At 59.5% G+C, this 55,943-nt stretch carries 45 protein-coding genes, 2 tRNA genes and 1 pseudogene; 12 read left to right on the forward strand and 36 right to left on the reverse strand.

Going from position 1 to position 55,943, the window contains the following annotated elements:
* Nucleotides 1-264: 264 nt before the first annotated feature.
* A complete protein-coding gene (locus Q0D41_RS08955) occupies nt 265-1,449 on the forward strand; it encodes an IS110 family transposase (protein ID WP_294378168.1) in 1,185 nt (394 codons plus the stop codon).
* A gap of 507 nt (nt 1,450-1,956) precedes the next feature.
* Here Q0D41_RS08955 and Q0D41_RS08960 read toward each other — a convergent pair.
* From Q0D41_RS08960 to Q0D41_RS08980, 5 genes are all read right to left on the reverse strand, one after another.
* On the reverse strand, nt 1,957-2,367 hold the full coding sequence (locus Q0D41_RS08960; RefSeq protein ID WP_294378171.1) for a DUF5004 domain-containing protein: 411 nt from the start codon (nt 2,365-2,367) through the stop codon (nt 1,957-1,959).
* A gap of 38 nt (nt 2,368-2,405) precedes the next feature.
* Nucleotides 2,406-3,140 carry a DUF4428 domain-containing protein gene (locus Q0D41_RS08965; protein ID WP_114614801.1) on the reverse strand — a complete coding sequence of 245 codons (735 nt, stop codon included), beginning with the start codon at nt 3,138-3,140 and terminating at the stop codon, nt 2,406-2,408.
* A gap of 235 nt (nt 3,141-3,375) precedes the next feature.
* Entirely contained in the window at nt 3,376-4,011 is a 636-nt protein-coding gene (locus tag Q0D41_RS08970) for a response regulator transcription factor (RefSeq protein WP_114614800.1), read from the reverse strand.
* Nucleotides 4,008-5,489 (reverse strand): hypothetical protein, encoded by a 1,482-nt coding sequence (locus tag Q0D41_RS08975; protein WP_294378178.1) that lies wholly within the window; start codon nt 5,487-5,489, stop codon nt 4,008-4,010. Before Q0D41_RS08975 ends, Q0D41_RS08970 begins: the two co-directional genes overlap by 4 nt.
* Complete coding sequence (locus tag Q0D41_RS08980) at nt 5,489-7,243, reverse strand: hypothetical protein (RefSeq protein WP_294378181.1); 1,755 nt, start codon at nt 7,241-7,243, stop codon at nt 5,489-5,491. Before Q0D41_RS08980 ends, Q0D41_RS08975 begins: the two co-directional genes overlap by 1 nt.
* A 211-nt stretch (nt 7,244-7,454) precedes the next feature.
* Here Q0D41_RS08980 and Q0D41_RS08985 point away from each other — a divergent pair, with 211 nt between their 5' ends.
* The gene (locus Q0D41_RS08985) at nt 7,455-8,774 is read left to right on the forward strand and encodes an SPFH domain-containing protein (RefSeq protein ID WP_294378183.1); all 1,320 of its coding nucleotides are present in this window, start codon (nt 7,455-7,457) and stop codon (nt 8,772-8,774) included.
* Nucleotides 8,775-9,013: 239 nt separating this feature from the next.
* Here the strand turns inward: Q0D41_RS08985 and efp are convergent, their stop codons facing one another.
* The 8 genes from efp to alaS form a co-directional block, all read right to left on the reverse strand.
* Complete coding sequence (gene efp, locus Q0D41_RS08990) at nt 9,014-9,577, reverse strand: elongation factor P (protein ID WP_294378191.1); 564 nt, start codon at nt 9,575-9,577, stop codon at nt 9,014-9,016.
* 28 nt (nt 9,578-9,605) lie between these two features.
* Complete coding sequence (locus Q0D41_RS08995) at nt 9,606-10,736, reverse strand: Xaa-Pro peptidase family protein (RefSeq protein WP_294378194.1); 1,131 nt, start codon at nt 10,734-10,736, stop codon at nt 9,606-9,608.
* 26 nt (nt 10,737-10,762) lie between these two features.
* Complete coding sequence (locus Q0D41_RS09000) at nt 10,763-11,638, reverse strand: shikimate kinase (protein ID WP_294378196.1); 876 nt, start codon at nt 11,636-11,638, stop codon at nt 10,763-10,765.
* A gap of 5 nt (nt 11,639-11,643) precedes the next feature.
* A complete protein-coding gene (aroC, locus tag Q0D41_RS09005; RefSeq protein ID WP_294378199.1) occupies nt 11,644-12,780 on the reverse strand; it encodes a chorismate synthase in 1,137 nt (378 codons plus the stop codon).
* Between the two features lie 144 nt (nt 12,781-12,924).
* The gene (locus Q0D41_RS09010) at nt 12,925-13,419 is read right to left on the reverse strand and encodes a YqeG family HAD IIIA-type phosphatase (RefSeq protein WP_294378204.1); all 495 of its coding nucleotides are present in this window, start codon (nt 13,417-13,419) and stop codon (nt 12,925-12,927) included.
* 221 nt (nt 13,420-13,640) lie between these two features.
* A complete protein-coding gene (mltG, locus tag Q0D41_RS09015; RefSeq protein WP_294378207.1) occupies nt 13,641-14,819 on the reverse strand; it encodes an endolytic transglycosylase MltG in 1,179 nt (392 codons plus the stop codon).
* 42 nt (nt 14,820-14,861) lie between these two features.
* Nucleotides 14,862-15,272: a Holliday junction resolvase RuvX gene (ruvX, locus tag Q0D41_RS09020; RefSeq protein ID WP_294378210.1), complete on the reverse strand. Its 411-nt coding sequence runs from the start codon at nt 15,270-15,272 to the stop codon at nt 14,862-14,864.
* 492 nt (nt 15,273-15,764) lie between these two features.
* On the reverse strand, nt 15,765-18,395 hold the full coding sequence (gene alaS / locus Q0D41_RS09025) for an alanine--tRNA ligase (RefSeq protein ID WP_294378213.1): 2,631 nt from the start codon (nt 18,393-18,395) through the stop codon (nt 15,765-15,767).
* A gap of 270 nt (nt 18,396-18,665) precedes the next feature.
* Here alaS and Q0D41_RS09030 point away from each other — a divergent pair, with 270 nt between their 5' ends.
* Nucleotides 18,666-19,004, forward strand: coding sequence for a hypothetical protein (locus tag Q0D41_RS09030; RefSeq protein WP_294378216.1), 339 nt, complete (start codon nt 18,666-18,668; stop codon nt 19,002-19,004).
* Nucleotides 19,005-19,060: 56 nt separating this feature from the next.
* Here the strand turns inward: Q0D41_RS09030 and Q0D41_RS09035 are convergent, their stop codons facing one another.
* The 12 genes from Q0D41_RS09035 to Q0D41_RS09090 all read right to left on the reverse strand — a co-directional run bounded on the left by Q0D41_RS09035 (nt 19,061) and on the right by Q0D41_RS09090 (nt 36,686).
* Complete coding sequence (locus Q0D41_RS09035) at nt 19,061-20,416, reverse strand: AI-2E family transporter (protein ID WP_294378219.1); 1,356 nt, start codon at nt 20,414-20,416, stop codon at nt 19,061-19,063.
* A 5-nt stretch (nt 20,417-20,421) separates the two neighbouring features.
* Nucleotides 20,422-21,051: a DUF948 domain-containing protein gene (locus Q0D41_RS09040; protein ID WP_294378222.1), complete on the reverse strand. Its 630-nt coding sequence runs from the start codon at nt 21,049-21,051 to the stop codon at nt 20,422-20,424.
* Nucleotides 21,052-21,337: 286 nt separating this feature from the next.
* Entirely contained in the window at nt 21,338-22,690 is a 1,353-nt protein-coding gene (locus tag Q0D41_RS09045; protein ID WP_294378225.1) for a replication-associated recombination protein A, read from the reverse strand.
* A 146-nt stretch (nt 22,691-22,836) separates the two neighbouring features.
* Nucleotides 22,837-24,510, reverse strand: coding sequence for an AarF/ABC1/UbiB kinase family protein (locus tag Q0D41_RS09050; protein WP_294378228.1), 1,674 nt, complete (start codon nt 24,508-24,510; stop codon nt 22,837-22,839).
* 465 nt (nt 24,511-24,975) lie between these two features.
* The gene (locus tag Q0D41_RS09055; protein WP_288169715.1) at nt 24,976-25,614 is read right to left on the reverse strand and encodes a DUF47 domain-containing protein; all 639 of its coding nucleotides are present in this window, start codon (nt 25,612-25,614) and stop codon (nt 24,976-24,978) included.
* A gap of 32 nt (nt 25,615-25,646) precedes the next feature.
* A complete protein-coding gene (locus Q0D41_RS09060; RefSeq protein ID WP_294378237.1) occupies nt 25,647-26,324 on the reverse strand; it encodes an MBL fold metallo-hydrolase in 678 nt (225 codons plus the stop codon).
* A gap of 12 nt (nt 26,325-26,336) precedes the next feature.
* Nucleotides 26,337-28,703: a bifunctional (p)ppGpp synthetase/guanosine-3',5'-bis(diphosphate) 3'-pyrophosphohydrolase gene (locus Q0D41_RS09065; protein WP_294378239.1), complete on the reverse strand. Its 2,367-nt coding sequence runs from the start codon at nt 28,701-28,703 to the stop codon at nt 26,337-26,339.
* Nucleotides 28,693-32,070: a single-stranded-DNA-specific exonuclease RecJ gene (recJ, locus tag Q0D41_RS09070; protein WP_294378241.1), complete on the reverse strand. Its 3,378-nt coding sequence runs from the start codon at nt 32,068-32,070 to the stop codon at nt 28,693-28,695. The genes Q0D41_RS09065 and recJ overlap by 11 nt, the downstream gene beginning before the upstream one ends.
* 227 nt (nt 32,071-32,297) lie before the next feature.
* Nucleotides 32,298-32,855, reverse strand: coding sequence for an aminoacyl-tRNA hydrolase (pth, locus tag Q0D41_RS09075; protein WP_294378243.1), 558 nt, complete (start codon nt 32,853-32,855; stop codon nt 32,298-32,300).
* A gap of 12 nt (nt 32,856-32,867) precedes the next feature.
* Nucleotides 32,868-33,827: a ribose-phosphate pyrophosphokinase gene (locus Q0D41_RS09080; RefSeq protein WP_294378245.1), complete on the reverse strand. Its 960-nt coding sequence runs from the start codon at nt 33,825-33,827 to the stop codon at nt 32,868-32,870.
* 463 nt (nt 33,828-34,290) lie between these two features.
* A complete protein-coding gene (gene glmU, locus Q0D41_RS09085; protein ID WP_294378247.1) occupies nt 34,291-35,697 on the reverse strand; it encodes a bifunctional UDP-N-acetylglucosamine diphosphorylase/glucosamine-1-phosphate N-acetyltransferase GlmU in 1,407 nt (468 codons plus the stop codon).
* Nucleotides 35,698-35,804: 107 nt separating this feature from the next.
* A complete protein-coding gene (locus tag Q0D41_RS09090; RefSeq protein ID WP_294378249.1) occupies nt 35,805-36,686 on the reverse strand; it encodes a tRNA (guanosine(46)-N(7))-methyltransferase TrmB in 882 nt (293 codons plus the stop codon).
* A 132-nt stretch (nt 36,687-36,818) separates the two neighbouring features.
* Here Q0D41_RS09090 and Q0D41_RS09095 point away from each other — a divergent pair, with 132 nt between their 5' ends.
* The 4 genes and pseudogenes from Q0D41_RS09095 (at nt 36,819) to Q0D41_RS09105 (ending at nt 39,077) form a co-directional block, all read left to right on the forward strand.
* Nucleotides 36,819-37,220: a transcriptional repressor gene (locus tag Q0D41_RS09095; RefSeq protein ID WP_294378251.1), complete on the forward strand. Its 402-nt coding sequence runs from the start codon at nt 36,819-36,821 to the stop codon at nt 37,218-37,220.
* Nucleotides 37,220-37,861, forward strand: a pseudogene (locus Q0D41_RS10090) (flavin reductase); the annotation flags it as partial. The gene Q0D41_RS09095 and the pseudogene Q0D41_RS10090, both read left to right, overlap by 1 nt.
* A gap of 99 nt (nt 37,862-37,960) precedes the next feature.
* The gene (locus tag Q0D41_RS10095) at nt 37,961-38,551 is read left to right on the forward strand and encodes a ferritin family protein (RefSeq protein ID WP_244595094.1); all 591 of its coding nucleotides are present in this window, start codon (nt 37,961-37,963) and stop codon (nt 38,549-38,551) included.
* A gap of 97 nt (nt 38,552-38,648) precedes the next feature.
* Entirely contained in the window at nt 38,649-39,077 is a 429-nt protein-coding gene (locus Q0D41_RS09105) for a DUF3783 domain-containing protein (RefSeq protein WP_294378255.1), read from the forward strand.
* Between the two features lies 1 nt (nt 39,078).
* Here the strand turns inward: Q0D41_RS09105 and Q0D41_RS09110 are convergent, their stop codons facing one another.
* From Q0D41_RS09110 to Q0D41_RS09135, 6 genes are all read right to left on the reverse strand, one after another.
* Nucleotides 39,079-39,678, reverse strand: coding sequence for an ABC transporter ATP-binding protein (locus Q0D41_RS09110; RefSeq protein ID WP_294378258.1), 600 nt, complete (start codon nt 39,676-39,678; stop codon nt 39,079-39,081).
* Nucleotides 39,679-39,821: 143 nt separating this feature from the next.
* A complete protein-coding gene (locus tag Q0D41_RS09115; protein WP_294378261.1) occupies nt 39,822-40,745 on the reverse strand; it encodes an ATP-binding cassette domain-containing protein in 924 nt (307 codons plus the stop codon).
* A 64-nt stretch (nt 40,746-40,809) separates the two neighbouring features.
* Nucleotides 40,810-42,849 carry an ABC transporter permease subunit gene (locus tag Q0D41_RS09120; RefSeq protein ID WP_294378264.1) on the reverse strand — a complete coding sequence of 680 codons (2,040 nt, stop codon included), beginning with the start codon at nt 42,847-42,849 and terminating at the stop codon, nt 40,810-40,812.
* A complete protein-coding gene (locus Q0D41_RS09125; RefSeq protein WP_294378267.1) occupies nt 42,824-44,485 on the reverse strand; it encodes an ABC transporter substrate-binding protein in 1,662 nt (553 codons plus the stop codon). The genes Q0D41_RS09120 and Q0D41_RS09125 overlap by 26 nt, the downstream gene beginning before the upstream one ends.
* Nucleotides 44,486-44,869: 384 nt before the next feature.
* On the reverse strand, nt 44,870-46,240 hold the full coding sequence (glmM, locus tag Q0D41_RS09130; protein WP_294378272.1) for a phosphoglucosamine mutase: 1,371 nt from the start codon (nt 46,238-46,240) through the stop codon (nt 44,870-44,872).
* A gap of 312 nt (nt 46,241-46,552) precedes the next feature.
* Nucleotides 46,553-47,482, reverse strand: coding sequence for a DMT family transporter (locus tag Q0D41_RS09135; RefSeq protein ID WP_294378277.1), 930 nt, complete (start codon nt 47,480-47,482; stop codon nt 46,553-46,555).
* A 211-nt stretch (nt 47,483-47,693) separates the two neighbouring features.
* Here Q0D41_RS09135 and Q0D41_RS09140 point away from each other — a divergent pair, with 211 nt between their 5' ends.
* Entirely contained in the window at nt 47,694-48,158 is a 465-nt protein-coding gene (locus Q0D41_RS09140; RefSeq protein ID WP_294378282.1) for an S-ribosylhomocysteine lyase, read from the forward strand.
* Between the two features lie 298 nt (nt 48,159-48,456).
* Here Q0D41_RS09140 and rpsI read toward each other — a convergent pair whose 3' ends face one another.
* The 4 genes from rpsI to Q0D41_RS09160 all read right to left on the reverse strand — a co-directional run bounded on the left by rpsI (nt 48,457) and on the right by Q0D41_RS09160 (nt 49,802).
* Entirely contained in the window at nt 48,457-48,849 is a 393-nt protein-coding gene (gene rpsI, locus Q0D41_RS09145) for a 30S ribosomal protein S9 (RefSeq protein ID WP_123219856.1), read from the reverse strand.
* 2 nt (nt 48,850-48,851) lie between these two features.
* Nucleotides 48,852-49,289, reverse strand: coding sequence for a 50S ribosomal protein L13 (rplM, locus tag Q0D41_RS09150; protein WP_123219875.1), 438 nt, complete (start codon nt 49,287-49,289; stop codon nt 48,852-48,854).
* 347 nt (nt 49,290-49,636) lie between these two features.
* A tRNA-Thr gene (locus Q0D41_RS09155) sits at nt 49,637-49,712 on the reverse strand.
* A gap of 5 nt (nt 49,713-49,717) precedes the next feature.
* A tRNA-Tyr gene (locus Q0D41_RS09160) sits at nt 49,718-49,802 on the reverse strand.
* Nucleotides 49,803-49,960: 158 nt separating this feature from the next.
* Here Q0D41_RS09160 and argC point away from each other — a divergent pair.
* The 3 genes from argC (at nt 49,961) to Q0D41_RS09175 (ending at nt 53,515) form a co-directional block, all read left to right on the forward strand.
* A complete protein-coding gene (gene argC, locus Q0D41_RS09165; protein ID WP_294378287.1) occupies nt 49,961-51,079 on the forward strand; it encodes an N-acetyl-gamma-glutamyl-phosphate reductase in 1,119 nt (372 codons plus the stop codon).
* Nucleotides 51,080-51,285: 206 nt separating this feature from the next.
* Nucleotides 51,286-52,248 (forward strand): acetylglutamate kinase, encoded by a 963-nt coding sequence (gene argB, locus Q0D41_RS09170; protein WP_294378289.1) that lies wholly within the window; start codon nt 51,286-51,288, stop codon nt 52,246-52,248.
* Between the two features lie 52 nt (nt 52,249-52,300).
* On the forward strand, nt 52,301-53,515 hold the full coding sequence (locus Q0D41_RS09175) for an aspartate aminotransferase family protein (protein ID WP_294378292.1): 1,215 nt from the start codon (nt 52,301-52,303) through the stop codon (nt 53,513-53,515).
* Nucleotides 53,516-53,671: 156 nt separating this feature from the next.
* On the opposite strand, the gene Q0D41_RS09180 is transcribed toward Q0D41_RS09175, so the two are convergent.
* Nucleotides 53,672-54,490: a nitrilase-related carbon-nitrogen hydrolase gene (locus tag Q0D41_RS09180; RefSeq protein ID WP_294378294.1), complete on the reverse strand. Its 819-nt coding sequence runs from the start codon at nt 54,488-54,490 to the stop codon at nt 53,672-53,674.
* A gap of 282 nt (nt 54,491-54,772) precedes the next feature.
* Between Q0D41_RS09180 and Q0D41_RS09185 the strand changes: the two genes are divergently transcribed.
* Nucleotides 54,773-55,732, forward strand: coding sequence for a DUF1177 domain-containing protein (locus Q0D41_RS09185; protein WP_294378297.1), 960 nt, complete (start codon nt 54,773-54,775; stop codon nt 55,730-55,732).
* Nucleotides 55,733-55,943: the final 211 nt, after the last annotated feature.

The following is a 55,943-nucleotide window of genomic DNA, read 5'->3' on the forward strand; positions in this document are numbered from 1 at the left end:
GAACTCCTATCTTTTAGTTGTTGCATTTGGGAGCCGAATATCGAATGCTTTCAGATGCAATGCAGACTCTGGCGGGCAGGGATGCCGTCATGGGAGATGGGGCGCCGGGCGCGACCCCGCAAAGGAGAATGGCATCCTGCCCCGTTCGGGCAAGGCCGCGGATTAGCTGGATGAGGGGCGATGGGCCACCTCGGATCTCTTTTGGGAGGTTGCGGTCCCGGGCGTTTCGGGCAGGCCCCGCCGCATCGCAGAAGGAGGTCGCGAATGATCTACGCGGGTGTGGACATCGCCAAGATGGACCACGTCATAGGGGCGGTCGACGAGCGCGGGGCGGAGATGTGCCGCCCGATGCCGTTCAAGAACACCGAGGCCGGGCTCGAGAGGGCCGTCGCGTGGCTCGAGGGCCTGGCGGAGTCGCCGTCCGACGTCGTCGTGGGCATGGAGGCCACCGGCCACTACTGGATGGCCTGCTACTCGTTCCTCGTCGCGCGGGGCTATTCCGTCGCCGTGATAAACCCCATGCAGGTCAAGGCGGTGCGCAGGCTCAAGGGGCTCGACAAGGTCAAGAACGACCGCGTCGACGCCGGGCTCATAGCCGAGGCGCTGCGCATAGGCCGGTACGACGAGACCAGGCTCGCCACCGACGAGGTGGCGTCGCTGAGGTCGCTGTCGCGCTACCTGCAGTCGCTGCGCGGCATGGTCGCGGAGCTCAAGACCCAGTGCGTGTGCCTGATGGACGCGCACTTCCCCGAGTACGCCGGGATGTTCTCGGACATGTTCGGGGCCGGCAGCCGCGCGGTGCTGTCCAAGTCCCCGCTGCCCTTCGAGCTGGCGCGAAGGCGCGCCGACTCGCTCGCCCGCGACATCGCCGAGGCGTCCAGGCGCCCCGGCAGGTCGGCCGGCTACGCCGCCGAGATCAAGGCCGCGGCCAAGCCGTCGATCGGCGTGAGGCTCGGCCAGGAGGCCGCGTCGTTCCAGGTCAAGTCCCTGATAAGGCAGATCGAGTTCGCCGACTCCGAGTGCGCCAAGGTCGAGGCGAGGGTGAGGGAGCTGCTCGACGAGGTCGAGCCGCTCGTGCTCACGATACCCGGGGTGTCCTACGTCACGGGCGCCCAGATAGTCTCCGAGATAGGCGACGTGTCGCGCTTCCGAAACGCGCCCGCCCTGGTGAGCTACGCCGGGCTGAACTCGTCGGTGAGCCAGTCGGGCAAGTTCGACAGCGGCGGCGGCCCCATAACCAAGCACGGCTCGCCGTACCTTCGCCGCGCTTTGTGGCTGGCGGCCAACCGCGCCAGGCAGTACGACCCGGGGCTGCGCGCCTTCTACGACAAGAAGCGCGCCGAGGGCAAGCCCCACCGCGTGGCCGTCACGGCCGTGGCGAGGAAGCTGTGCCACATCGTGTTCGCGGTGATGCGCGACCAGGTCCCGTACGACCCGGAGAGGGAATAGGGCGACCCATGCAAAAGGCATCGCAGGCGGCCTCGCCGCCCGCTTCGCCATGCCCGAAAGCATTCGATATTCGGTTCTCAAGCTGCAACGTTCCAACAAATCAAAAGGTCTTAGAATCTATGGCTTAGCCCTTGACTTCATATAGCTGGTCTCCTTTCTCGTTTCGAGAACAGAGTCGCGCAAAACGTCCCTTTCCATCACTCCCCATTGGCCCAAAATAGACCCCCAACATGACCCACTCGACTCAAAGTCACTCCGTAGCCAGCAGCGAATCCGCACCCACCAAAAGTGAGCCCGCACGCCGCAGGGATGCGCGCAGGCAACTCACCTCGAACGTGATGATGTGATGAGAAATGCCAAAGAGGATCCTGAATTAGCCGTACGCGAAACGCCAAAGACGCGACTTGCGATGGCGGCGTTATGGGCCCAAGCAAAAACGAAAGGGCTCGCGGTCCAATCGGCCACAAGCCCCTTCGATTCGATATTCAATTGGCGTTGCGCAATCGGCTATTTGCCCGCATCAGCCTCGGCGCGTGTGAAGGACATGGAGTCGCCGCCCGCTTCAAGCGTAATGGTGTCGTCGGCAAGCTTGCCGGTCGTGGTGTCGCCTTCGATGGTTACATCAAGCTCAGTCGCGCTCTTCGGCTCCCAAGAAACATCCATGGCCTCGTCGAACATGACGAGCGAACCGGTGCCGTCCTCATTGAGCGTAAGGGTCACCGCCATACCGAAGGCCTCCATGAGCGCGATGTCGTCTTCGCTCATCGCCTCGCCGTTTTCAGTCATGCCGGAAAGTTTCCAATCGCCCGTGAAGTTCTTGGTGTAATCGGCGCCATCACCGCCACCGCAGCCAACAAGGCCCAGGCACAGCGCGAATACGGCGGCAATTACGATTGCGATTTTCGTGGTACGTTTCATTGTTCCACTTCCTTTCTTGGGTTCCTCCCCTTTTTGACTTATGCACCCATGGCGCCGCCGCAGTATTCGCAGCGCCCAGAAGCATCCGGCGTGGTGGTGGCTCCGCAGAAGGGGCACGTGCGTGCAACCTTGGGAGCCGAAGCGGCAGCGGCAGCTTCACGCGTGGTTTCGCGAAGCTCGGTAAGCGCGGCTCGAATCTCGTTCGCCTGGCGCTCGGCCTCGCGATATTCGACCGAATTGCGCTCCTCGATGCGCGACCCGTTCACCTTGAACGTGATGCTGTCGTAATACGGCACATTCACGTGGATGGTGAGATACATGTCGTAATCGATGTCGTAGCGCGGCGGATCGTAATCGTGCTCTTCGCCGTCGGAGTCTTTCCAATGCAGCTCGGTGCGTGACTCGCGAATCTCGGTATCGCAGCCGGTGACCTGCGAAAAATCGAGCACGTCGGGGTTCGCCTCGCGCCAGCGAGAGCTGCGCGTCACGATGAAACGGCCGGCATCCTCGTCGAGGATCACCTTCATGTCGTTGCCAAGCGTGCGCGTGGGGTTGAACTGCGCAACGCGCTGCTGGTTGGCCTCGCGCCAGTCGAGCTGCTCGCGAATCTGATCGACCGTAGAGCGGCGGCGATCAGAAAACCACGGCGAAAGCTTCGACGCGCATTCCTTGCAAAGGTTGCCGTCTTCAAGCTTCTTGTTGCCCAAAAGGCCAATCTCGCCGCCGCAGATGTCGCAGTTCTTCTTCTCGAACATCTTTCCGAAAAGTCCCATCGGAAGCCTCCCATCACTCGTGTTGGCAGATTCAATGTCGTTCTTTCTGATTTCATGATGCCCCGCATCGCACGCAGAAAGAAGTGCCCCGCGGCCCAAGGAAGGCGGCGGGGCATGGACGTTTGTCTCTAAGGTTGGGTCAATTATGCGATGGACGCGCGCCCACTTCGGCACATTGCGGAACCGAACGCGAAGAACACGCAGTTGAACAGGGATTTCTCAAGTGCCGTGGCGGCTATTCCCCATTGGCGCCCTTCGTCATGCTCGGAACGATGAGGCCCGTCGATACGGCATGCACCGCAAGGCGCAAGATGTTGTCGTATCCGGTTTTGGCGAGAATCTCGGAAATATGGCGCTTCACGGTTCCCTCGCTCAAATACAACTCAGTGGCAATTTCCTTGCGCGTCTTCGTTTCGCACACCAAACGCAAAATCGCAAGCTCGGTATCGGTGAGCTGCGCCGCGTCGGAGAAAATGCTTTGCTGCGCCAAGGGAAAGGTGGAATACCCCTCGACCGTTGAGCGAATGATGCCCAAAAGCTCGGTGGTACCTACATTTTTATAGACGAAGCTGTCAACGCCCGCCGTGCGCGCCTGCTCAACGAACGTGATTTCGGGCATGCCCGTCATGATCACGACTTTCACCTCGGGGTGCGCTTCCTTGATCTTGCGCGCCGCGACGATGCCGCTCGAATCGTTTTCGGTACACACGTCGAGCAGCGCGCACGTCGCGCCGCTGCGCTCAAGGGCTTCGAGGGCTTCGGCGGCGTCACCCAGCGAAGCGACCACCTCCATATCGCTTTGCGTATTTATGGTGCACGCGAGCGAATCGCGCAGCATGGCTTGGTCCTCGACAATCATGAGTCTAATCATGACAACTCCTTCTCGTAGACGGCGCGAACGCTTGGCGCATGCGCGCTTTCGGGGCGCTCCAGATGAACCTCGATAGTAAACGGATTGTTTGAGGAAACATCGAATGTGCCGCCAATGGCTTCCGCCGCGCGGCGCATGCCGGGAATGCCGCAACCCATGCGCAAATTCGCCGGCGCGGGCATGCCGTCGTTCACGACGCGCAACAACGTCACATTGCCAATGCGGGATATATTCACGTCCACATGCTTTGCCTGAGCATGCTTCGCCGCGTTGGTAGCAGCCTCTCGCACGATATTCACGAAAACGCTCGCAGCGTCATCGTCTTCCGGCAACGAGCCCTTCACGCATACTTCAATGCCGATGAGCGCGAAGGCGCCCACGATGGAATCGAGCTGCGATGCGCGGTCGGGCGTTTCCGGTTCAGACAAATCGTCGACGATGCTGCCAGCGAGGCGCTTTACCTCGCCCAACGCTTCAGGCGTGGGATTTTCCGCCTCAAGGAAGCGATGTAAAATAGAGAGCCTCTGGCCAATGGTATCGTGCACGCGTGCCTTCATGCGAACGATGGCCTCGTCCTGGGCGACGCTTTGCACATGCGCAAGCGATTCGCGCAGCTCGTCGTTCGCCATTCGAAGCAGGCCATTCGCCTCTTCAAGTTCCCTATTCAAGGCCTCCTCACCCGTCACGTCGACAGCAACCAAGCGGCGGCACCTCACACCACGTAAGCTCACCTCGTCGCGCATGAACAGGCATGTTTTATCCGGCGAGACCTCGAGCCGAATGCCCTCGGGCAGCACCTTGCCGCCTTTTTCGCGCGCCATATTGCCAAGGTTGACCCACAAGCCACTCGTCTCGGAAAGGTCGGTAGCGAAGCCGAGCGAAGCCAAATCGGCTCGCATGGCATCGTTCATGTACTGGATGCGGCCATTTCTGTTCGCCCACACCAAACCTTCAGGCAAATTATCAAGCGCGCCGATGAGCGAAAGCTGCGTGATCGACTCGGATGCATGGCGAATATCGAGCACGAGGCCGGCACTCGTTCGGAAAAGGAAAAACGCGGCGTCGAGAATGAAGAGGTACACGCAATTGTCGCCCAAAAGGGAAATGATGGGCGGCGTGCACAACGCGATGAGAACGATCTCGAACGTCATGACGGGCCTGCGCTTCGCAATCGCGAGCACCAAACCGAACGCGGCTATCGCGAGATTCGCCCAAAGAAGCACATCGAGCGGAAACACGTACGGGCGAAACTGCGCCAGCAGAACGACGAACCCTCGCGAAGCCGAATTCGCCGTGCAGCAGGCGAGCACGAGATGCACGACGATTAGCATCTCGTAGGCGAAAATCACCCCAGCAGGCGACACTTCACGCCGCGTAGCGATAAACAATGCATGCACCGCCTGTGTGCAAGCGGCAAGGAAAAACACCGACAGGAGCGCGAGCAGCACAACGAGGGGCATATGCGAAAGAACGCCCATTATTTGCCCCCTTTCGCCGGAAGGGGCACATATGCGACAAGCGACGCCGACGAAGGATCGGTCTCGATGGAATATTCAACCCTATGCTTTTCGAGGCTGGCACGCAGCTCGTCAAAGGTGGCAGCCATGCGCTCGCTTTCGGCATCGCTCGAGTCGAGCATTGCGCGCAGCTGAACGCGCCGCTCATCTTGCTGGACGAACAGCATGAGCACGGCATCGCTGGCCGCGTTCGCGACGGTCGCGAAATCATACAGGCAATCATAAAGCACGCTTACCACCGAAGCCGGCAGCGGCGTATTGGTTTGCACGAGCGCCGCGCATTCAACGCCAATCGAGCGCAGGTCTGCCGCTGTTTCGTTGAACACAAGCTGCAATCGTTCGCGATTGAATTCGGGGTCGCTTTTCTCGGCAAGAACGAGCGCGCCTTTGCGTTTGCAGTAGGCGACGAGCAGCTTCACCTCAACGAGCATCTCGCGACGACGCGCAATGGAATCTGGGTCGTTGGAATCGGGCAAGCCGTCAAGCAGCATCTGGATGCGGCGCGTTTTGCCTTCGAGGGACTTTTCGATTTCGACGAACAGCTCGCGCTCGCTGCGCAATCGCCACATCTCGTGCTGCACCTCGGTCTCGCGCTCAAGCACGGCATTGCTGCGCCGCAAGCGCTCCTGCGTTGCGGCAAGCGCCTCGCGGCGCTCATCGATTGCCGCGACGTCTTCGGCCAAAACGGCACGGCCGCCGCTCACGGGGTAAACCTTGAACAACGTATGCGGCGCCCCTGTCGTGCGAAACGCCCACGACTCGCTGAGCCCCTTATCCGCCGTTTTCAGGATGTCCGCCGCAGCTTGGGGCATAGGCTGCGCCATTTCGGTTTCAAAAACCGTATCGCCATTTGCCTCGAGCACCTTCAAATCGAACGGCAGTTTGGAAAACGCCTGGGTATACCAAGCATACGACGGGAAGAATCCCAGATCGAGCGTGAGTTCTATGGCCGCCATAGCCAAAATGCAATAGGAAAGAGCAACGTTCGACGTGAGCGTCGCCACGTGTCGAAGGGTAAACATTACACCGTAAACAATGCCTACGCCCACGATAACGCCAATGGGGAAAAGCATGCTGCGAAGGCTTCTGCGCGCAGAAAGGAACAGCGTGGCGAAGAATATTACGAACAGGGTGATATACCAGGCCACGAGCACGTAATAACCAAACGCGTAGCGATAATTGCCTCCCCAATCGGGATCGGCGAAATCGAAGGCGAACACGAGATGATGCACGTTGTTCGTAAGCACGACGAACACGGCAAACATCGAAATCGCCACGATAATGCGCCGCGCATAACGCGCCCAGGCAACGTCGTCGAGCGAGGCGGCGCGCATCGCGCACAGCACGCACAACGTCGGAATCGCCGTCATGGGAATGTAGTAGCAATACCACAGCAGGGCGGTAGCCACATCGCCGCGAATGGGATATTTCAGCAACACGTCGAGCATCCAGAACGCGACAAGGGCCGCGATGCCCACGAGCCAGCGGCGGATTTTCGCATCGGAGCATCGAACGTACATCGAAAAGCCCCACGCCGCAGAAAGGGGGCCAAGCGCGATCATGTAGCCAGCGGTGGCCGAGGGGCCCCTCGTCGGGCCTGACGGGGTCGGCCGCCCAAGCGAATCGAACTCGAGCAGCGCAACGATCGCACACGCAAAAACGCACGCAACCACGCCCGCGATAACGAGCACCTTCCGCTTCGATATGTTGGCCATGCGCAGCATAGCTTCAGTATAAACGCTCGCGCTTTTTCGTTTTGGGTCGACTGGCTCATGTTGCCCTCGCGATTTGGGCCGACTGGGCATATCGTGGCGCGGCGTTTTGAGAGATTCTTCAGGCATAACGAGACGCAGCGCGCAGGGTGCCCCATCACGCACGCACACGCGCGAAACGCTTCGGTTTCCCGACCTCGAGAAAGGAAGAACCATGGGTTTGTTGAAAGCCGGCATTGGCGCCGCAGGCGGCGTGCTCGCCGATTCGTGGCGTGAGTATTTCTACTGCGACGCGCTTGACGCCAACACGTTGGTGGCGAAGGGCCAGAAGCGCACGAGCGACAAGGGCCGCAGCTCGAACACGCGAGGCGAAAGCAACATCATTTCCGACGGTTCGATCATCGCGGTCAACGAAGGCCAATTCATGATCATCGTCGAGCAGGGCGCGATCGTCGAAGCCTGCGGAGAGGCGGGCGAATTCGTGTTCGACAAATCGACCGAACCGAGCCTGTTCTTCGGCGAGGCGAGCCTCGGCGATAGGCTCATGGCATCGTTTGAGCGCGTGGGCACCCGCTTCACGTTCGGCGGCGACACGGGCAAAGACCAGCGCGTATACTTCTTCAACACGAAGGAAATCATGGGCAACAAGTACGGCACCGCCTCGCCCGTGCCCTTCCGCGTCGTCGATAACAACATCGGCTTAGACGTCGACATTTCGGTTCGCTGCAACGGCGAATACTCGTACAAGATCGTCGACCCGCTCATGTTCTACAAGAACGTGTGCGGCAACGTCGAGGAGCCTTACACGCGCGACAAAATCGACTCGCAGCTGAAGAGCGAGCTGCTCACGGCGCTGCAGCCCGCATTCGCGAAGATTTCGGCCATGGGCGTGCGCTATTCCGCGGTGCCCGCGCACACCACCGATGTGGCGAAGGCCCTCAACGAGGTGCTTTCCCAGGAATGGACCGACCTGCGCGGCATTCAGGTCGCGTCGTTCGGCGTGAATTCCATTGCCGCGTCGCCCGAAGACGAAGCGATGATCAAAGAGCTGCAGAAGGCCGCGGTTATGCGCGATCCCAGCATGGCGGCCGCGAACCTGGCAGCATCGCAGGCCGATGCGATGCGCATGGCTGCGAGCAATGAAAACGGAGCCATGATGGGCTTCATGGGCATGGGCATGGCGAACGCCGTGGGCGGCATGAACCCGCAGGGCCTCTATGGCATGGGCGCGGGCAATGTGCCCCCGCAGAACCAGTATGCGACCGCGCCTGGCGGTGGGTTCGCCCAGCCTCAAGCGCAGGCACCCGGCGCCGCGATGGGCGTCGGCGCCACTCCCGCGCCGGCACCTGCTCCTGCCCCCGCCCCTGCGCCCGCAGGCGATACGTGGACGTGTTCGTGCGGCGCCCAGAACACCGGCAAGTTCTGCGGCAATTGCGGCTCGCCGAAGCCCGCGCCAGCCGGCCCCTGGACATGCTCATGCGGCATGCAGAACACCGGCAACTTCTGCGGAAACTGCGGCTCCAAGCGACCGTAGCGCACTCAACGGCCGCGACCCTGCTTAGGTCGCGGCCGTTTTCGTTTGAAGCTTTCCGCCAGAACGATAAAAGAAGGCTCGCAACCCAACGGCTGCGAGCCTTCTTTATGCGAATCGAAAAAAGCACTTCGCCCAGCACGCGAGCGACGATTGAGGGCCAAACCTGCCGTCAGCTTGCCATGGGGCGTCAAGCGCCTCAAATGAAAAAGGCGCCGTTCGTCAGAACGGCGCCTTTCCTGCTACATGCGCTTGATGAAGCGGCCGTCGCGCGTGTCGATCTGAAGCACGTCGCCGACCTCAACAAACATGGGAACCTTCACCTCGGCGCCCGTTTCGAGCGTCGCGGGCTTGGTGGAACCCTGAACGGTGTCGCCCTTGAAGCCAGGCTCGGTTTCGGTGACTTCGAGCTCAACGAACATCTTGGGCTCGACGCCAAGCAGCTCGCCATCGGCATACTCGAGCGTGGCGGTGTCGTTTTCCTTGAGCCACTGAGCGGTGTCGCCCACATGGTCGGCGGCCAGGGAAATCTGGTCGAAGCTCACGGGATCCATGAAGTAGAAATCGGAACCGTCGTTGTAGAGATACTGCATTTCGCGCTGCTCAAGACGAACGGTGTCGAACTTCACGCCGGAGTTGACGGTGTCGGAAAGCACGCGACCGGTTTTGATGTCGCGCATCTTCATGCGAACGAACGCGCCGCCCTTGCCAGGCTTAACATGCTGGAATTCGGTGATGATGCACATTTTGCCGTTATAGACGATGCACATGCCGTTCTTGAAATCGGCAGTAGAAACAGTTGCCATCGAGAATCCTTCCTTTTTAATGAAACTATCAGATTATAACCAGTTCATGCGTCGATTTAGTGAAGACTTCAAAACCATCTTCGGTGACGACGCCGAAATCTTCCAAGCGACAGCCGATTTCGCCAGGCAAATACACGCCAGGCTCAACCGTGACGACATTGCCAACCTCGAGCGGGGCTTCGTTGCGCGGCGAAAGCACGGGGAGCTCATGAATATCGATGCCCACGCCATGGCCCAAACCGTGACCCATCTTGCCCGCGAAGCCATTATGGGCGAGCACGTCTTCGGCCAAATGATGCATGGCCGCACCCGTACGGCCCGGGCGAATCATGGCCTCCACGGCTTCGTTCGCTTCGCGCACGGCGGCGAACACCTCGCGCGCGAGCGGCGTGGCCTCGCCAATGCACACGGTGCGCGTCATGTCGGAGCAATAGCCGCCCTTGCGAGCGCCGAAATCCATGACCACCATGTCGCCCGCTTGCAAGCGACGCTCGCCCGCAATGCTATGCGGGGCGGCGCCATTCGGGCCGCTCGCAACGATGGAATCGAACGCCAAGCCCTCGGCGCCGAGGCGGCGCATGGTTTCCTCGAGCTCGCGCTTCACCTCGAGCTCGGTCATGCCTTCGCCCATGAACTCAACGATGTGCTCGAACGCCGCATCGGTGATAGCCTGGGCGGCGCGCATGGCCGAAAGCTCGCGCTCGTCTTTCACGGCGCGCATCTTCTTCACGAAACCATCGGTCTCAACGAAGCGGGGCTTCCACTTCGCTTCGCTGAACGCTCGTTCGAGCTCGCGGAATTCGCGCAGCTCAATTGCGTCCTCAACGCCCATGGCGCATACGTTTTCGCCCTCGGGCGTGCCCGCTGCCGCATGGAATGCCGCGAACTGCCTCGCAACCCATGAAGCATGGGCACCGCCGCATGCGTCAACGACCCACGGCGTATGCTGCGATGCGCGATCGCACGCATCGGCATAGCGGGAATCGGTATGCACGAAAGCTTTCTTCGGCGTCACGAACGCCAAATGAGCCGGCTCGTCGTCGAAGACGCCTTCGAATTCGGTGAGCCACTGCACATTGGAAATATCGCGGCAATAAAAATCGTCGATGCCGCATGCCGACATGTTCTCGCGCATGCGTTCAAGCCTTGAGTTCGCCATTTTGGGGCTTTCTCCCTTTCTTGATTTTAATTGGCGGGCGGCGTCGCGCCGCGCTGGCCGTTTTGCCGATTATTCGAGGCGCGCGTCTTGCCTCGCCCTCGGCTTCCTCGCCTACGACGGTGCTTGGACGCGCCGGAGCCATTCTGCTTCTTGTCGGCCTTTTCTGCCGCGCCTTGCCCGCTCGCGGACGCATGCGCAACGTGCCTCCTTGACGAGGCTGCACTTTCCCTGGAGGCACTCGCAGCCTTTTGGCCCTTGTGCGAAGCATTCGAGCGCTCCGCCGCCGAACGCGGCCTTCCACTCTTCGAATGCCGATGTTTTTTACGGCGCTTAAGCGAGTCGGCCTCGATTTTCTTCGCGACGGAATCTTCGGAATCAGGCGCATAGACGCCCGCACGTGCGAGCACCTTTGCCACAAAGCCCGCAACCGAACCCGTGGAACGGCCCTGCACATTGATCTTCGCGCGCGCAACCTCCTCGTAAAGAGGCTTGCGCTGCTCCCAAAGGCCCTCGATGTCGCAATCGTGCGCAAGCAGAGGACGCGTGCTCAGATTATGGATGCGCCCCAAGGAAGTCGCTTCGCTCGATTCGAGCATCACGGCAAACCCGCGGCGCTTCAAAAGCTCTCGACTCTTGTCGAAAGCGACGATGCCTTCGCCGCACGAGATAAGGGAAGGCCCCATATTCGCGCATTCGACGAGGGCTTCGTATTCGAGTTCACGCAGCGCATCTTCGCCGAGCTCGCCAAACAGCTCCGCCGCCGACTTGCCGTGCTTGCGTTCAAGGAAGGCGTCCACATCGACGCAGGCCACGCCCATATCGCGCGCCATGCGGCGGGCAACCGTGGTTTTGCCCACGCCCATGAAGCCCACCAGGAAGACATTTTTCTTCAACGTACCCACAAACGTCACCGAGCCGCGAGTCTCAAACGGCGCATATAGGCGTCATACGACGAATGGATATCGGACATCGCCACTCCGCCGAAGCGTTCTTGATACGCGCTCGCCAACGCGAACGCGATTTCCGCCTCGATCGCCACCGCAACGCCGCCCACCAAGCAGGGCGAATACGCGGCGGAAAAGCTTTCAGCATCGGAAAGCGTCTCAAGGTCGATGCTCTTCTGGGGTGCGCGAAGAGAGGCGCTCGGAGCTACGCCCACGCGCATGACGACAGACGTTCCCGTAGTGAGACCGCCTTCGATGCCTCCCGACATGTTCGTGGTATGTGCGAAGCCGTGCGCGCCAAGCACAGCCGAATCGTATACGGCAGAACCGCGGCGGCGCATCATGTCGCGCGCCGAGCCGAACGACACGCTTACCACGTCGCGCGCAGAAAAAGCCGCCTTCGACAGGCATGCCATCATGCCGCCGCCGCGATACGACCCCAAAGCGGGAGCGATGCCGTGTATCACCACGGCGACCTCGCCGCCGAGCGTGTCGCCCGCCGCGCGCGCCGCAGCGATTTCTTCTTCCATAGCTCGAGAAGCTTGCGCCGATGGGCAGCGAACGGGAGAAGATTCGATTTCGAGAGGGGTATAGCGCAGAGTCTCAAAATCGATTGGCTGCTCGCGCATGGCGGCTGCGCCAATGCGCGTGACGTAGGATTGGATTTCAACGCCGAATTCGGCCAGAAATTCACGCGCCACCGCCGATGCGGCAACAAGGGCAGCATGCGCGCGCACCGAAGAGCCCTCGGCGATGGCACGGCAATCATTGGCGTCGGTCGCCAAAAGGCCTGCCAAATCGGCCGAACCAGGGCGCGGAACAGCGGCCTGGCCAGGAGCTTCGTCTTCAAGAGATGCACGATATGCCGCGTTGTCAACAACGAGCGATAAAGGCGAACCCGTCGTGCGGCCATCCGCCGAAACGCCCGAAAGAATCGCCGCGCAATCGACCTCGCGCTGCTCGCCGCACGAGCAGCCGTGCGACCACCGGTCCAAATCGGCTTGGATCGAAGCAGCCTGAAGGCGCAGGCCGGCCGGAACGTCGTCAACAATGGCAACCAAGCTTGCGCCACGCAACTCCCCTGCGGTCATGTACTTCATGGTTGCTCCCAACGTGCAACGTATCTCATCTTTCGCAAAAGATTCTAGCACGTGACGGAGAGACGCTTTAGCGCAGCAGAATTTGGCGCGAAAACATCGCGCATATGGCAAAAAAATGGCCACTTTGCGGCGGCCGTCGATGCGCTATTTCTCTGGATGAACGTTCTTCATGAACAGCGCTTCCACGTGGCGCAAAAGCAACGTGTGCTTCAAATCGACTGAAACGAGCGGCTCGACCATATACACCGGCATACGCATAAAATGCCCGCCCCACACATCGGTTATAAGCTGATCACCAATGCACAAGGTCTCACGGCGACGCGCACCCATTTTACGCAGCGCGAGGGCATACGCAAACGGCAACGGCTTGATCGCGTGAGACACGATAGGCAGCTCCAAACGCTGCGCCCATTCATGCGCGCCATGGTGCCAATTGTTGGTGAGGATGCACACGCGAACGCCCGCGGCCGAAAGCGCCTTGAGCCACGCTCGAATATCGTCGGGAACCTGATGGGTATCACGCGGCAGAAGCGTGTTATCCAGATCGATGAGCACGCATTTCACGCCACGGGACACGATGTCGTGTTCGATATCGATTTGCGTCACGCGCGTAAAGAATCTGTCAGGAGTAAACGGCATTGAATCCCCTCGTCAATCCATAAGCGGCGAAAAGCCGAACGCACATTTGGCGTCCACCATACCAGAAAAGGCGGCTGCGAGCGCTCGGGCCGACTCGCCCAGCGGGGCAAGCGTCCAATCATACATGCACCACACTGCGCCCAAAAGGCAATCAGGGCCGGCATCGAACGCGATGTCGGCCCCACTTCTCGAATCAGCGCCCATAAAGGGCGGAGCGCCGCCTACTGAAGATGCTCGGCAATTGCCTGCTGGTGCTCTTCATACGTGCGGCTGAATTGATACTGCAGCTTTCCGGAGTCATCGTTCCAGAAAATGAAGTAGTAATAACCGTCGTAATCGCTTGCAGGAGCGCACACGGCTTGCAAGCAATCAAGGCTCGGCGAGCAAATGGGCGTCGGGGGCAAGCCAGGATTGGAATACGTGGAATACGGCGTTGCGGCCTGCACCTCTTGGGCGGAGGGGTCATGGCCGACCTCGTAAGCCGTCGTAGCGTCCGATTGCAGGTATCCATTCGTCTCACTGTTGGTCGAAGACAGGCGATTGTAGAACACGGCGGCAACCTGAGCGCGAATCTGCTCGTCACCGCTCGATTCCTTCTCGACGATCGACGCAAGGTTCACCGCATCGTAAATCGAAAGGCCGCGGCTTTGTGCATACGACCAATCCAAGCCCGCGGTCTCGGTGCGGAACTGGTTGAGCATGGCGCGAATAAGCGAGTCGGCCGTATCGGTCTCGCTTACCGAATAGGTCTTCGGGAACAGGAAGCCCTCGAGCGAATTCGTGCCCGCATCGGCCAAGAAATCGTAGTCGGAAGCGTACACGCTCGCATCGGAAGCGGCGCTGGTGAATTCGTCGGCGTTCACCCTGCCACCCGTGGCCGCATCGACCGCTGCAGCGATATCGGAAAGCTTATAGCCCTCGGGAATGGTCAACGAAACGGTGCCGAAATCGCCCGAAGCAACCGCCTTCACCACATCGTCGAGCGTCATGCCGCTCGAAAACGTGTAGGTACCAGCCTGGAATTTGCTATCGAGCCCCATCGTTTTGGCACGCGACAAAAACGCCTTGGAGTCGGGAACCACGCCCGCGTTCTGCAGAATGGAAGCAGTGTCGCTTGCGGAGGAGCCATCGGGAATGGTTGCCGAAACCGTCGATTGGACCACGACGGCAGACCCATCGACGTTATCGCCCGAACAACCTTTCATGGCAGCGGAAACGCCGAACACCAGAGCGAGCACGACGACAACGGCGAGAACGACGCCAACGATGACGGGGCCTTTGCTCTTGCGCGGACGAATATGCGACGTATCGTAGGTACGGAATTGGCGCTCGCCCTGAGCGTGCACCATACGCGCACGATGGTTGGGGTGGTTCGAGTACGTAACCTGTCTACGAGGCATACTGTTTTCTCCCTTAACTCGCGCAACGCGCGAGACGCGTCTTTACACCTGAGAATCAAGCCAAGCCTGCAAGAACAGGCTGGCAGCAATCATGTCTACTTTACCGCGCATGGCGCGTTCATCCAAACCTTCTTCTCGCAAAATACGCTTTGCCTCGCGAGAACTCAGGCGTTCATCACAAAAAAACAACGGCAGGCCGCACGCCTTCGCGATTTTTTGCGCCTTCTCCCGAATCGATGCCGCTTGCGGGCCCTCTTCGCCGGCCATGGTCATAGGGAGGCCGCTCACCAGCTGTTCGATTTCCCAATCCTCAACGATGCGACGGAATTCCGCGCCGTGGTTGAGCACCACGTCGGCAGGGAGCACCTTAAGGGGCGTGGCGATTTTACCCGCCGAGTCGGAAACCGCGAGGCCAACGCGAACCTCGCCGATATCAAGCGCCAATGTACGCATATATGTCCTTTCTGAATTCAATCCCGCAGATCGCGCTTCGAGCGCATTTCGCCCAGGGCCACGTCTCGCTACCGCTCGCTTCGCTCACTACGCGCTCGACTGGCTGCGCTTCATTTTGGAATGAAAAGCAAAAATGAGCGCAGACGGCCCTATGCGGAATGCGCCCGAAGCGCGAATCCCCAGCTTTCGGATCGCAGGATTGCGTTTACGCCAGATTCCGCATCCGACAAAGCGGGGGGCAATGCGCCAAAACATTCCCAAAAACAAACGATAACGCACAGTCGGCCTTCGCCCTCGGCCGCCAAAGCCGCACGCAGCCGTCTGAGTTCAAATTTGCCCTTTATTTAAAAGTTAAACGAAGCCAGGCGAGCGCGTAGTGAGCGAAGCGAACGGTAGCGAGCCGTGGCTGCGTGAGGCTTCGGCGGCCGAGGGCGAAGGCGGGCAGGCGTGGCCAGCTTACGAAAAAGCCCCGCGAACGGGGCTTTTTTCAAACTATTTTGCAAGAAGCTCGCGCGCGGCGTCGAGCGCGGCGTCAATGCCAGCTGCATCTTTGCCGCCAGCCTGAGCCATGGTCGGCTTGCCGCCGCCACCGCCCTTGATGTTGCCCGCGATAGCCTTGATCACGTTGCCGGCGTTAAAGCCAGCGGCAACGGCTTCATCGGTCGCGGCAGCCATGAGCACGGGCTTGTCGTTATTGATGGTGCCAATAACGCACGCGCCGGGCTCGGGCATGCGGCCACGCAGAATATCCCACGCGTTGCGCAGACCGCCAGCATCCAGACCGTCGATACGGGCGACGATGAGCGGGTAACCCACGTTCACCATATTCGCGAGGTGCTCGGCGATGCTTCCCTCGGCCGCCATCTTCTTGTTGGCCTTGCGTTTGGCCTCGAAGTCTTTGATGGTGGCGATGTTGGCCGCCGTGCGCTCAGACACGTCGAACAAGGGGACGCGCAGCTCAGCAGCGGTTTCCTTGAGCTCTTCCTCAACCTTGTTCATGTAAGCCAGAGCATCGAAGCTCGTCACGGCCTCGATACGGCGCAGGTTCGCGCCGACGCTGCTCTCGGACACGATTTTCACGAAGCCGATTTCAGCAGTGTTGGCAACGTGGCAGCCGCCGCACAGCTCGCGCGAGAACTCGCCAGCCTCAACGACGCGCACGGTATCGCCGTATTTCTCGCCGAACAGAGCCGTGACGCCCGACTCGCGAGCGGCGTCGAGCGAAGTCTCGTACGTGCTCATGGGAACGGCGTTCATGATTTGCTCGTTTGCGACGCGCTCAACCTCGGCCAACTGCTCAGGCGTTACGCCCTCGAAGTGGGTGAAGTCAAAGCGCAAGCGATCGGGGCCAACGTAGCTGCCAGCCTGCTTCACATGGTCGCCCAGAACCTGGCGCAGCGCCGCATGGAGCAAATGCGTGCAGGTATGGTTGCGCGAAATGCGCTTGCGGCGAAGCTCGTCGACAACCGCGCGAACGGTGTCGCCCACGTGAAGCTCGCCTTCGACGACTTTCACGTTGTGGCAGGTGAGACCCTTCTCGGGAGCCTTGGTATCGACGACTTCAGCCTTGAAGCCTTCGCCTTCGATAACGCCGGTGTCGCCCACTTCGCCACCCATTTCGGCGTAGAACGGAGTCAGGCCCAGCACAATTTCGGCGGTGTCGCCCGCGGCGATGGAGTCGACGCGCTGGCCTTCCTTGATGAGCGCGCGAACGCCCGAGCTTGCGCTCATGCGGTCGTAGCCCACGAATTCGGTAGCGCCAACTTCTTTGAGAATGTCGGCATGCACGCCGCCGTACGTGCTCCATGCGGCTTCCGCGTCTTTCACGTTTGCCGCGCGAGCGCGCTCACGCTGGGCTTCCATGCAGCGCTCAAAGCCCTCCATGTCGACCTTCACGCCGCGATCGGCGCACATTTCCTCGGTAACCTCAACGGGGAAACCGTAGGTGTCGTGCAGGGTAAACGCCTGCTCGCCGGAAAGCGTATCGTCCTCGAGCTTCTCGAACGCCTCAGCCAAATACACCTGGCCCTGGCGAAGGGTCGCGCCGAAGCGCTCCTCTTCGGAAAGAATGACGCGGCGAATGAGCTCGCGGTTATCGACGATTTCGGGGTACACGTCGCCCATAAGCTTCACGATTTCATCGACGTACTCGTTGAGGAACGGGCCCTCGATGCCCACCGTGTGCGCCTTCTGGATGGCGCGGCGCAGCAAACGGCGCAGCACGTAGCCGCGGCCCTCGTTGGAGGGAAGAATGCCGTCGGCAATCATGAAGGTGACAGAGCGGCTGTGGTCAGAGATGATGCGCAGCGACTTGTCGACGGCGGCATCGGTTTTGTATTCCCTGCTGGAAAGGCGCTCACCCACAGCAATCAGGCTGCGCAACACGTCGGTGTCGTAGTTGTTCGTGACGCCCTGCATGATGGCCGCAATGCGCTCCAGGCCCATGCCGGTATCGATGTTCTTCGAAGGCAGCGGGGCAAGCGTGCCGTCTTCCTGGCCATCGAACTGGGTGAACACGCAGTTCCAGTACTCGAGGAAGCGATCGCAATCGCAACCGGGCGCGCAGTCGGGGCTGCCGCAACCGACTTCGGGGCCCTGGTCAAAGTAAATCTCGGAGCACGGGCCACACGGGCCGGTGGGGCCGGCGCGCCAGAAGTTGTCGTCTTCGCCCAAGCGAGAGATGTGGCTGTCTTCGACGCCGAGGTTCTTCCAAATCTCGATGGTCTCGTCGTCGTCTTCGAACACCGTGAAGTACAGCTTTTCTTTCGGCAGGCCGAGCACTTCAGTCGAGAATTCGTACGCCCAAGCGCACATCTCGCTCTTGAAGTATTTGCCGAAGCTGAAGTTGCCCAGCATTTCGAAGAACGAAAGGTGGCGCGCATCGCCAATATTGTCGATGTCGTTGGTGCGCACGCACTTCTGCACCGTCGTGGTGCCGATGTATTGGGGGTCGAGTTCTTTTTGATGCAGGAAGTAAGGCTTGAACTGCACCATGCCAGCGCTCGTGAGCAAAAGGCTCGGATCGTCGGGAATCAGCGACGAAGAAGGCATGCGTTTGCAGCCCTTCTCCTCGAAGAACTTCAAGTACTTCTCGCGAATTTCCGCTGTAGTCATGTACTTCATTGGACAGGTCTCGCTCTCATATTTCGGACTAGCGGGCCCAAGGCCCGATCATTTCCAGCTGGCCCATGATAGCCAACGCGCGCGCCCGCGTCACGCCAGACCTTGCCACGTCGCGAGAATTCTATGAATTGCCCTGGAAAATGCGCGAAATCGCCGCGCCGCGCGCTTTGCGCGATTCGTTGTGCGCCGATACGTCGCGAAATGTTCTATCATGGGGTGCGATTATTCAAGCGCCCACGCGCACCTTCATCAATGCAGAACGGAATTACCATGACCGATACCGACGTTGAAACCCTTGCCCCCGAGCCGCTCGACGACACCCCTTGGGATGAAATCGCCGAAAATAGCTGGTTTTGTGGCGTGTACCGCTACCGCTTCGACTGCGAAGCGCTCATTCGCAAAAACGATGCGGGGCGTTTCGAGTGGGCTATTCGCCTGATTACCGACGCAAGCGGCGAGTCCGAGCGCGAAGAGGCCGGCACATACGCGAGCTTCGCCCGTGCCGAGAAAAAGGTCCAAACGCTGTTTGCCGAGTTTATGGCGCTGCCTTCGGTGCAAGACCCGAAAGCCGCCGAAGAGCAAAAGCAGCCTGCCAAGGAAGGCGAATAGCCTTATCGAACGAAGCGGCGAGCCGGTAGGCGAAGCCGATAAACGGCAGCTTTCGCCTATTCCCCGCCCTTATCTTCGGCGTCGGCGCCCTTTTCGCTATGGGAATTCAAAGCCGCGACAAGCGAAGAGGGCGCGAATGGCTTGCTCGGCGTGGGAGAAATCGCATCGGCCATAGCATCGGGTTCTCCATTTTCGCCATTGAGAACCGACGGGTTGCCGCGGAAGAACACGCCGTCTTCGGCAACGATCTGCCTGCCCGTGTTCTTCTCGAAGTAGTACACGAACACCGTTTTCGCGATGGCGGCGAACGGGATCGACAAGAGCATGCCAACGATATTGCCCATAAGGCCGCCCATGCTCTGGCCAATGGCACCGCCCACAAGCAACGCCACAATCACGATCGCCGGATGCACGTCAACCGAATTCTGCATGAGTTTGGGGCCTATGAACGTGTACACGAATTGCTGCACGCATACGGTGAGCACGAGCGCGAGCACGGCGGTAATGGGGCTCACGAACAGGCCGACCACGGCCGCAACCGCGCCGCCAATCCAGGGACCCACGACGGGAATCAGATTCAAAACGCCTGTGATCAGGCCCAACGCGGCGGCATTCGGCACGCCCAGCACCGCGAACCCTATGCCACACGCCATGCCAATGACGAAGCATTGCAGCACGGTGGCGCGAATATAGCCGCCCATGATGCGCGTGAAGGCTATGCGCAGCATGTCGGCCTCTTCTTTATGATTCTCGGGCACGAGTCGATCGACCTCGCGATCGATCGCGGGCAATTCCATAAGCGTCCAAAACGCCACCACAAGCGCAAAGCCCAAAACGATGAAGACATTCGCGATGCCCGTGCCAAACAGCACCACGCCATTGGCAGACTGCTTCGCGACAGATGACGCCCAATCGGCAAGCGACTTCGAACCCGCGTCGATCCAGCTGCGCACCGTGTCGTCTTGCAGAAGCGAGGCATACTTGTCGTAAAACGAGTTCGCCCAGTCGATAAGCCCCTGAACATACACGGGCAGCGCAGAAAAGATATTCGCGAACTGGTCGTTCACGCCGAACATGGGCGAGAACATAATCACGATGAGCGCGGCGAACACCGCGAACATCCCCACAAACGCAATGGTCGTTCCCAAGCCGCGACGAACGCCGCGGCGCTCAAGCGCATCGACGGGCGAGCGAAGCACGAGCACGAAAACAATCGTCCACACTAGAATGGCCACCGGCAGGGACAACACGTCGAGAACAAAACCAAGCATATAGACGAGCGCCGCAACGCCTATAACCATCCACACCTGGAAGAAATGGCGGCGCGCATCATCGGTGCGCTCGGCGGCGGTTTTCTCGCGTACGGCTTTCAACTGCGGCTCTTGCTCACCGCTGTCAGCGGAGCGTGTCAAAACGACTAGTCCTCCTTCGATGCGCCATAGGTGAAGTAGCCGCCAGCAGTGTGCGGCTCAGGCTCTGAGGCGGGCTTTTCGGCAGCGGCTTCAGGGGCATGGGCTTCAGGCGCGTACGTTGCCGCCTGGTCGCCCTCGATAGCCGCGAACTCAGCAGGAGCTGCAGCCTCGGCCGCGGCGGCAAGCTTGGCCGACTCGTCGGACGCCTTCTTGCCCGAAAGGGCTTCGCGCAGCTTTTCGGAAGCAGCGTTCACGATTTTCAACGGCGCATTCGCAACGGTGTCGACCGCCTCGGTCGCAGAGGCCGCCGAACCGGTAATGGCATCGACGTTTTCCAGAATGCCGTCGAGGCGCATGATTTCCAAATTCGCGGCATCAACGGCCAGCGAAGCGCGCTCGACCAGAGGATCGACGCGATCGATCGCGGGCTTGATGGAAGCGGTCATTTCCTTGGCATCGGCTGCGACCTTTTGCGCATCGTCGATAATCGGCTTCACGCTCGTCTCAAGCGTTTCCACCGTTTTGCGCGTGCGGCGCAGCACCAGCACGAGCTCGACGATTGCCCAAATAAGCGCGATGCCGACAATCGCAAACACTACGGGAAGAATGACTTCCGAGATGAATCCAGCGTCCATGGCGTTTCCCTTCGATATCGCGCCCCTATGGCGCCCGTTTGATTTCCTTGAATAATAGCAGCACGCGGCAAGGCGCGCATGGGCGAAGCGTGGCGTTTCCGCAACGTTAAAGAGGAGCCCGACGCCGGCAGCGCAATACGGGGCGACGGGTCCACGCCGACAAACGAGGCGCATCGAGCGTTGTTCAACGATTGCCGGGCCGACAGACGCAGGCGACCAATCGCCATTGCCGCTTTGAGTACCCTCGCCGCGCAGACCCGATAAAGCCAATCATACACCCCGCTTGTTACTCGCCCTTCGACGGCCTTGCGGCCCGCGTGGCCCGATCGCGCGATGTGGCATCGACCCGATAGGCCTCCCAGCCCGACTCGCTCGGTTGATAGAAGCACCCACGCTCAAGGCCTTCGGGCAAATAACGCTGCTCAACCCAATGGCCAGGATAATCGTGCGGGTATTTATACTCACCGTAGTTTTCCGAACCAGGGCGATGACGGTCGCGCAAATAGCTCGGCACATCGCGTTTCGGCCCATGCCGTACTTCCGAAAGGGCGGCGTCGATGCTCGCTTCGGCCGCATTGCTTTTGGGGGCCAAGCACATATACGTCACGGCCTGCGACAAGTTGATGCGGCATTCGGGCATGCCAATCACTTCAACAGCCTTAAAGGCCGCCTCGGCGATGAGCAAAGCCTGGGGATCGGCGTTGCCGATGTCTTCGCTTGCCAAAATGAAGATACGGCGCGCGATGAATTTCGGGTCTTCGCCGCCATCGAGCATACGAGCGAGCCAATACAGCGCCGCATCGGGGTCGCTGCCGCGCATCGATTTGATAAACGCGCTGATCACGTCGTAGTGCATGTCTTTATTCTTGTCGTACGGCAGCGCGCGATGCGGCGTGGCGAGTTCAACCATATCGGCGTCGATGGTAAACGGCGGCTCGGCCGCATCGCGCGCACCCTTCTCTTTGGCCAAGCCTGCAGCCAGCTCAAGCGTGGTAAGCGCCGAGCGTCCGTCGCCGCCCGACAAGTTCACGATAGAAGCCAGCGCTTCGTCGGTAAGGAAGCACGAACTGGCCAAGCCCCGCTTCTCGTCGGCGAGCGCACGGCGCACGATGCATTCAATATCGGCATCGGAAAGCGAATGCAGCTCAATCACGCGGGAACGGGAGATGAGCGCAGAATTCACTTCGAAAAACGGGTTTTCGGTCGTGGCGCCCACGAGCACTACCGTGCGATTTTCCACAGCGTGCAGAAGCGAGTCTTGCTGGCTGCGGCTGAAGCGATGGATCTCGTCCACGAACAGAATCGTGCGGGCACCCGTGCCCAGCAGGCGCTTTTCCGCCGCCGCGATTTCGCGGCGCAAATCGGCGACGGTGCCGCCGATGGCAGAAACTTCCACAAACGTCGCGCGCGTCGTTTCAGCGATGATGTGGGCGATGCTCGTTTTGCCCGTGCCTGCGGGTCCGTACAAAATGATGGACGAAAGCGTATCGGCCTCGATTGCCGCATGGAGCCAACTGCCCGGCCCCACCGCGTCTTCCTGCCCCGCAAGCTCATCGAGCGAGCGCGGGCGCATGCGCACGGCAAGCGGTGCAGCAGCGAATTTCTTCTCGTTCTCTATTTCAGTGAACAGCGTGTCCAACTTCCACCCATCTATCGCTTCAATACGCCTTGAAACACCAATGTCCCAATCGTGTTAAATGCTCGTAGCGTTTAACACGATTGCAACTGCGCGCAGCAGGTGTTAAACGCTACGAGCATTTAACACAAGCATGCGCAAAACCAGCCCTACTGCCCTTTTCGGATTTTCACCACGATATACACGCTCAGCACCGCCGCGCCAATAAAGCCGAAAAAGCCAATCACCGGCACGCCGAAGAGCTTCGGCTCCATGCCTGCAGAATAAATCAGCGACGATCCGACGAACAGGCCCGCCGTAATCATGGACAAGCTCAGGCGATCGATGATGTGCCCGATTTTCTCCATGGGGCGCGGCGCCTCAACGTCGAACTTGATGCGCAGGCGTCCTTTTTCCGTCATATCGAGCACGTTAGAGATGCGCTCGGGCAAATGCAACGCCTTATCGGCCGCGGCCATCGACGTGAGCACGCGGTCTTCCGCCTCGTCGATAAGGTCGAAGTTGCGCGCGAAGTAGCTCTTCACGTAACGCTCGACCACGGCCAGAATGCTGATTTCCGGCGACAGCGAGATGAGCGTGCCTTGCAGCGACGCCAAACCGCGCACGAGCATCACGAAACTTTGGGGCATGATCACGTTCGCATGGTCGAGGATGCCCATAATGTCGTTGAGCAGCTGCGCCACGTCCATCGAATGCGCGTCTTCAGAGCTGTAGCGGTTGACCAATGCGCTGAGATCTTGCAAAAGGGCGCCGTAATCGAAGCTCTTGCCCGGCACGTCTTTCACACGCCCCCACTCAACGAACAAATTCGTGAGCCTGTGGCTATCTTGCGCGATCATGGCCTTCATCATTTCGAAGAACAGCCTGCGTTCGTAAGGCGAAAGTTCGCCCATCATGCCGCAGTCGATCCACACGACCTCGCCTGGATCCTTCTTCCCCGCAGCGCGCTCTTCATCGGAAATCGTCGGTCGCACAATGAAGTTCGCCGAATGCGGATCGGCGTGATAGAAGCCGTTTTCGACCATTTGCCGCATGAATGAATTCGCGATGCGGTCGCCGATTTCGCGCAGATTGTAGCCCGCTTCGCGAAGCTCATCGGCATGCTCGAGCGAGAGGCCATCGACGAATTCCATAACGAGCACCGTCTCGTCGGAGTATTCGCCATATGCCTTCGGGCACGTGACGCCGGGCTCAGTGGCGAGACCCCGACCGAGGCGCTCGAGATTTTCGCGTTCCACGTTGAAATCGATTTCTTCGCGCACGGTGCGATCGAGCTCGTCGATCACCACATTGATGTCAACGCCCTGAATCATCGTAGACCCAGTGAGGTTGAGCAGGTCGGACGCGCGACGCATGAGAGCGATGTCGCGCACCATGTCTTGGCGCACGTGGTCGCGACGGATTTTGATGGCCACGGTTTCGCCGCTTTCGGCAAGCGTCGCCTTATAGACCTGCGCGATGGAAGCCGACCCAAGCGGCTCGGCGGCGATGTCGCTGAACACATCGTGCCAATCGCCGTCGTAAAGGTCGCGCAACCGACGCTCCACCAACGAAAATGGCTCAGGCGTGGTGGAAGAACGCAAGGTTTGCAGCGCATTGCAGTATTCCTGAGGAAGCATGTCGGACCGGGCCGAAAGAATCTGGCCCAGTTTGATGAACGTGGGGCCGAGCTCCTCGAGCAAACTTACGAGTTTTTCGGGCGTAATGCCCTTCGCGATTTCCGCGTGACGCAGCGCCTTCATGATTTCGGCGAGACGAGCCGGCGAAGTTTTGTCGTTTACGCCGCCGCGAAGCAGCTTCGCCACGTCTTTCGCGCGAGCCATGCGCACCCCTTCCCTCATTTTCGAACGTCCGTTCATTGTAGCGCAGGAAGAAGAACCGCGCGAAAGGGAGCGGTAACGTTGCCCAGCCGTAGCGCGAAAGGAAGATGACGGAACGGCCCAGCGCGCACTTTTGCAAAGAGGCATGCCTCCCTATGCCGAAATGAAAAATAATTCAAGGGGTTTCTTTCGTCCATGCTCGGATATACTCAAATCAGGCCCTGCTTCCAAAGCCGTCATTTGCGATGGACCGATGCATTTTTTCAGGGAGCCCTAGATTACGCGGGGATACAGGGATTCGCGCCTGTTGGCACGAAAGCTTTGAACCTCGTTGCGGGCACCCACCTATTGAAGGTGGGTTCATCCTTAGGCTGGGGGCAGGGTTTTTATTTCGCAGCAAAAAAGCCCCTGGCATCAGCCAGGGGCTTTTCAATATCGGCAATTTCGCCAGTCGGAAAAATGGCGAGACTAGCAGTTCTTCATGATGATGGTGCCCATGGTGTCGGCAGCCTGTTCGCAAGCGTCTGCCGTGTTCTCGAGGCGCTGGAACAGCTTATCCCACACGAACACATACAACGGATTTTCCTCGCCGTGCGAATACAGCTCACGCAGGGTATGGAAGAACAGCTCGTCGGCCTCTTCCTCGACCGATCCCACATCGATGATGAGCTTGTTGATCTTCTTCGAATTCTTGAACTCGTCGAAATCTTCCAACGCCTTGCCGAGCTTTTCGCAGCTCTTCAGCAGCAGTTCCGCGAATTCGCCCGCCTTGGGATGCATTTCCTTCACGTCGAGCATATAGAAGCGCTGTACCGTGCCCTCCATGTAATCGAGCACGTCGTCAAGCTTCTGCGTGAGCGAAATGATGTCTTCGCGATCGATGGGCGTCACGAAATCGACCGTGACCGCGTCAAACACCGAATGCACGAGCTTATCGCCTGCGTGCTCGATCTCGTGCGCACGCTCGATGTAATCATCGAGGCTGTCGGGGCCCTTGTAGTTTTCGATGACCTCTACGAGCAGCTTTGCCTCAGCAATCGCAAGCTCCGCCTGCTTTTCGAATGCCTCGAAATAATCGAGCTTCTTACCATTCTTGTGCTTTGCCATGTTCGCCCTCTCACGCGAAAAGAGTCAATGCCTTAAAACGCCTCGATAACGCGATGACGTTCGATGCCAATGGTCGTAAGGCCTTCGTGGCCTGGGAACACGATAGTCGAATCGGGAAGTTTGCCGAGTTTCTTCAGGCTCGCACGCATCTCGATCGCATTGCCGCCCTCGAAATCGACGCGGCCCGTTGCGCCGCGGAACAGCGTATCGCCCGTGAACACCACGCCAGGCTTGCCGTCAAAGCCAGGAAGGTAGAGGCAGATGCCGCCCTTCGTGTGGCCGGGGGTAAGCATGACCTTGAACTCAAGCGAACCGAGCTTGATCGTGTCGCCGTCGTTGACCTTGCGGTCGACATGCACGGGCGCCACGGCATCCCAGTCGCCGAAATAGCCTGGCTGGCCTTTTTCAATAATGCGGCTATCGGCGTTGCTGGAAACAACCTTTGCGCCGGTGGCCGCCGCCAGCTCAGGCAAGGCAACCAGATGGTCGTTATGGTCGTGGGTGCACACGATGGTCTCGAGCTTGAACCAGCCAAGGGCCTTCTGAATGGCCTCGGCATCGCCGGCAGGGTCGATAACCATAGCTGGCGCGCCCTGCTCGCGGCCGTCGGCCACGATGAAGCAATTGTTGTCCATCATGCCAATGACGAGCACCGTAACGGGCACGCAGCCGTCGTCGATGGTCACTTGGCGTTTGCAATTTGCACGCATGCGCATACCTTTCTACTTGCGCCTGTGGGCCGAATCGCCCGGCAGCATACGACGCGCGTCGAACACGCCGTCAATCTTTCGAAGTTCACCCAAAATGTACTCGATGTTCGAGATTTGCGACACCTGGAACAGATACCTCATTTCCACGATGCCATCGGAATGGCTCACCGTGTTCGAAGCGAGCACATTGACCCCTGTATCGCTGAGCGTGTTGATGATATCACGCAGCAGGTTCATGCGATCGAGCGCTTCAATGAACACTTCGATTTGATACGAAGCCGTTGTTTCGGCCGTATCTTCCCACGCCACTTTGATAAGGCGGCCCGGGTCGCGCATGAGGTCGGTCGCGTTCGGGCAGTCGGCTCGATGCACCGATACGCCGCGGCCGCGCGTGATGAAGCCAATGATGTCATCGCCCGGAACGGGGTTGCAGCATTTCGACAGGCGCACCGGAGCGCTGTCGATGCCCTCGACGACCACGCCGTTCGAAGCGTGGGCGCGACGTTTCGGCTGGCGGCGCACCGTGGTGATCATGGGCGGCATGGCGCCATTGGGAAGCATCGCGAGTTCGGGATGCGATTCTTCCTCCACCTCGGGCATCAATATCTTCACGAGGCGATTCGTGATATGCAGCACGGTTTCCTTGCCCGCGCCTATCGCCACCATCATGTCGTCGATGTCTTTGTAGCCGAGCGTTTCGCACACCTGCTTCTGCGCACGAATGCTCGCAGTGGAGCCCAGGCCCAGGCCGTGCTTCTTCATTTCGCGGGCAAGCTTTTCGCGACCGACGATCATGTCGTCGCTTCGGCTCACCTTCGAGAAATACTGGCGCAGCTTGCTTCGCGCGCTCGGCGTTTTCACCATCTTCAGCCAGTCGCGGCTCGGCGTGGCGCTTTTCTGCGTGAGAATCTCAACGCGATCGCCCGTTTGCAGCTCATAGGAAAGCGGCACGATGGAACCATTCACCTTCGCGCCGACGCAGTGATTGCCCACCTCGGTGTGCACGGAATACGCGAAATCGACCGGCGTCGAGCCCGCGCGCAGGCTCATGACTTCGCCCGCCGGCGTGAATACGAACACCTCGGTAGGCGCAAGGTCAACCTTGAGCTCGTTGAGGAATTCGCGCGAGTCTTTCGTCTCTTCCTGCCAGTCGACCATCTGGCGCAACCAGGCGATTTGGCGATCGAATGCGGCATCGGCCTTCGAGCCTTTTTCCTTATAGCGCCAGTGCGCGGCGACGCCGTATTCGCTCATGCGGTGCATTTCTTCAGTACGAATTTGCACTTCGAGTGGACGAGCGGCGGGGCCGATGACCGTGGTATGCAGGCTCTGGTACATATTGAGCTTCGGCATGGCGATATAGTCTTTGAAGCGGCCCGGCATGGGGTGCCACAGCGTATGCACGGCGCCCAAAACCGAGTAGCAGTCGCCCACCGTTTTCACGATAACGCGCACCGCGATGAGGTCGTAGATCTCGGAGAAGCCCTTGCCGCGCTTCGTCATCTTCTGATAGATGGAATACAAGTGCTTCGGGCGGCCGGCAATATGCGCGTCGACGATGCCCACGCGCGCCAGCTCGGTATTGAGCGTTTCGATAACGGAAGCCAAATACGTCTCGCGTTCGTTGCGGCTTTCGGCGACCAGGCGGCTGATTTGCTTGAACTTCGCAGGCTCGAGGTAATAAAACGCGAGGTCTTCAAGCTCCCACTTAATGGAGCCGATGCCCAAGCGGTGCGCGATAGGCGCATAAATCTCGAGCGTCTCGCGCGACTTGAAGATGCGGCGGTCTTCCTTCAGCGCGCTCAAGGTGCGCATATTGTGCAGACGGTCGGCGAGTTTGATAACGATCACGCGAATGTCTTTGCTCATGGCAACGAACATCTTGCGCATAGTCGCCGCCTGCTCGTCGGTGAGGCTTTCGACTTCGATGCGCGTGATTTTGGTGACTCCCTGCACAAGCTGGGACACCTGCACGCCGAACTGCTCTTCAAGCGCTGCGGCCGTGGTGTCGGTGTCTTCAATCGTGTCGTGAAGAAGAGCGGCGCATAGCGTGTCGACGTCCATGCGCAAATCAGACAGGATGAGCGCGACCTCGATAGGATGGATGATGTAGGGCTCGCCGCTCTTGCGCTTCACGCCCTTGTGTGCCGCACTTGCGTATTCGTAGGCGCGCTTGAGTTTTTCGGCCGCGGCATCATCGAGATAGCTCGTTTTCTCCACGAGCAACGCGAAACGCGACTCGGGCGTTACCGTAGCGCCCGCCTCGGGCGAAGGCGCGATGCCCCCTTCAAATGCGTCGGCGGAAAGCGCGCCAATGGCCTCGGCCAATTCGGGTTCTATGGGAAGCGCCGTTTGACGCTCGGTGGCTTCATCGGTCATAGCCATTCCCTTCCTCGCTATTTCCATCGGGCATGATGGGACGAACAATACGCGCACGCAGTTCTTCGGGCGTGGCGTTCAAAATCCAATCGGAGAATCGCTCGAATTCCTCCGCCTCGGCGCGACCCTCGCAATACAGCACGCTGTCGTCGAGGTTCACCTTGCCTTGCACCTCGCGAAGGCGAACCTGGCGAACCGAGGAGCCGTCGTGCGAGCATTCGGTTCGCACATCAACCAGCCCAAGCTCGGAAAACGCCGAGAGCGCGAACGATGCCGCGCCGGGCATGAGCGTAAAGCGCATGTCGGTCGGCGGGCAGGCGGCAATGAGGTCTTCGTTCGACAGGGTGAAAAAGCCCGATTCGCCAGCCGCGCCATTGCCGTTGCCCCCCGCAGCCTGACGCGAAAAGGCGCGAAGGCCGCGGTAGATAAGCCCCATGCGATCGTGGTCGGGAGCGAACTGGGCCAGAATGCGATCGTTGTAGTACACGTCGCGCTTGCCGAACGCGAGATGGATGGTGGCAGGTTTGCCATCGCGACCGGCGCGGCCGCTCATCTGATTGAATTCGGCATCGGAGAACGGCATTGCGTACAGCACCACATGGCGCACGTCGGGAATATTGACGCCCTCGCCGAACGCCGACGTGCACACGAGCACGCGGAGCACGTCGTCGCGGAACAGCTTTTCGATGCGGGCGCGCTCTTCACGCGAAAGGCCAGCGTTGTAGAAGCCGATCTGCATGGCGACATGAGGCGCGAGCGCACGAAGCACGCGCGCGATATCGACCGACATGGTGCGCGAGTTCACATACACGATAGTCTTCTCGCCCGTCGCGACGATATTCGTCAAATACGTTTCTTTGTCGCGCGCATTGCGATGGTCATCGAGCAGCAAATTATCGCGCACATGGGCATCGCCCACGAAGCCCTGCACCCCTAAGCCTTCACGAACCTGAGTCGCCACCTGCGACGATGCCGTTGCCGTAGCGGCGAGCACCGTTTTCACCCCCAGGCGCCGCGCAAGTTCGCCCAGCTGGGCGTATGCATCGCGGCGACGGCCGCCGCCGTCGGCTAAATGATGCGCCTCATCGACCGCGAGGAATCGCACGCGACCGCATGACGCAATCTCGTCCGCATGGAAGGCGAGGTATTCGGGCGTGGTGAGCACCACGTCGATGGCGCCCGACGCCAAGCCTGCGTACACTTCCGCACGCTCATCGGAAGAGCTTTCGCCCGTAAGGCTCGCGGCAGACAGCCCGAAGCTTTCGAACAAGCACGCCGCATGGCACGCCTGGTCGGCGATAAGCGCGCGCAATGGGTACACGAACACGCTCGCCCCGCCATTGAGCAGCGCTTCGCGTGCAGCGTGAATCTGGAATATGAGCGACTTGCCGCGCCCCGTGCCCATGACCACGAACGTGCTTTCGCCCCGCGCGAGCATATCGAGCGCTCGCCTCTGCGCGTCATGCAGGTTCGAAGCGTCGCCTATCGCGTGCGCGACCAAGGCATCGGTCAAGCCGTCGGGGTTCTCCGACGCAAACTCGCGCCATTGTTCACGGCGCTCTTCGGCAATGCGCTTCGCTTCGTCGTCGCAGCTGGGCAAAATGCCGGTGTCTTCATAAAGTTCGCCCACGAAATCGAGGTCTTCAGTCGGCAAGCACGCGCGCAAGCCGGGGCACGGCGTGGCGGGCTCAACCTCGTCGAGCAGGCATTTCACCGAACGGCGGCCCTTCCATTCGTCAATCTGCACCTGAAACGCCGCATCGACCACGGTATTGCACGACATGAGCGATTCGATTTTGCCGCAGTGGAACATGATGGCGCCAACCTTGGCTGCGCCATCGACCATTTGGCACGACAGATGGTTTTTCTCAACGCCCACGGCATGACGGGAAAGCAGGCGCACGTTGCGCGCCAAAAAACGCGGCGTGGGATTCGTGCGGCCGAAAGGCGCCAAACGAGAGAGCGCCTGGACGTTCTGCAGCGTAAGCTCCCCCAGCCCGACCTGCGCCTCGACCTCAATTTGGGGATGGAAGCTGTCTTCGGGAAGCGTATCCATGTATTCGCACAAACGGTGCGAGAATTCATCGAGCTTCGCCGTGGGAAGCGTAATGCCCACAGCGCCGCCGTGGCCGCCAAAGCGGGTGAGCAAATCGGAGCACGACTCTATGGCCTTGAACAAATTCACGCTGCCTACGCTTCGACCCGAGCCGCGTGCTTCGTCGCCATCGATGGTGAACAGAATCGTCGGCACGCCGTATTCATTCACCAAACGCGAGGCGACAATGCCCTTCACGCCCTCGTGCCAGCCCTCGCCGCCAACCACGAGCGCGCGCTGGCCATGGTAGATTTTCGCAGCCGCCTCTTCGGCGCATTGCGCAAGGTTTTGCTCGACGCGGCGGCGTTTGTCGTTTACCTTATCGAGTTCGGCGGCAAGGCCCTGCGCCTCTTCGAAATCGTCGGCCATCAGCAAATCGAGCGCCAAATCGGCATCGCCCATGCGGCCCGCGGCGTTCAAGCGCGGAATAAGCGAAAACGACAGCCCCGTCGAGGTAATTTGTTTGTCGCCCGCATGGCACACGTCAATGAGCGCCTGAATGCACGGGCGAGGATATTTGTTCATGCGTTCCAGGCCATCGGCGACGAGCGCGCGGTTCTCATCGCGCACGGGCATAAGGTCGGCGATGGTTCCCAAAGTCGCGAAATCGGTGTATTCGCGCCACAGATGGGGCTTTCCAAAGCGGGCGCCCAGAGCCTGGATGATCTTCAGCGCAACGCCCACACCAGCCAAAATGCCGCTTTCGCATTCCGGGTCGCACTTCGGATCGCATACCACAACGCCTTCAGGAACCAAATCGCCCGGCTCGTGGTGGTCGGTCACCACCAAGTCGATGCCTTCGGCCAAAACCGTTGGAGCGATATCCCCGCTGGCAATGCCGCAGTCGACTGTCACGATCAAATCGGGTTTGAACGCCTTCGCGCGCTCGAAAGCAGGTGGCGTTATGCCGTAGCCTTCTTCAAAACGCTTCGGAATGAGGGGCGCGGCATTGGCGCCGAGAAATTGCAGGCCACGCGTGAGCACCGTAGTGGCAGAGATGCCATCGAGGTCGAAATCGCCGAATACCACAATGCGTTCGTCGTCGCGCACCGCACGCTCCAGACGATCGACCGCCGCACCAAGCTGCGGAATCGTGTAGGGATTGAGCCAATCACGCTCGATATCGGGCGCAAGGAACGCGCGCGCCTCTTCGAGCGAATTCACGCCATGGGCGACCATGGTTCGCGCCGCAAAATGCGGCAGGCCAAGTTCCTGCTGAATAAACGATACAAGCGCCGGGTCTGCCGGCATGAGCTTGAATTGGGCTGTCATAATGTGCACGCTGCTTTCGCGTAGTTTCTTTTCCATCGAACATTGTCGCACACTTGACGGCACATGGCGGCGGCGATGCGCCCGCAGAATGTCTCGTTCAAAAACCAAACGATACGTGCCGTCTTATTCCGAAAAGAAAAACGCAACGCAGAAAGCGCCCAGCAAGAAAACGGCCGCGATTTCACCGGCAAATAAAAAGGACGGCATCGAGCCGTCCTTTTTTTGCATTAGTTGAATCGCTGCTGGGTTTTCTCCAGGCCGCTCTCGAGATAGAACAGCGCCGCCTCGCTCGCGAGGTGCGTGCCCTGCACGAAATCGCCCCACCCGTCCTTCTTGGGACGGCCGAGCACCCAATCGACCACCGGCATGCGCCCCGGCGGGCGTCCAATGCCCACGCGAATACGCGTCCAGTCTTTCGTCTGCAGCTTATCGGCGATCGACTTTAAGCCATTGTGGCCCGCAAGGCCGCCGCCGTGCTTCACGCGAATCGTGCCCGGGTCGATATCGAGCTCGTCATGAATCACGATAACGTCATCAGCCGTGGCGCTATACGCCTGGCACACCTTCTTCAAAGGGCCGCCCGAGGTATTCATGAAGCCCTGGGGCTTTACCAGAAGCAAATCTTCGCCCTTGTACGTCGTTTTCGCCGTAAGAGCGCCGCACTCGTTCTTCCAGTAGCTCACACGCAGCTCTTCGGCCAACGCGTCGACCGAATCGAAGCCGGCGTTATGTCGCGTATGCTCGTATTCTTCGCCTGGGTTGCCCAGGCCGCAAATAATATGCATGAATGCTTCTCGCTACTTGTTGAACAGCTTGCTCACAGAGCCGTTGCCGTACACGCTCTGAATGGTGCGAGCCAGAAGCGGAGCAACCGAAAGCACGCGAATCTTGCCGGTTTGGCGATCGAGCGGCACAGGGACAGCGTTGGTCACGACGACTTCCTCGATGCAGGAATTCTGGATGCGGTCATATGCCGGGCCGCTGAACAGGCCATGCGTTGCGCACGCGTACACCTTCTTGGCGCCCTTGGACATAAGGGTTTCGGCCGCCGCGACCAGCGATCCGCCCGTGTCGATCATGTCGTCGTTCAGGATGCAGACCTTACCGGTAACGTCGCCGATAAGCGCGGTGATTTCAGCCTGGTTGTGCTTCGGGCGATCTTTGTGCATGATCGCGATATCGCAGCCGAGCTGGCCCTGGAATTTCTTAGCGGCCTTCGCGCGACCCACATCGGGAGACACGACGCACATTTCCTCGGGGTCGATGCCCTTGTTCTTGAAGTAATCCACGAAAATCGGCATAGCGGTCATATGGTTCACCGGAATGTCGAAGAAGCCCTGGATTGCATCCTGATGCAAATCGATGGTGATGATGTCATCAGCACCGGCGACGGTAATGAGGTCGGCAACGAGCTTTGCCGTGATGGGCTCGCGCGGGGCGGCCTTGCGCTCCTGGCGGGAGTAGCCGTAGTGCGTGACGACGGCGGAAATGGTGCGGGCGCTCGCGCGCTTGGCCGCATCGATCATGATGAGCATTTCCATGAGCGCATCATTGATGTGCTCGCCAGCGATAGACTGAATGATGAAGACATCGGCGCCGCGCACCGAATCGAGGTAACGAGCGTAAATCTCGCCATTGGCAAACTTCTCGAGCTTCACGTTGCCAAGCGTGGTACCCAGCTCGGTTGCAACCTGATCGGCCAGACTCGGGTTTACCGAACCCGTGAAGACGGCCATGCTCTTTGTCATCTCGGTCATGCGCGTGCTCCTTCGCAATTTTTCGATTCTGCGCCCCTTCCACAGGCGCAATGCATGCTGTTCTTGATTGTACCCAGGGCGCCCAGAGATTAAAACCGCAAACACAAAAGATTCTAGTCAGATAAACAAGAAGGGAAACGGGGCTAGAGGCGAGACCGGAGGCGAGACCGGAGGCGAGACCGGAGGCGAAGCCGGGCAGAGGCGTTTTTCCAATGGCGCGAGTTTTGACCAGGCTGGCCACATATGCTGGTCAAAATCGCCGCCATTGGAAAAGTTCCCCGCCCTAGGTTGCACTCTGGAAAAGCTTCCCTTGGCAATTTGCTGGGAAAATCGCAGCTTTGCAGAAGTTCGCGCAAAAAAGACGGCCCCAGATGCCCAGGGCCGCCTTCAATGTTGCACATAGCGCGAGTTTTGACCACAAACGCGAGGGAACTGGTCAAAACTGCCGCCATTGGAAAAACGTCTATTTCGCAGCTTCCTTCTTAGCCTTGAGCTTCGCCATATGCTTGGCGGCCCAGCCTTCGATTTCGCGCTGCTCGGCGCGCTCGAGCGCCAGCGCATCGGGGGCCACGTCGCGCGTGATGCACGAGGAGGCGCCGATGATCGCGCCCGCGCCAATATTCACGGGAGCCACCATCATGGTGTCGCTGCCCACGAACACGTTGTCGCCGATTTCGGTATGGTTCTTGTTCACGCCGTCGTAATTGCAGGTGATTGAACCCGCGCCGATGTTGACGTTCTCGCCCATCGTGGTGTCGCCAATGTAGGAAAGATGCGGTACCTTCGAGCCCTTGCCAATGGTCGACTTTTTGATTTCGACATGCGTGCCGGCCTTGGCGCCTTCGCACAGGTGGGTACCAGGGCGCAGGTACGCGCGAGGGCCGCATTCGGCAGCGTCGTCGATGCGCGCTTCGATGGCAACCGTTTCGTCGACGCGAGCGCCACAGCCAACCTGCGTGTCGGTCAGGCGCGTGTTCGGGCCAATGACGCTGTGCGAGCCAACCTTGGTCGTGCCAAGCAGGTACGTTTGCGGCCACAGCTCCACGTCTTGCGCAATTTCGACATCGGGACCGATGAACGTGCTTTCGGGATCCCACATGGTTACGCCAGCCATCATGTGACGGTTGTTGATGCGATGCTGCATGGCATGCGTGGCCTGGGCGAGCTGCACGCGAGAGTTCACGCCCATGGCTTCTTCGGCGTCGGCAGTTTGAAGCGCGAGCACCTCGCGGCCGTCGTTTCGGCAAATTTCGAGCACGTCGGTAAGGTAATACTCGCCCTGGGCATTGTCGTTCGAAACGCGCGAAAGCGCATCGAAAAGCGCCGGCGCATCGAAGCAGTAGAAGCCCGAGTTGCATTCCGTGATAGCGGCCTCTTCGGGCGTGGCGTCTTTTTGCTCAACGATGCGCACGACGGCCTCGCCCTCGCGAACGATGCGGCCATACCCAAACGGGTCGTCCATATGCATGGTGAGCACGACCACGGCCGCGCCCGTTTCTTCGCGCTTAGCGACAAGGGCTTGAATGGTTTCAGGGGTGATAAGCGGGCAGTCGCCCGAAAGAACCACGAGCGAGCCTTCGGCAATCGAGCCGTCAGCCTGGGAAAACGCCTCACGGCCGGCGTTCACGGCATCGCCCGTGCCAAGCTGCTGGGCTTGGATGGCGATTTTCGTATCGCCCTCAACAAAAGGAGCAACCTTTTCGGACATATGTCCGAGCACAGTGACCACATCTTCGATGCCGGCGTCATGGGCGGCGTCGACGACCCAGCGCACGAGCGGCTTGCCAAGCACCTCATGGACAACCTTGGGCTTGTCGGATTTCATGCGGGTTCCAGCGCCCGCAGCAAGAATCAACGCTTTCGCGGTCATAAAAACCTTCTTCGAATCGGTTGCGTTTTAGCAGGGAAAGTATACCAGCGCGAGAACGGCAGCACACAATTCTCGACAAAAGCCCATGCGATGAGGAGCCCACCACACTAAATAATCGGACGCGTCCATTCCGAAAGGCCCTTCGCGCGGCGATTCGCGCGTCGGCCCTTCATGTTCTCGACGCACCCCTGCATGCCATGGGGAACATACGCGAGGTCTTCGATATCTTCGGGCAGATAGCTCACGAGCGAGAGCGGCGCGGTTTGCTGGGGGTTTTCCGGCGCAGGTCCCGGCACCGCCGCAAACCCGCATACGGGCGCGCCCTGCGCCACGAGCTTATGCTCGTAACCGCTCCACGGCTCATCGGGAAACATCCCCCGCACATCGTCGGTCTTCCACTGCACGTCATAACCCGCGATCTCGAGCTGGGTAAGCGAGAAATCGCGCAGCGGCATGCTGTCGGTGCGCAACCGAACGAATGCGCCCAGCGCCAGCAGCGGACGATACGACATAAGCCGCTCGAAATGCGTGAGCCGGTAGTGCGCCTTCTTCTTTTTCGGGAACGGCGTGGGGAAATTCAGCAGCATCGCGGAAAGTTCGCCCTCGCCAAACGTTTCCGACAAATCGGAGTCGTCGTGCAGCACGAACACGGCGTTCGACACGCCTTGCGCAATGGCGCGTTCTGCCGCGCGCATCACGCATACGCCATCGACGTCGAGCCCCACGAACAACACATCGGGGCGCGCGGCGGCGCATTCGACCGTATATTCGCCCTTGCCGCAACCCAAATCGAGCACAACAGCGGCATAGGGATCGCCGCGCCGTTCGCCCAAGGGCGCCCAAGAGCGCCACTGGCCCGCACGATCTTTTGGGTGCGATTCGACATTGCTCGCGCATGCGGCAAGACGCTCCTCAAGCGAAAAGCCCTTTGGCAAACGAGACGCGGCGGTGCGCATGACTTCCTCCATACATAGGTAACTTGAAAGCATCGATAGTACCCCATTTCAAAAAACGGGACCTGCGAGCCTGCATTCCTGCGCGGTTTCGACATCAAGCAAAATTCTTATTGATATTTGATATCAATTGGCATATAGTATTAGACATACCGAGAGGAGGTCACCATGGCGCAGCGCAACACCGTTCAGCAAAAAATCATCGCGGGGCAACTCGCCAAACTCCATGGCAGCCACCCCACCGCCGACGAAGTGTATCAGTCCATGAAGGACGAATACCCTTCCATCAGCAGGGCAACGGTATATCGCAACCTCAACAAAATGTCCGACAATGGCCAAGCGCTCAAAGTGCGCGTAAGCAGCGGCGCCGATCACTTCGACGACACCCTGCGCCCCCACTACCACGTGGTATGCGCGAAATGCGGCCGCGTCGACGACGTCGAGGTTGACTTGCCAAGCAGCGTCACAGAGTCATTGGGCAAGGCAACCGCGCCCGGTTTCACCATCACGGGCTACGAACTGCTCTTCTGCGGATTATGCTCCGCATGCGCCCAAGAAAGGCAGGAATAATGAGCGATTCCGTTGACACCAAGGCGTTTCACGCCTTCAGCTATGGGCTGTTCTTGCTCGCTTCGCAAACCGATGGCCGCGACAATGCCTGCATCGTGAACACCGCCATTCAGGCAGCATCGGAGCCCCGACAGGTGAGCGTCGCATGCATCAAGGGCTCGTGCACGCAAGAGACGATCGCCGCTTCAGATCGATTCTGCGTCTCGGTGCTCGACGAATCCACGCCGCTTGAGTATTTCGAGCATTTCGGCATGAAAAGCGGGCACGACATCGAGAAATTCGTCGCGAGCAATGACGCTTCCATTCCCGGAGCGAACCCATCGCGCACCGAAAGCGGCCTCGTTTTCGAGAAAAGTGCCATCGCGTTTTTCGATTGCAGCGTCGTCGAGAGCATCGATATGGGAAGCCATGTGATGTATGTGGGCGAAGTCGTCGAGGCGCGCCGCCTTTCCGATAAGGCGCCCATCACCTACGACTACTACCGCAACGTCACAAGAAAGACGGGAGCTGCGGCGAGTGCGTCCCGCACGGCAGCCAATGCTGGCGAAATCGTCGCATGGAAGTGCACGATTTGCGGTTACATCTACGAAGGCGAAAACCTTCCATCCGATTTCATCTGCCCAATTTGCAAACACGGCGCCGAAGATTTCGAGCCCGTGTACGCAAATGAACACGGCAGTGAAGATATACAGGCCGCGGCGGCAACGCCGCAGGAACCACAAAGTAAAGGGGTAATGAATATGGAAACCAAATGGGTCTGCAGCGTATGCGGTTACATCTACGAAGGCGCCGAGCCTCCCGCGGAATGCCCCGTATGCCACGCTCCGGCAAGCGCGTTCAAGAAGCTCGAAGGTGAGCAGACGCTCGCCGCTGAGCACGAATATGGCATCTACGCCAAAACCGTGAAGGACAACGAGGCCATCTCCGACGAGGACAAGAAGTTCATCCTCGATCAGCTGAAGGCCAATTTCAACGGCGAGTGCTCCGAGGTGGGCATGTACCTGTGCATGGCTCGCATCGCACACCGCGAGGGCTATCCCGAGATTGGTCTGTACTGGGAAAAGGCCGCCTTTGAAGAGGCGGAGCACGCCGCGAAGTTCGCAGAACTGCTCGGCGAAGAGCTCGAGCCCAACATGAAGGCCTCGACGAAAGAGAACCTCGCATGGCGTGTTGAGTGCGAATTCGGCGCATGCAACGGCAAGACCGAGCTCGCCACCTGCGCAAAGAAGAACGGCCTCGACGCCATTCACGATACCGTGCACGAAATGGCCCGCGACGAGGCTCGTCACGGCCGCGCCCTGAAGGGCTTGCTCGACCGCTACTTCGGCTAAGCCCGAAGCGCGTCGCAAGGCAATCGAACACAACGCCCCGCATTCGTTGCATCGCTCGAATGCGGGGCGTTTTCAATAAGGAAAGCAGGAGGAAACCGTGGCGAAAAAAGGATCGGGCGCAAAAGCGCGCAACGCTCAAAAACAAGAACCCATGGTCGCGCTTTATGGCCTTGACGAAGGAACTCCCCGCGGCGATGCCGTTCGCGCCGTTCTACGCGACCTAGGAATTCGCGTGCGCACTATCGCGCCCGAGCACCTGGGCAACCCCGTTGGGGCCGTAGCCGGCATGCCCGGCATGAGGCCCGCGCACAACGCCTTTGAAGGCCAGGCGCCACAAGACGAATTCATGCTGGTATGTCCCATGCCAAACGCACTGCTCAACGAGATGCTCGCCGCCATGCGCGAAGCGAACGTGAGTATCGCCCACAAAGCGCAGGTCACTGCTCACAATCGCCTCTGGCCGATGCACGTGCTCATGGCAGAAATCGCCAAGGAGCACGCCGCCATGACCCAAAACGCTCAATAGGCTATCGCGCGCCGAGCATAATCGTACGCGTCGCTACATGGTCTATAAGCTCCGGCGAATGGGAAACGAACACGAGACCCACACCGTTTTTCTCGCACCATCGCATGAGGAAGCGCCAGACCCTCGCCTGCGTAACCGCATCGAACATAGCTGTGCTTTCGTCAGCGACAAGATAGCGCGGAGCGCACGCCAGCGCACGCGCGATGCAGAAGCGCTGCAACTCTCCACCCGAAAGCTCGTGGGCGTGGCGGCGACGCCATTCGGGACGAATGCCGAGCCCCGAAAGAAGCTCGCTTGGCGTATCGCCCGCCTCCGCCAGCATGCTATCCATGGTCTGACGCGGATCGACCATATTCTCGGGATGCTGGCCAATAAGCTGGACGGGGCACATTCCCCGCAACGGCAACGGAGAGCCGTCCACCATCACGCTGCCTGCCGTAGGCTTCAGGTAGCCAGCAAGAATACGGCATAGCGTCGTTTTTCCGAAGCCCGAAGGCGCGCACAGAGCGACTCGTTCGCCGGGCGCGATTTGAAGCGAAAGGCCGTCATAGAGCACGCGTCCTCCGCTATACGCAAACGAAATGTCCTTCGCCTCGAGCATCTTTTGCATTCCCTTCCGCATACCAACCTCGCCTACGCATTGCTTCGCCATGCGCGGCATTATCGACAAACGCAGCGAGCCAGCCATCGCCAAACCATGGCGCCGCACGCCGTGCGTTCAAACGCGCATCGCCCAAAGGCCGCCTACCCAATCGCTTCCTCGGGCACCGAAAATCCATTGCCAGGAAGCGCGCGCCACAGTTCGCGCGAAAACGGGTGGCGCAACTGGCTCGGGTCGTTGAAGCTTTCGACGGCGGTTTCTTCTATGACCGTTCCGTCTTTGAATACGGCGATACGGTCGGCCACGCGCAATGCGAGCTCGATGTCGTGCGTGATAAGCAGCACGCCGCCACCCGCATCGGCGAATGCGCGAAGATCGTCGAGGGCGCGCACCGCCAAATCCAAATCGAGGCCAGGCGTCGGCTCATCGGCCACAATAAGACGCGGACTTTCGACCAGGGCGCTCGCCAAAAGCACGCGGCGGGCCATGCCGCCCGACAATTCAAACGGATACATGTCCTCAACTTCGGGGGCAAGCCCGTAATGCTCGAACAGCGCGCGCTGGCGCTCGGTGCGACGCTCGGCATCGGCCGCATCGCGAGCGACGCCGCGAACCTGTCGGCCCACCTTCATAAGGGGATCGAGGTTGGCGACGCTCTGCGGAACGAACGCAATCTCACGTCCGCGCAGCTGCGCGAGCGACGCGGCATCTTGGCGAACGCCGTCGAACCAGATCGTCTCCGAAACGATGGCATTGGGTTCATAGAGACCCAAAACGCTGTCGGCCAAAAGGCTCTTGCCCGAACCGCTCGCGCCGACGATCGCCATGATCTCGCCCGCATGCACCGAAATCGAGAGGTCGGAAATCACGCTCACATCTTTTTTGCGAGCGCGGAAAAAATGTGTTTCGTCGGGGTCGTACATGGAAAACGACACGCACAAGTCTTCGACTTGCAGCAAATGATGCCCATGCGCATGGTGCGACGACGTTGCATGGGAGTGGTGATGGTGCATAGAGACGTCGCCGTGCTTATGCGCCTCATGAGCATGCAAGTATTCGCTTTCCATATTCGTCTCCTGAATCCATTCGCGCTCTTCGTCGAAACAACTTCACCATGCTCAAGCCCGCGACCTATTCCTGGCTCGTATGCGGGTCGATCAGCTTACGCAAGCTTTCCCCGGCGGCATCGAACAGCATGACCGCGGCAACAAGCGCGACGCCGGGAAACACCGCCAGCCACCACATGCCCGTGGTGAGATACCCCATGCTTTCGCTCAGGATAACGCCAATCGCAGGCATCTCGGGCGGAAGGCCGAAACCGAGGAACGTGATCGAGGCCTCGTGCAAAATCGCATGGGGAAACATGAGCACGAGGCCCACGATAAATTGGGGCAACACGAACGGAACCATATGATGGATGGCGATATACGCAGAGCTCTTTCCCATACGGCGCGCCGTCATCACGAAGTCGGACTGCTTGCATTGCAAAATTTCGGCGCGAACAACGCGGGCGAGGTTCGGCCAGTGCGTAATTGCCACGCCCACGGCAACGCCCCAAAAGCCCTTGCCGAGCGCATAGGAGATAAGTACAAGCAAAACAATATGGGGCACGCCCATCATGAGGTCAATGAGCCAGCTGACCACGGCGTCGACCCTCGGACCGCCAAGCGCCGCAGCCGCGCCAAGAATCACTGCGATAACCGATGACACGCATGCGGCGACCAAGCCCAGCATGACGCTCGTCGAAAGGCCCGAAAGCGTGCGCGCGAGCATATCGCGGCCCATCCAATCGGTACCAAACGGATGGGCAAGGCAGGGCGCGAGCGACTTCAGCGAAAAATCGGTCGTGGTCGCCGTATCGGAAAGCGCCGTACCCGCGATAACCACGAACACGAGCAAAATCGCGGCAACCACGAACTTGGCAAGCGTCGCGACGCGATTGGCGCCTCGTCGACGAGGCGCATGCAGCAATGTGCCCAGCTGCAACGATTCGCGAACCGCGCTCGACGCCTGCGCCACCGAGCGGCGCACGTTCGGCAGGGTGCCAGCGCTCGGCACCTCACCCATGCCCGCGCCAACCATCGCCGGCATAGGCGCCCGCGCTTCTTCTGCCTGGGCCGAATCGTGACCTTCGCGCGCAATGCGAGGCCAGTCTGCGCGTTCGCGCATTTGCCCACGACGAATACGCGGGTCAACCACCCCGTAAAGAATATTCGCAATCAGGTTTCCGCCGAACACAAGCATGGCCGAAACCACGGCGATGCCCGCCAGAAGGGGCGCATCTCCGCCGAGGCCAGCCGTAATCGCCGCCTGACCCAAACCGGGATATGAAAAAACCTGCTCGACAAGAACCGAACCGCCGAAAATCTCCGAGATAGAGGCGAATTGCAACGTCATCGCCGGCAACAACAAATTGCGCATGCCGTGGCGGCGTACGATTTGCCACGTAGACAAACCGCGAGCGCGGGCAAACTTAACATAATCGGATTCAAGAATATCGACGAGCTTCTCGCGCGTATGCAGCGCGATGTTCGCCACGCCCACGAACGAAAGCACAATCGCGGGCAGCACGATATGGTGGGCAGTGTCGAGCAGCGTCACATCGGCCGCAGATTTCCCGAGCGGCACCGAAAAGCCCAGCGGGAACCAGCCCAGCCATACCGAAAACACCATGAGGGCCACAAGCCCCAGCCAAAACGTCGGCGTCGCGGCAAGCACGAAGCAATAGCCTTTTACCAATCGATCGGGCCACCGATCGCGATTGGTGCCCGCGATCACGCCGAGCAGCAGGCCGAGCACGCCGCTTGCGGCCCACGCAATGCCCAAAAGCGCCAACGAGTTCGCTGCACGGTTGGCCAGCACTTCCATCACAGGGGCGTTGAAGCGCAGCGAAGTGCCCCAGTCTCCCCGCAAAACGGAAGCAAGCCAACTCGCGTAGCGCTCAAGCAGCGGCGTGCCCACGCCCCAATATTGGGCGAGCTGCGCCCGCTTGGCTTCGCTCATCGTCATATAGGCCGCCTGGCCTACGTTCATTTGAACGGGATCGATGGGCGAAGCCGACACGAGCGCGAACACGACGAAGCTCACCGCGAACATGAGCGCAGCGAAACGAACGATCTGTTCTAGTGCATAACGAACCACGAAATTACGACCAGCTCCACGCATCGACATTATTTACCAAGCTCCAGCCATGGCCATGCGGATGGGGCTTCTGTTTGGCGACGTTAAGGTTAACACGCTTGAAGTACAAGTGGTCCACGTTCGCAAGCCAAACCCACGTCGCGGCGCCCTGCGGCGCAACGCCCTGCTGGGTCGCTTCATCCCACTGGGCCTTCTGGAAAAGCTCGTAGGAATCTTCCACATGCGGCACTGCGAGAGCCTCGTCGAGATACGAGTCGACGTTCTCGTTTTCATAGCATGCATAGTTGCCCCAGCCAGTGGAATAGTTAAGCTCGTATGTCTCAACGGGAGCATTGGAGCCCCAACCCCACAGAATGGGATCGCTGTACTGATGCGGATAAATATCGTCCCAGCTCGCGCCCTTAATAAAGACTTCGATGCCGAGCTCTTTCATCTGGTTCGCGAATTCCGCCGAAAGCGCCTGGCGCACCGAATCGTTGCTGGCGTAATACAGATCGAATGCAGCGCGCACGTCGTCCTTTTCGCGAATGCCATCGGCGCCGGCAGCCCAGCCAGCCTCATCAAGAAGCTGCTTGGCGTAAGCCACGTCGGTCTCGACCTTCATATCGGGAGAACCCCACGGCGACTTATCGCACACGCTGTACGCAGGCGTTCCGTAGCCATTGATGACGTTTTTGATCATGGTCTCGCGGTTTACGCCATAGTTGATGGCGCGACGCACGGCGATATCGCTCGTCACCGCGTTGCCTACAGGATATTCAACGCCGCCGTCGCCTTCTTTGGTACCGCCCGGTTGCGGCGTGGGAAGGGAAATGCCGCGAGAGTCAACCGTCTCGCATGCGAGCAGCTCATAGTCGGCAACTTCCTGGTCAGAATACACAGCGGCGGTAAACGCGATGTCGACCTGACCGGCACGGGCAGCAGCGAGGGCTGCATCTTCCTCCATGAACGCGACCACGACGCGCTTCATCTTCGGCTCTTCGCCATAGTAATCGGGGTTCGCCTTCAAAATAACCTGCTGGCCTTTGTCCCACTGCTCAAGCATGTAGCGGCCCGATCCAATGGGGTTGGCGCCGTAATCGTCGCCATATGCCTTCTCGGGAACGATGCCCAACACGGCAAGCGTATACAGGAGCATGTTGTAAGGCTTGGTCAAATGCAGTTCAACGTGCGTGGCGTCGATGGCCACGGCCTCGCGCACCATCGAGAGGTCGGCCTCGGAAGCTTCTCCCTTAATGACGCCGTTGATGGTGAAGGCGACGTCAGATGCGGTGAGCGAATCGCCATTGGTGAACTTCACGTCGTCGCGAATGGCGAACGTCCAGGTAAGGCCATCATCCGAGCAGAAATAATCGGTCGCGAGGTCGTTTTGGAACTCCAGGTTCTCGTTGGTCGTAATAAGCGTCGACTGAATGAGGGGCTCATGGACATGCTCGCCGCAACCCCACGCGCGCAACGGGTCGAAACCAGCGGCGGGCTCGCTGCCGGTATTCATGGCAACGATAACCTGGTCGGTAGCCGCAGCGCCTTCGCCTCCCTCCGTCGAAGACCCGCCCGCGCATGCCGTGAGCACACCGCCAAACGATGCGACGGCAGCGCCGCACGCGGCCAGTTTCAGAAAATCGCGCCTTTTGCACATTGCAATGTCCTGCTCGCGTATCGCCATTTCCGTTTCCTTCCCTCTTAGTGTTACGGAATTCGATTTCGTAGCACACATAGTAAAGGATAGTGTGTTACGAATACAAGATGCGTAACACAATTAATCGGCAAACGTCCCGTGAGCCGCCGCTATGCCAGATAGCCTTTATGGTTTGGAAGATTCGCGAGACCAAGACGCAAAAGCAATCGGGGCCGCGATGGGGCCGCGAAAGAGCCGTTTGACGAATTCGCCGCACATGGCAAGCCCGATTAGAGGGTCCATATAAGAACAGCTCCGGCATATGCCGGAGCTGCGAATACTTTATCGAAGTTCATGCCGAGCCGAATCGTTGGTGTCGGCCCGCACGCTCGCCACGCCGTTGAGCGTCGCCAAGCACAACCGTTTCAGCGATTACGCGAGCTCGCGCTCAACCACTTCAGCGATCGCCTTCGCGTGGGCATCGGCCGATTCCTGAGTTTCGGCTTCAACCATAACGCGCACCAAAGGCTCCGTGCCACTCGTGCGAACGAGCACGCGACCGGTATCGCCCATTTCAGCTTCGGCCGCATGCACGGCATCCCAAATGGGAGCGTTCCCCTCGAGCGCATGCTTGTCTTTCACGCGCACGTTGATCAGCGTTTGCGGGAACTTCGTCATAACCTTGATGGCCTCTTCGACAGGCTTGCCGCTGCGACGAACGGCAGCAAGGAACTGGCACGCCGTCACCAGGCCGTCGCCCGTGGAATTGTGCTCGAGCAAAATCATGTGGCCCGACTGCTCACCGCCGACAGCATAGCCGCCTTCGCGCATCGCCTCGAGCACATAGCGGTCGCCCACCTTGGTCTGCAGCACGTCAATGCCATGGGCCTCCATGGCGCGCACGAAGCCCAAATTGGTCATGACGGTGGAAACCGCCGTGTTATGGGGCAGCTCGCCACGGTTCTTCAAATCGACCGCAAGCACCGCCTCGACGATGTCGCCATCGATCTCGGCGCCGTCTTTCGCCATGAGCATCACGCGGTCGGCATCGCCATCGTGGGCAATGCCCACGTCGGCGCCGCATTCGGCCATAAGCTCGGTCAAGGGGCCCAAATGGGTGGAGCCGCAATTGACGTTGATGTCGGTGCCATCATAGTCGTCGTTGATCACGGTGACTTCCGCGCCCAAACGGCGCAGCGCCTCTGCACTCGTGAGAGACGACGCGCCGTGGCCCGTATCGAGTGCAACGTGAAGCCCATCGAAGTTGATTCCCTGCCTCGTCACCGTTTCGACCGCATGGTTGATATACATCTCGCACGCGTCCTCGACTTCAAGAGCGACGCCAACCTCGTCGCCCACAGGCATTTCGGCTTCCTCGCCCGCCTCTTTCGCACGCGCGATTTGGCCCTCAACGCCGCCCTCGGCAATGAATTTCTCGATTTCATCTTCGACCGCGTCAGGAAGCTTGAAGCCATTCGCGTCGAAGAACTTGATGCCGTTGTACTCCGGCGGATTATGCGATGCGGAAATCACGATGCCGCCATCGGCATGCAGTTCGCGAACCAGCAGCGCCACGGCCGGCGTAGGAATAACTCCCGTAAGCAGCGCATCGCCGCCCGCACTCGTAATGCCGGCAACCACCGCCGCCTCGAGCATGTCGCCGCTTTTGCGCGTATCTTTGCCCACGACAATGGTCTTGCCCATAAACGATGCCGCAGCCTGCCCAAGCCTATAAGACAATTCGCAGGTAAGGTCGACGTTCGCCACGCCACGCACGCCATCGGTTCCAAAAAGTCGGGCCATTGCTTCTCCAATCCTTGTGAAAGCTCTCTCGCGAGGCCTTGAAACATCGCCTCGCAAGATGGCAAAGGGCGCCCGCGCGCCCCTCGAACTTTTGTATTTTACCACTCGCGGCCGCAATGCACTGCACGCCAGACCGCCAAACCATATCGAGCGGCAAACGGGGGCATCGCACGCGGAAAACGCCGTGGCTGTCGCCCGTTTGGAAGCAGGAGACAACGTGCGCATGGAACGCCGAGAGCCGCAGTTTGCGACGTTCGCCACGCACCACGACCTTGCGGCACGGCCTCCTGGCGACGGCCCTTCGCAACGAGGCTATTCCCGCACCGCCTCTTCGCCCCTAAAATTCGCGAGGAGGAAAACCGTCGACATAATGAATACGAACCCGACGAAATCCATCGACTCAAATGCCGTGCCCAGCCACAGCACCGCGAACGCGGTCGCCGACACCGTTTCCACGCTTGCAATAAGGCTCGCCTTCGCGGCTCCGATATCCTTAACGGCCTGTAAATACGCCGTAAATCCAAAAGCCGTTCCGAAAAGAATGAGCCCCACGAATAACGCTGCGAAGCCTTCCGCATCGAGCCCGCCTTCACCGAATTCGGGCGCGAAGTTCCACGATTGCGTCACCAGGCAAAGCGCGGCGCCACCGATAAGCATGCCACACGCCACCACGGGAATGCTTCCGTGGCGCTGCATAAGCGTCCCGGGCGAAATGGTATAGATTGCGGCGGTCACCGCCGCGCCCAAGCCCCAGAACAACGCTTGCGGCGTCATTGCCAAATTCGTAGGGTCGCCATGAGTCGCAAGCAAAAACGTGCCCATAACCACGCATCCCATGGCAATGAACTCACGTGCCGTGGGCAATCTGCACGCCGAAAAACACGTCGCGGCCACGATAAGCACCGGACCGATATATTCAAGCACGGTCGCCGTACCCGCATTCGAATATTGAATGGCCATCAAATAGGTCAGCTGGCACAGCATAAGGCCGAATATCGAAAACACCATGAGCTGTGCGATATCTCGCCACGAAGAGAAAATGCCTTTCAGCGCGCGTCGATGCCACGCAAGCGCCACGACGATAAGAACAAGCCCAGCACATGCCATGCGCGTGCTCGTAAGCCACAAAGGGTCAAGGCTATATTCCTGGAAAAGAAACTGCGCGCAGGCGCCAGAAAAGCCCCACCCAATGCCGCCGGCAATGGCGAATAAAACGCCTCTCGTATTTTTTGACAACGCCATGCCAACGCTCCGTTCGTTCCCCCAAGAAAAAGCATGTATCAAACGCACGATGCCTGCCTTTGCCACATTCACGAAGGGCAGTGTGACAGACCTATCGCATAATTGCACTATCGACGTTGAGCGAAATTCGTAAAGAGCCGCAACACAGCTAAAAGCATCGATACAATATCGATCAAGAAACGTTACGTCGAACCTTTGCAAAGGAAGACCTATGGAACTCAAGCAAATCGCAAGCTTCGCCGTCGATCACACCAAGCTCGTTGAAGGCATGTACACTTCGCGCGTTGACGGCGACGTGACCACCTATGACATTCGCATGGTCAAGCCGAACTGCGGCACCTATCTGCCCTACCCCGCCATCCATAGCTTCGAGCACCTGTTCGCAACGTATGTGCGCTCGAGCGAGCTTTCCGACCACGTCATCTACGTTGGTCCTATGGGATGCCGTACCGGCTTCTATTTCCTCGTGCGCGACATGGAACCCGAGGTTGCCATCAAGCTCGTCAACGACATGCTCGCATTCATTGTCGGCTTCGAGGGCGATGTGCCTGGCGCCACCGAAAAGGAGTGCGGCAACTTCCGAGAGCAAGACCTCGAAGGCGCCAAAGCAATCGCCCGCAAGATGATTCCCGTTCTGGAGAACTGGACGCCCGCCGACTGCGCCTACGAAAAATAGCCAAGGCTCGGATACTCCAGTCTGAAAGGCGCACGTTGACAGCGCGGAACCCGGCTTCAGTCGGTCGTTCCCGCGCATCTCGTCGAGCGCGCCTTGTCTCGTTTCATTCGTAATAAATCGAAGCAAAAGGCCCGATGGATATACCTATCGGGCCTTCGTGTTCCGCGCAGTTTTTTGGCGCATAAGTTCCTATGGGATCGCTTTTCCTCGATTCCCAACCAAACTGCGGCATACATAAAAGAAAGGCCCGCCGCATAAGCGACGAGCCTTTCCATTTCGCGTGAAGTAAGCGAGCAGATTAGCGCTTGCTGAACTGCGGGCGCTTGCGGGCCTTCTTCAGGCCGTACTTCTTGCGCTCGACCATACGAGGGTCACGAGTGAGGAAGCCAGCCTTCTTCAGCTCGGGACGATACTCGCCGGCCTGCAGCAGCGCGCGGCTGATGCCGTGGCGCAGAGCGCCAGCCTGACCAGAGATGCCGCCGCCATTGCACAGAGCGATGACGTCGAAGTGATCCTGGGTGTCGGTAACCTTGAACGGCATGGTGGCATAGTTCACCAGGGCCTCACGGCCGAAGTAATTCATAGCCTCACGACCATTGACGGTAACCTTGCCGGTGCCGGGAACCAAGCGGACGCGAGCAACGGCGTTCTTGCGACGGCCAGTGCCGTAATAGACAGCTTCGTTTGCCATTGTTACTTCTCCTCCAGCTTGATCTCGACGGGCTTCTGAGCGGCATGCGGATGCTCGGGGCCAGCGTAGACCTTGAGCTTGGTGAGCTGCTTGCGGCCGAGAGTATTCTTCGGCAGCATGCCCTTAACCGCGTGCTCGATGACGCGCTCAGGATGCTTCTCGATAGCCTCGGTGAAGGTTTCGCACTTCTGTCCACCGGGGTAGCCGGAGTGACGGTAGTACTTCTTGTCGAGAGCCTTGTTGCCCGTGACACGCACCTTCTCGGCATTGATGACGATGACGAAGTCGCCCGTGTCAACATGCGGAGTAAACTGCGGCTTGTTCTTGCCACGGAGAATGTGGGCAGCCTTAGCGGCAACCTTGCCCAGCACCTGGTCGGCGGCGTCGATAACGACCCACTCGCGCTCAACCTCTTGAGGCTTTGCGTAATACGTCTTCACGATTTCCTCCAAATACGTTTGTTCTGGTTCAAAAGTGCTGCTTCACGAAACTGTTCGGTTTCCTACGCCAAACCAACGGTCCAGAATCTGGACATTCTTTCGCGCTGTGTCCCGTTTTGAGCAGCGTTTAGCGGGGCTTTTGAAAGCGAACTTTTGCAGAATACAAGGGAAATCGCCGTGAGTCAATGAGTAATTTGGCGTTTCACCAGGCTATGAGCCGTTCTTCACGAAATCGCAATAAATGGAAGAAGCTCGCGAAAGAGCCGAGGATTGCCCAAAGCCCCAATGCAATGGAACGCCGAAGCGACCCCGTACTTTTATATAGGTATGTGAGCGTGGAAAAGAAATGGAGCCCGCGACCGGACTTGAACCGGTGACCTCTTCGTTACCAACGAAGTGCTCTACCGACTGAGCTACACGGGCAAAACTGGTGGGCGCGCTAGGATTCGAACCTAGGTAAGCAGAGCTAACGGGTTTACAGCCCGTCCCCTTTAACCACTCGGGCACACGCCCAGCAGTGCGAGGTGGAATTGTAGCGTAAAAACGACGCCTTCCGCCGAGAATTCCTGTGGAAGTTCATTCTTTTTTATCGAGATGCATGTTTCACGATTAGAAACAGTCTAATATGCACAAAACCGATTTTTTATGCATTTCAATCAAAGGAGCAGCACATGATTAAAGCAGGAATCATGGGGGCCACGGGTTACGCCGGAGCCGAAGTGCTGCGAATTTGCGCCAACCATCCCGAATTCGAAGTTGCTGTCATCACTTCCGATTCCGAAGCCGGACAGCATATCGCCGACATATATCCCGCGTTTCGCGGCGTTTACGACAACTTGGCGCTCGAACCGCACGCAACCGATTCTCTGCTTTCGTGCGACGTCGTCTTCATGGGCGTGCCCCACAAAGCCGGCATGCTCCACGCGCCTCGCCTCGTGAACGCAGGCGTGACGTGCATCGACCTTTCCGCCGATTTCCGTTTCGCGAATGCGGCCGACTACGAAGCCGCCTACCACGTGCAGCACGCGGCACCCGGGCTGCTCAACCGCGCGGCGTTCGGCCAGCCCGAAACCAACCGCGCCGCCCTTGACGAGCTCGCGGCGCGCCATGCCGCAGGCGAGGCCGTTATCGTTGGCTGCGCTGGCTGCTACGTAACCGCTTCTATTTTGGCGGCAACCCCCGCGCTTGCCGCAGGTTTCGTCGACCCCAATGCGCCCATCATCATCGATGCCATTTCCGGCATCACGGGCGCGGGCCGAAAGCCGAGCGCGCGCACTCACTATTGCTCCGGCGACGAATCGCTCGAGGCATATGGCCTACCGCTCCATCGCCACCAACCTGAAATCGCGCTTTCCTATGGTCGCACCCTTTCAGACGCACACATTCCCGTTGCTGGCGACGCTTCGGCGCGCCCCGCACCCGCGCATGTCATTTTTACGCCGCATTTGGCGCCGCTCAAGCGCGGCATTCTTGCCACGGTGTATTTGCCGCTTGCGAAAGACGCTGAAGTCGACGACGCGTCTCTGCATCGCGCCTACGAAAATGCCTACGCCCAGTCAAACCTCGTTACCGCCCTGCCCCAAGGCGTATGGCCCAAAACCGGCGCCGTGGCGGGTACGGCCCGTGCGCACGTCAATGCGTCGTTGAACCAAAATGAGCGCATGATTGTTGCCATGGCCGCCATCGACAACCTCGGAAAAGGAGCCGCTGGCCAAGCTGTCCAGTGCGCGAATATCGTCTTCGGACTTGCCGAAGACGCCGGATTGGGCGGCGTAGCATGCGCATCGTAGCAATAACCACGGCCAAACCCTCCTTGAGAAGAAACGAGCGACGAAGCTAGGCGTTTGCCGGCCGTTGCCTATTGCGCGCGCCCGTCCTAACCGCGGCACGCACGCCTTCGGCTTGGCGCACACGCCCTGCCCCATATCTTCACACCTTCCGTTTCCATCGAAAGCCCGCCAATGCCACAAACATTCAGCGGGTTCCAAGGAGTCTTATGAAATTCACGAAAACCGGAGCCCGCAGCTCCAGCTACGCCGCCAAAGTCAACCTGCTCGTCGAGGCGCTGCCGTGGATCAAACACACCACAGGCAAAACCGTGCTCATCAAATACGGCGGATCGGCCATGGAAAATCCCGAGCTCATGGCGCAGGTCATGACCGATATCGTGCTGCTGAAAATTATCGGCATGAAGCCGATCATCGTGCATGGCGGCGGTAAGGACATTTCCGCCGCATTCGAGAAAAGCGGCATGCCCGTGGAATTCAAAGACGGCCTGCGCGTGACGCCCGATAACGCCATGGAGCTTGTGCGCATGGTGCTCGTGGGCAGCGTGAATCGCCGCTTGGTCGACGCCATCAACGTGCACGGCCACCTCGCCGTGGGCGTGAGCGGCGGCGATGGCTGCACCATCCGCGCCACGCAGCTCGACCCCGAGCTTGGCCGCGTTGGCGAAGTCACGAGCATCGACCCTACCTACCTCGAGCATCTCATCAACGACGACTATATCCCCATCGTAGCGTCCGTCGCGGCGGGCGACGATGGCAAGCCCTTCAACATCAACGCCGATATCGCGGCGGGGCACCTGGCGGCCGCGCTGCACGCGCACAAGATCATCTTCCTTTCCGATGTCGACGGCCTCTATAAAGACTTCAGCGACAAAGACACCCTTATCTCCTCCCTCACGTCGGAAGAAGCCCGCGACCTCGTCGAGTCGGGCACACTTTCCAGCGGCATGATTCCCAAAATCGAAGCGTGCCTTGCGGCGCTCGATGCGGGCATTCCCGCCGCGCACATCATCAACGGCACCATGCCCCATGCGCTTCTGCTCGAGTTGCTTACCGACCACGGCGTTGGCACCATGATGAAGCCGAGCACGCCCGACGAAACCTACCAAGCCCAACCGCTCGACGCGCTTGCAAGCCGCCTCGATGCAAATGTCAATGTTGAACTGGGATAACGATTCCGAATAAACCAAGCGCGCGCATGCGCGTCGATAGAAGGGAGCTCTCATGAGCCTCGCACAGCAGCAAGAACTTGAATCGAAATACGTGATGGGCACTTTCGCCCGCAAGCCGGTCGAATTCGTGAGCGGAAACGGCATGACGCTCACCGACGACAAAGGGAAGCAATACCTCGACTTCATTGGCGGCATCGGCGTTATTAGCCTGGGCCACTGCGCACCTGCGCTCGTAAAAACCCTGCAGGAGCAAACCGCCAAGCTCATGCACGTCAGCAACTATTACTACATCGAGCACCGCGGCGAGGTCGCCGAGAAGCTGTCGGGCATCTTGGGCGGCACCACCGACGCAGGCGAGCCTATCGAGTGGAAGACGTTCTTCTCGAATTCGGGCGCAGAATCCAATGAATGCGCCATCAAGCTCGCGCGCCTCTACGCGAAACGCTTCGGCAATGGTGGTTCCACGATCGTCACCATCACGAACAGCTTCCACGGCCGCACGCTCGCGACGCTCGCTGCCACCGCGCAGCCGCTGAAGCAGGAAGCCTTCAAGCCGCTGCCCGGCGGATTCGTCGACGTTCCGCAAAACGATGTCGCAGCACTCGAGGCGGCATTCGCCAATCATGACGTGTGCGCCGTAATTCTTGAGGTCGTGCAAGGCGAAAGCGGCGTGCATCCGTGTTCCCAAGAGTATATGGAAGCGGTTCGCCGCCTGACGAGCGAGAACAAAGCGCTCATGATTTGCGATGAGGTGCAGTGCGGCATGTACCGCTGCGGCGTTCCCTTCGCGTTCCAGCACTATGGAGTCACGCCCGACATCGTCGCGATGGCAAAGGGCATTGCGGGCGGCGTGCCTATGGGCGCATGCGCAGCGCGCGCCGAAGTTGCCGACGCCTTCCAGCCGGGCGACCACGGCACCACGTTCGGCGGCAGCTGCCTGGCCATCACCGCAGCGAACTGCGTGCTCGACCAGTTGGGACAAGCTGGGGAAATCGAGCGCATCGAAGCCGCCGGCGAGCACCTCGCCGAACGCTTGGCAGCCCTGCCCCACGTGAAAGAAGTTCGCGGCCTCGGCCTTATGCGCGCGGTGGAGTTCGACGATTCCGTCGATGCGCCCGCGCTGGTGCTAGCGGCACTCAACGCGCCCCAAGGCCTCGTGCTGAACTACACCGGCGCCCATACGCTGCGCTTCCTGCCGCCTCTCATTGCCACGAACACCGACATCGACGCCATGGCCGACCAGCTCGAAAAGCTTATCGAGGCATAGCAATAACGAGCCGCAAGACCGCTCTTTGCAGCTCGCCTCGCAACCCATTCCCCTTCCCAAGCAACTCCACTTGCTCTGCGGAAGATACAAAAAGCGGACCGGCAAGCCTCCGGTCCGCTTTCTTTTTCAGAACTTGTCTCGCTTCTTCAGCGAAAGCTAGTAGGCGCACACTTCGCTATAGGCATCGGAGCGGCGGTCGCGCAGATACGGGCTCGTCACGCGATTCTTACGCACCTCATCGAAATCGAGATCGGCATACAGAATCCCCTCGGCCTCTTCGGCTATCTGGCACATTTTGCCACCGCGCGGGCCGCAGACCATGCTGCCGCCATGCATGTACAAATCACCGCCCTCGTGACCAAAACGGTTCACCGCGCCCAGGAACACCGTATTCTCGAGCGCGCGGGCAGGCGCGTTGATTTCCCAAACATCCTTGTCCTGCACGCACCACGCGCTCGGGCACACAATGAGCTCGGCGCCCTTCAAGGCCAGCGTGCGAGCAGCCTCGGGGAATCCCATGTCGTAGCACACCATAATGCCGACCTTGCCGAATTCGGTGTCGAATACCGGGAATTCGTGGCCCGCACGGAAATAGAAGCGCTCGAGCGCCCACAGGTGAACCTTGTCAAACGACCCCTGCACCGTGCCGTCGGAATTGATGAACACTGCGCTGTTATACGGAACGCCCGAAAGCCCATGCAGAAGAGCGATAGGAGCCACGATATACACATGGTTTTTGCGGGCCGCTTCCTGCAGCGCGCACACCGTGGGGCCGTCGATAGGCTCGGCCAGCTCGGTCATGCGCGGTCCGACCGTATCCAAATGGTAGCCCGTGGTAAACAGCTCGGGGAATACCACCATGTTGGCGCCTGCGGCGGCCGCTTCATCGATCATGGGCAGCGCGCGAGCCATGCTCGCCTCCACATCGCCCAACACGCTTTGGAACTGCACGAGCGCAAGTTTCATCTTCGCCATGGTTTTCCTTTCAATGTCGCACCAAACCCCGGCATTCGCGCAATGCGCAAGCCGTTTTCCAAAAACGGAAACGCCGCGCACAAAGCCACGGACGAACCGCATATGAATAAACGCGGCTCGGCTGGTATTCAATGCCCTATATCAACGATTCGTCATGCATTCCACTATGCTGCATTAGAGCTCAAGGCGCAAGCACCCCACTCCCCAATAAACGGCAAACGTGAGCGGCAAACGGCGCATTCGGCACTACAATGTCGCTAACGCATCTTAGAAAGGATCGCCATGCTCTTCAAACACCTTATCGAATTGTACGAATTGCTCGATTCCCCTCAGGCTTCGGGCGCGACTGTCGCCGATTACCTGAAGGCCATCGACCCCGAGTGCACCGTGGAGACCTATCCGCTGGAAGGCCCCAAAGGCACTACCGATATGGTGCGCGTTCGCATTCCCGGCGCCCATGGCAAATCGAGCGGCGACGACGCGCCGACCATCGGCCTGCTCGGTCGCTTGGGCGGCTTGGGAGCACGCCCTGAACGCATCGGATTCGTATCCGACGGAGACGGCGCGCTCACCGCGCTCGCCTGCGCCGCAAAGCTGCTCGACATGCACAAGAAAGGCGACGTTCTGCCTGGCGACGTGTTCGTGAGCACGCACGTGTGCCCGCATGCGCCCACCATGCCGCACAAGCCCGTGCCGTTCATGGGCTCGCCCACGTCCACCGCAGCCATCAATGCCGAAGAGGTCACGCCCGAGCTCGACGCCATTCTGGTTGTCGACACCACCAAGGGCAACCGCATCGCCAACAACCGCGGCTTCGCGATTTCCCCCACAGTTAAGCAGGGCGTCGTGATGCGCGTCAGCGAAGACTTGCTGGGCATTGCCGAAATCGCCACGGGCAAGCTGCCGCAGGTGTTCGCGATCTCAACGCTCGATATCACGCCCTATGGCAACGGCCTGTACCACCTGAACTCCATCATGCAGCCCTGCACCTGCACCGACGCGCCGGTCGTTGGCGTTGCAATCACCACCCAAACTGCCGTGCCGGGCTGCGCTACCGGCGCCACGCGCCTGCCCGACCTCGATGAAGCTGGCACGTTCATGATTGAAGCGGCAAAAGCGTTCACCGCAGGCGACGCGAGCTTCTTCGACCCTGAAGAATACGACCTGTTCATCAAGCGCTACGGCAGCATGGCGCATCTGCAAACCATGGGCAATCTGCCCGCGGAAAACCCGATGGCGTAAAGATCCATCAAAGCGCCCACAACGCTTTCTCGTCGGAACAGCGCATAAAGAAAGGGACCCAACCGGGTCCCTTTTTCATGCAGCAGCGTATTTGGGCTATTCGGGTCGCAGCGTCGACGGTGAGCGCCGACCGAGGCTTATAGGACAAAAAGTGTGTCTCGATAGAACGCATGTTCCCCTCACGCTAATCCAGCCAGAATGGGAAGGAATC

This window comes from uncultured Slackia sp. (genome assembly GCF_934630525.1).
Lineage (GTDB): Bacteria > Actinomycetota > Coriobacteriia > Coriobacteriales > Eggerthellaceae > Slackia.

Bases quoted from the DNA above. Each gene is read 5' to 3' on its own strand.
- glmU (WP_294378247.1), bottom strand. From the start codon at position 35,697: ATGACCGCGAAAGCGTTGATTCTTGCTGCGGGCGCTGGAACCCGCATG.
- Q0D41_RS08960 (WP_294378171.1), bottom strand. From the start codon at position 2,367: ATGAAACGTACCACGAAAATCGCAATCGTAATTGCCGCCGTATTCGCG.
- Q0D41_RS08995 (WP_294378194.1), bottom strand. From the start codon at position 10,736: ATGGCGAACTCAAGGCTTGAACGCATGCGCGAGAACATGTCGGCATGC.
- recJ (WP_294378241.1), bottom strand. From the start codon at position 32,070: ATGACAGCCCAATTCAAGCTCATGCCGGCAGACCCGGCGCTTGTATCG.
- pth (WP_294378243.1), bottom strand. From the start codon at position 32,855: ATGCATATTATTTGCGGCCTGGGCAACCCAGGCGAAGAATACGAGCAT.
- Q0D41_RS09060 (WP_294378237.1), bottom strand. From the start codon at position 26,324: ATGCGTGCAAATTGCAAACGCCAAGTGACCATCGACGACGGCTGCGTG.
- Q0D41_RS10095 (WP_244595094.1), top strand. From the start codon at position 37,961: ATGGAAACCAAATGGGTCTGCAGCGTATGCGGTTACATCTACGAAGGC.
- Q0D41_RS09180 (WP_294378294.1), bottom strand. From the start codon at position 54,490: ATGGCGAAGATGAAACTTGCGCTCGTGCAGTTCCAAAGCGTGTTGGGC.
- Q0D41_RS09185 (WP_294378297.1), top strand. From the start codon at position 54,773: ATGCTCTTCAAACACCTTATCGAATTGTACGAATTGCTCGATTCCCCT.
- Q0D41_RS09120 (WP_294378264.1), bottom strand. From the start codon at position 42,849: ATGTCGATGCGTGGAGCTGGTCGTAATTTCGTGGTTCGTTATGCACTA.
- Q0D41_RS09050 (WP_294378228.1), bottom strand. From the start codon at position 24,510: ATGGCTCGCGCGAAAGACGTGGCGAAGCTGCTTCGCGGCGGCGTAAAC.
- Q0D41_RS09140 (WP_294378282.1), top strand. From the start codon at position 47,694: ATGGAACTCAAGCAAATCGCAAGCTTCGCCGTCGATCACACCAAGCTC.
- Q0D41_RS08975 (WP_294378178.1), bottom strand. From the start codon at position 5,489: ATGGGCGTTCTTTCGCATATGCCCCTCGTTGTGCTGCTCGCGCTCCTG.
- Q0D41_RS09090 (WP_294378249.1), bottom strand. From the start codon at position 36,686: ATGCTTTCAAGTTACCTATGTATGGAGGAAGTCATGCGCACCGCCGCG.
- Q0D41_RS08985 (WP_294378183.1), top strand. From the start codon at position 7,455: ATGGGTTTGTTGAAAGCCGGCATTGGCGCCGCAGGCGGCGTGCTCGCC.
- mltG (WP_294378207.1), bottom strand. From the start codon at position 14,819: ATGCCTCGTAGACAGGTTACGTACTCGAACCACCCCAACCATCGTGCG.
- Q0D41_RS09135 (WP_294378277.1), bottom strand. From the start codon at position 47,482: ATGGCGTTGTCAAAAAATACGAGAGGCGTTTTATTCGCCATTGCCGGC.
- Q0D41_RS09065 (WP_294378239.1), bottom strand. From the start codon at position 28,703: ATGACCGATGAAGCCACCGAGCGTCAAACGGCGCTTCCCATAGAACCC.
- Q0D41_RS08965 (WP_114614801.1), bottom strand. From the start codon at position 3,140: ATGGGACTTTTCGGAAAGATGTTCGAGAAGAAGAACTGCGACATCTGC.
- ruvX (WP_294378210.1), bottom strand. From the start codon at position 15,272: ATGCGTACATTGGCGCTTGATATCGGCGAGGTTCGCGTTGGCCTCGCG.
- Q0D41_RS09010 (WP_294378204.1), bottom strand. From the start codon at position 13,419: ATGCCGTTTACTCCTGACAGATTCTTTACGCGCGTGACGCAAATCGAT.
- Q0D41_RS09125 (WP_294378267.1), bottom strand. From the start codon at position 44,485: ATGGCGATACGCGAGCAGGACATTGCAATGTGCAAAAGGCGCGATTTT.
- Q0D41_RS09095 (WP_294378251.1), top strand. From the start codon at position 36,819: ATGGCGCAGCGCAACACCGTTCAGCAAAAAATCATCGCGGGGCAACTC.
- Q0D41_RS08970 (WP_114614800.1), bottom strand. From the start codon at position 4,011: ATGATTAGACTCATGATTGTCGAGGACCAAGCCATGCTGCGCGATTCG.
- Q0D41_RS08980 (WP_294378181.1), bottom strand. From the start codon at position 7,243: ATGGCCAACATATCGAAGCGGAAGGTGCTCGTTATCGCGGGCGTGGTT.
- rpsI (WP_123219856.1), bottom strand. From the start codon at position 48,849: ATGGCAAACGAAGCTGTCTATTACGGCACTGGCCGTCGCAAGAACGCC.
- glmM (WP_294378272.1), bottom strand. From the start codon at position 46,240: ATGGCCCGACTTTTTGGAACCGATGGCGTGCGTGGCGTGGCGAACGTC.
- argB (WP_294378289.1), top strand. From the start codon at position 51,286: ATGAAATTCACGAAAACCGGAGCCCGCAGCTCCAGCTACGCCGCCAAA.
- argC (WP_294378287.1), top strand. From the start codon at position 49,961: ATGATTAAAGCAGGAATCATGGGGGCCACGGGTTACGCCGGAGCCGAA.
- alaS (WP_294378213.1), bottom strand. From the start codon at position 18,395: ATGAAGTACATGACTACAGCGGAAATTCGCGAGAAGTACTTGAAGTTC.
- Q0D41_RS09055 (WP_288169715.1), bottom strand. From the start codon at position 25,614: ATGGCAAAGCACAAGAATGGTAAGAAGCTCGATTATTTCGAGGCATTC.
- efp (WP_294378191.1), bottom strand. From the start codon at position 9,577: ATGGCAACTGTTTCTACTGCCGATTTCAAGAACGGCATGTGCATCGTC.
- Q0D41_RS09110 (WP_294378258.1), bottom strand. From the start codon at position 39,678: ATGCTCGAGGCGAAGGACATTTCGTTTGCGTATAGCGGAGGACGCGTG.
- Q0D41_RS09080 (WP_294378245.1), bottom strand. From the start codon at position 33,827: ATGACCGAGATGACAAAGAGCATGGCCGTCTTCACGGGTTCGGTAAAC.
- Q0D41_RS09030 (WP_294378216.1), top strand. From the start codon at position 18,666: ATGACCGATACCGACGTTGAAACCCTTGCCCCCGAGCCGCTCGACGAC.
- Q0D41_RS08955 (WP_294378168.1), top strand. From the start codon at position 265: ATGATCTACGCGGGTGTGGACATCGCCAAGATGGACCACGTCATAGGG.
- Q0D41_RS09115 (WP_294378261.1), bottom strand. From the start codon at position 40,745: ATGGAAAGCGAATACTTGCATGCTCATGAGGCGCATAAGCACGGCGAC.
- Q0D41_RS09175 (WP_294378292.1), top strand. From the start codon at position 52,301: ATGAGCCTCGCACAGCAGCAAGAACTTGAATCGAAATACGTGATGGGC.
- Q0D41_RS09040 (WP_294378222.1), bottom strand. From the start codon at position 21,051: ATGGACGCTGGATTCATCTCGGAAGTCATTCTTCCCGTAGTGTTTGCG.
- aroC (WP_294378199.1), bottom strand. From the start codon at position 12,780: ATGAAGTACATGACCGCAGGGGAGTTGCGTGGCGCAAGCTTGGTTGCC.